Genomic DNA, 57,671 nt, shown 5'->3' with positions numbered 1-57,671 from the left:
TCCGCCGTACTGGTACCGTCCCCGCAGGTCAGTCCAGTTGGGCACAGGCGTAGGACGGTTGGAGCAGCATGTCGGATTCTGCCGCGCGTGATCGGGACGCCGCCGAGACCGAGTCGGCCTTCGCGCATCCGGCGGTCGCCCCCGACGGGTCCGCGGCCTACGGGAGCCACCCCGACCAGGTGATCGACTTCTTCGCGCCGAGGGACGGCCGTGCCGGGGCCCCACTCGTGGTGCTGCTGCACGGAGGGGCCTGGCGCGCCCCCTACGACCGGCAGCACGTGTCGCCGTTCGCGGACTTCCTGGCGCGGCGCGGCTTCGCCGTGGCCAGCGTCGAGTACCGGCGCGGCGGCGAGATCCCGCAGCAGGGCGGGGCCGGGCCGGTGGCCGGACGCTGGCCCGAGACGTTCGACGACGTCGCGACGGCGATGGACGCCCTGCCGGCGCTGGTGGCCGAAGGGCTGCCGGCGGCCGACGTGCGCAAGACCGTGGTCACCGGGCACTCGGCCGGCGGGCAGCTCGCCCTGTGGGCGGCAGCGCGGCACGTGCTCCCGGAGGGTTCGCCGTGGCGGCTGCCCGCCCCTCCGCCGCTGCGCGGGGTCGTCGCGCTGGCGCCGATCGGGGACTTCGCCCGCGCGATGGAGCTGGACGTCTGCTCCGGAGCCCTGCACCAGCTCCTCGGCGGCACCGATGACTTCGAGGCCCGCAGCGCGCACGTCGATCCCGCCCGGCTGCTGCCCACCGGGATCGCCACGGCCGTCGTCCAGGGCGTGGAGGACACCACCGTGCCGTCCGCCGTCACGGAGGCGTTCGTGGACGCCGCGGCGAAGGCCGGGGAGATGGTGGGGCTGACGCTGCTGGACGGGGTGGGGCACTTCCCGCTGATCGACCCGTCCGCGGACGCCTGTGCCGTGGTGGCCGAGGAGATCGCCCAGCTGGCCTGGTAGTACTTGCGACGGACGGGCGAGGATCCGCATCACTGCGGACGCCCGGGGCGGGGCCCGGCACCTACCGTGTGGGTGTGACCGAGACCAAGACCAGAAGCCCGGAGTTCCGGCTGGCCGCAGGCGCGATAGGCGGCCTGCGGCAGGACCTCTTCCACGACGTGTTCGCCTACCGCCCGCTCGGCCCGCTCGGCACGGACGGACCGGTGATCCGCCGGCTGCCGAGGCCCCTGCGGGCCAGGGCCGTCTGGTTCCCGCACGCGGTGGTCGCGGCGGTCGCGCTGATCGCGCTGCTGGACGGTGTCTTCACGGCGAACGACTACTCGCCGTTCGGCGTCGTCACCCTCATCACCGCGTTCCTGCCGGTCGCCACGCTGCTGATGACACTGATCCGCCCACTCCTCGCGTTCTGGGTCTCGATCCTGTCGACCCCGGTGGTGGCCGTGGTGGGCAGTGGCGACTGGCCCTGGCAGGTGAGCGCCTTCATCTGCCATCTCGGCGTGCTGGTCGTCGTCGCGGCGAGGACCCGGCCGCGTACCGCCGGCTGGATGTGGCTGGCCACCCTGGTCGTCGGCAGCCTCCTCGGGAACATCGGCCCCGGTTTCTCCAACACCGCGCCCATGGCCGTCACCTCGGCGTTCGCCCTGCTCGTCGTCGCCATGGTGCAGGTGCGCCGTGAGGCCGAGCGCGAGGTGACCGTGCAGCGCACCGTCACCGCCGTCGAACGCGACCGGCGCACCCTGCTGGAGGAGCGCACCACCATCGCCCGTGAGCTCCACGACGTCGTCGCCCACCACATGTCCGTCGTCGCGATCCAGGCCGAGGCCGCCCCGTACCGCGTGGAGAACCCGCCGCCCGAGCTGGAGCAGGCCTTCGCCACCATCCGGGAGAACGCCGTGGCCGCGCTCACCGAGCTGCGCCGGGTGCTCGGCGTCGTACGGGCGGAGGACTACGAGGCACCGGACGCCCCGCAGCCCACCCTGGCCGAGCTCGACCGGCTGCTGGACAACGTCCGGGAGACCGGGCTGCGGACGGAGAAGACCGTCACCGGCGCCGTACGCGAGCTCCCTCAGGGCGTCGAGCTGTCGGCGTACCGCATCGTCCAGGAAGCACTGAGCAACACCCTGCGCCACGCCCCGGGCGCCACCGCCCAGGTGGAGATCGGGTACGTGCTCGGCGGGCTCGGAGTGCGTGTCGTCAACGGCCCCCCGCGGGGCCTGGTCAAACCGTCGCCGGGGGCCGGACACGGGATCACGGGGATGAGGGAGCGGGTCGCGATGCTGAACGGGGAGATGACCGCGGGGCCGACCGGCGACGGCGGATACGAGGTCGCCGTGTTCCTCCCCGTGCCGTCCGAGCGGGAGCGCACCGAGGACGGTGGGCGCGCATGAGCGAGTCGCCCATCCGGGTACTGATCGTCGACGACCAGATGATGGTCCGCGAGGGTTTCTCCGTACTGCTGAACGCGATGCCCGGCATCGAGGTCGTCGGCGAGGCCGTCGACGGCCGGCAGGCCGTCTCGCAGGTCGCCGCCCTGCGGCCCGACGTGGTGCTCATGGACATCCGGATGCCGGAGCTCAACGGCATCGAGGCGACCCGTGAGATCGTCGCGGCCGACGCGGACGCCAAGGTGCTGGTCCTGACCACCTTCGATCTCGACGAGTACGTCTACCAGGCGCTGCGCGCGGGCGCCTCGGGCTTCCTGCTGAAGGACGCCTCGGCACGGCAACTGGCCGACGGCGTGCGGGTAGTGGCCTCCGGGGAGGCGCTGCTCGCACCGACCGTCACCAAGCGGCTGATCACCGAGTTCTCGAAGATCGCCGAGGCCCCGAGGCCGCCCGCCATGGCCCGGATCGGTGACCTCACCGAGCGGGAGACGGAGGTGCTCGTGCTGATCGCGCAGGGCCTGTCGAACCAGGAGATCGCCTCGCACCTGGTGGTCGCCGAGTCGACGATCAAGACGCACGTCAGCCGCATCCTGGTGAAGCTGGGGCTGCGGGACCGGACCCAGGCGGCCGTGTTCGCCTACGAGGCACGGCTGGTCACGCCCGGATAGCGTCGCCCCATGCACGTGTCCTTCGACCCCTGGTCCCCGGCGTTCGTCGCCGACCCGTACCCCGCCTACGCCGCGCTGCGCGCCACCGGCCGGGCGCACTACTTCGAGCCGACGCGGCAGTGGCTCGTCCCGCACTACTCCGACGTCTCGGGGCTGCTGCGTGACCGGCGGCTGGGGCGGACGTATCTGCACCGCTTCAGCCATGACGAGTTCGGGGTCACCGCCCCGCCGGAGGCGCACGAGCCGTTCCACACGCTCAACGGCCACGGGATCCTCGACCTGGAGGCGCCCGACCACACCCGGATCCGGCGGCTGGTCGCCAAGGCGTTCACCCCCCGGAGGGTCGAGGCGCTCGCCCCGACGGTGGAGCGGATGGCCGCCGCGCTCGTCGACGACTTCGTGGCGGCGGGCGGCGGCGATCTGCTGGGGGCGGTGGTCGAGCCGCTGCCGGTGGCCGTCATCGGGGAGATGCTCGGCGTGCCCGAGGCCGACCGGGGGCTGCTGCGGCCCTGGTCGGCCGCGATCTGCGGGATGTTCGAGCTGAATCCGCCGGAGGAGACGGCGCGGGCCGCCGTCCGCGCCTCGGTCGAGTTCTCCGCGTATCTGCGGGAGCTGATCACCGCACGCCGGGAAGACCCCGGAACGGACCTGATCTCCGGGCTCATCGCCGCGCACGACGACGAGGACCGGCTGACCGAGCAGGAGATCATCTCCACCTGTGTGCTGCTGCTCAACGCGGGCCACGAGGCGACGGTCAACGCCACCGTCAACAGCTGGTGGATGCTCTTCCGGCATCCCGAGCAGCTGGCGACCCTGCGCGCCGACCACAGTCTGCTGCCGACGGCCGTGGAGGAACTGCTGCGCTACGACACCCCGGTGCCCATGTTCTCGCGATGGGTCCTGGACGACATCGAGGTCGACGGCACCGTCATCCCCCGTGGTGCGCAGGTCGCGCTGCTCTTCGCGTCGGCCAACCGTGATCCGGCGCGCTTCGCCGACGCGGAGACGCTGGACCTGTCCCGCCGGGACAACCCGCACATCTCGTTCGGTGCGGGCATCCACTACTGCCTGGGTGCACCGCTGGCCCGGGTCGAACTGGGAGCGGTGTTCGGTGAGTTGCTCCGCAAGGCGCCGGGGATGCGGCTGCTCGCGGAGCCGGAGTGGAAGCCCGGGTACGTGATCCGGGGGCTTCGGGAGCTACTGGTCGAGATCTGAGGCGAGGGTGCCCGACAGCCGCACGCGGTCGGGGTCGTACGGATTCGCCCAGCTGTGCAGGCCCCACGTGGCCACGGCGAACACGCCGGCCGTGCACAGCGCCGCGGCGAGGACACGGCCCCGCAGGGGTGCGCGTCCGCGCAGCAGACGCAGGGTCAGCAGCCAGGTCAGCGGCGGGACCAGGGCTCCGGCGAGCAGGACGAGGGGCAGCTCCGTCCACAGGACCGAGAGATCCCGGCCGTGCCCTTCGAGACCGGTGCCCAGGTGCAGACCGGTGCGGCGGGACGAGCCCCAGACGAACAGGGCCGTCCCCGCGCCGAGCAGTGCCGTCGCGCACCCGCCGTACCCTGCCACGTCGCGTTGCTCCATGGGGGTCAGGACGCCAGGGCGGACATGGCCGGTTCCCTACCTGGTCCGAAGGTCCCTCCGGCGGAAGCCCTCCAGACCGAGCAGGATCAGGGCCGCCGCGACCAGGGTGAGGACGGCCAGGGGTGTCCAGTCCATGGAGGCGGCGGGCAGCTGCGGGACATGGCCGAAGGGGGACAGGTCGTTCATCCGGTCAGGGAACCGCAGCAGCCGGCCCAGGTAGCCGGTCACGAACGCGTACACCGGCACGGCCCACGCGGCCTGGACGGCCCCGGGGAGCCAGCCGAACAGCACGGCGGCCACTCCCGCGGTGACCCAGAGGGCCGGTGCGTACGCGAGCGTCGCGCCGGTCAGGGAGAGCACCAGCCCCGGGTCGCCGGTCGAGGCCGCCCCCGCGACACCGATGCCCAGTCCGGCGAGCAGCAGCACCGCGGTGCCGCCGGCGAGGGCGACCGCCAGATGGCTGCCGGCCCAGCGGACCCGGGACAGCCCGGTCGCCAGGAGGGCTTCGGCCCGGCCCGCGTTCTCCTCGGCCCGGGGCCGCAGCGTGGCCGTCACGACGTGGACGGAGGCCACCACCGCGAGGACCACGATGATCATCGAGGCGAAGGACTCCGCCGTCGTGGCCCCGCCGATCTTCGAGAGCGCCTCCTCCATCTGCTCGATGCTCCCCAGCATGTCGTCGGCCTGGCCGAGGATCGACCCGTACATGGCGCCCATCAGGAACAGCCCGGCACCGAATCCGGCCAGCATCGAGCGGTGCAGCCGGAACGCGAATCCCAGCGGCCGGAGCAGCGCGCCGGACGCCGTCGCGCTGCCGGGCCGGGTGGCGCGGAGCCCCGCGCCCACGTCGCGCCTGGTTGACAGGGCGAAGCCCGCAGCCGCGCAGAGGGCGGCGGACACCAGGCAGAGCAGCAGGGGCCACCAGCGGTTGTCGACGTACGGATAGCCGCGCTGCACCCAGCCGATCGGGGAGAGCCAGGAAAGGGCGTCGCCACCGCCCGCGTCCCCGGCGGCGCGCAGGACGTAGGCGAGCCCGATGACGGCCAGCGCGGAGCCGGAGGCCCCCCGGGTGTGGGCGCTGACCTGGGCGGTGATCGCGGCGACGCAGGCGAAGAAGACGCCGACGGCCGCGAGCGCGAGGCCGTAGAGGAGCGAGCCGGTGGCCCCGGACGGGGCGAGGTCCATGGAACCGAGTCCGGCGGCGAGCAGGACCGCGAGCGCCAGGTCGGCGATCACCGCCACCCCGAGCGCGGCGGCCAGGTGCGCGTGCCGTCCGACGACGGTGGAGCGGACCAGCTCCGCGCGGTTGGTCTCCTCCTCGTCCCGCGTGTGACGGGTGACCGTCAGGACGCTCATGAGGCCGGCCAGGACGGCGGTGAAGCCCAGCATCTGATGGCCGGTCATCGCGCCGAAGCTGTAGTCGTCCAGATAGTGCCGGGGTCCGGTCATCGCGAGGCCGGCCGGGCTGCCCATGGTGGAGAGGGCGGAGGCCCGGGCCTCCGGATCGGCGTAGAGCGTCCGGTACTTGTCGGCTGCTGCCAGGGTGCCGAGGAACAGCGCGAGAATCCACACGGGGAGCCGCACACGGTCCCTGCGGAGGTTGAACGCGATCAGGGTGCGGGTGCCCGCCAGGGCTCCGGGGCCCGTGAGCATCCGTGGCGCGGCCGGTGTCCTGGTGGCGGTGGCGGCGCTCATCGCGCGCTCCCGGCGGCGCGGTCCGTCCCGGCGGCGCCGTGGCCGACGGCGGCGAGTTCGTCGCCGTAGTGGCGCAGCATCAGTTCCTCCAGGGTCGGCGGGTGGCTGATCAGGCTGCGTACGCCGAACGAGGCGAGCCTGCTCACGGCGCCGTCCAGGTGGCCGCCGTCCACCGTGAAGCGCACCCGGGTGCCGCCCGTGGCTCCCTCGGTCACCACCTCCACGGAGTGCACGCCGGGCAGCCGGTCGAGCCCTTCGGCGGGCCGGTCCGTCTCCGCCTCGACCGTCGTGCGCGTCAGATGCCGCATCTCGCTCAGCGACCCGGACTGCACGGTCCTGCCGCGGCGGATGATGCTGATCCGGTCGGCCAGCTTCTCGACCTGGGCCAGGACGTGGCTGGAGAGCAGCACCGTCCTGCCCGCCTGCTTCGCCTGGAGGATCACGTCCTGGAAGACCGTCTCCATCAGCGGGTCGAGCCCGGCCGTCGGCTCGTCCAGGAGCAGCAGTTCCGCGTCGGACGCCAGGGCCGCGACGATGGCGACCTTCTGCCGGTTGCCCTTGGAGTAGGCCCGGCCCTTCTTCGTCGGATCGAGGCCGAAGCGCTCGATCAGCTCGTCCCGCCGCCGCTTGTCGGCCCCGCCCCGCAGGCGCGAGAGCAGGTCGATGGCCTCGCCGCCGGTGAGACCCGGCCACAGCTCCACGTCGCCGGGCACGTACGCCAGCCGCCGGTGCAGCTCGACGGCGTCGTGCCACGGGTCCCTGCCGAGCAGCCGGGACGTGCCCGAATCGGCTCGCAGCAGCCCCAGGAGGACGCGGATGGTGGTGGACTTCCCGGCGCCGTTGGGTCCGAGGAAGCCATGGACCTCACCGGTCTCGACGGCGAGGTCGAGGCCGTCCAGCGCGCGCGCCCGCCCGAACGACTTGTGCAGCCCGGCGACGCTGATTGCCTTCGTCATACGTCTGAACGTACGCAGACTTCATAAACTTGTGAAGTTAAGGAACCGTATAAAGTCGAGCCATGACCTGGGCGGCGGAGGCGGCGGGAGACATGACCAGCGAGACCGGCGGCGACGTGGCCGACGCGCGCGACGAGGAGGCCGTGTCGCGGTTCGTCGAGCGCTTCGCGGCCGAGATGGCCGAGGCGGGGATGCAGCGGATGGCCGCACGGGTCTTCGCGGCCCTCCTCGCGGACGACGACGGCTCCATGACCTCGGCGGACCTCGGCAGGCGCCTGCGGATCAGCCCGGCGGCCGTCTCGGGCGCGATCAGCTACCTCACCCAGGTCAGCATGGTCGGCCGGGAACGCGACCCGGGCTCACGCCGTGACCGCTACCGCCTGCACGACGAGGTCTGGTACGCCGCCCTCGCGGGCCGCGACCAGGTGATGCTGCGCTGGGAGCGCACGCTCAGGGACGGCGCGCGTTCCCTGGGCGAGGACACCCCCGCCGGTGCGCGCCTCACGGAGACGGCGGAGTTCTTCGCGTTCATGCAGGGGGAGCTGCTCGGGGTGCTGGACCGGTGGCGGCAGAGCCGGAAGGCGGGCGGCTGAGGGCGCTCCGGCCGGAGGGTCTCCGTCCGCAGCGCCCCCGCCCGGGAGCGGTCAGCCGTCCACCGGCGGGAGTATCAGCCCCCAGGCTCCCGCACGGACCGTCCAGGTGCGGGTCCTGACCGGGCCCGCCACCTGTATGTCCGCGCGGTAGCGGAAGTCCGGGCCCGCGACCGTGACCGCCTTGGCCTCCGCGGTGAGCGTCTCGCCGGAGGTCGTGCGGATCACCACGTCCGCCAGCCCTCCGTCCCCCTGGGCGGTCACCGAGACGCCCTCGACCGGACGGTCCAGGTCGTTCAGCAGGACCCCGTCCGCCTCGACCCGCAGCCGGTGCGTCCGGGACGGGCCAGAGGGCGACGGCGGGGCGGGGCGGACCAGGGCCGCCACGAGGGTGCGGCAGGTGTCCCAGATGGTGTGGGGCGGGCCGGCGGGGGGACTCGCCGCCGGGATGCGCAGTTCGCCGAGGACGACCCCGTCGCTGTCGTCGACCAGCAGGTCCAGCCGGCGGACGGCCCCGTCGAGGACGGTCCGGGCCGCGGCGACCGCCCCCCGGGGAACGCCCAGCGCGTGCGCGAGTTCCAGGGAGTGGGCCGCGCCGACCGGGATCAGGGAGAGCGTGCTCTCGGAGAGCTCCCGCTCCCGGTGGAGCTGGGAGACGGCGCGCAGCAGCGCGTGGTCGTCGCCGACGACCACGGGACGTCTCGCGCCCCGCCGTGACAGGGCCCTGGCGAACTCGTCGGGGCCGTCCGGAAGGCAGATCTTGGCGTGCGAACCGGCGCTCAGAACGTCCTTCGCGATGCGCACGGACTCGCCGTCGTAGCGGCGGGCAAGGGGGTCGATGAGTACGAGTAGCTGGTGGTCGCCGTCGCCGGGGGGCTCTGCAGCCGACACCTCGGTCCTTCCTCGGGTAGCATCTTGGTGCAAGAGCCCCTTGCGCTATTGCGCCAGGGGCTTCGTCTATTCCGGGGCACCCGGTTCGACGGCTCAGGCTTTGCCGCACATCGTCGTGCGGCAGGTACGACCTTTACGTACGCCCCCTGACCTTGGACATGCCCCGCCCGGAAGGGGTGTACGCCTGTGCCCGCACTTGTGCTGCTCGGTGCTCAGTGGGGTGACGAGGGCAAGGGGAAGGCCACCGACCTGCTCGGTGGGTCCGTCGACTATGTGGTGCGCTACCAGGGCGGCAACAATGCCGGCCACACGGTTGTCGTAGGCGACCAGAAGTACGCACTGCATCTCCTCCCCTCCGGAATCCTGTCGCCGGGATGTACTCCGGTCATCGGTAACGGTGTCGTCGTCGACCCGGCGGTCCTGCTCTCCGAGCTGAGCGGTCTGAACGAGCGAGGCGTCGACACGTCCAAGCTCCTGATCAGCGGCAACGCTCATTTGATCACTCCGTACAACGTCACCGTCGACAAGGTGACCGAACGCTTCCTCGGCAAGCGCAAGATCGGCACGACCGGGCGCGGTATCGGCCCGACCTATGCCGACAAGATCAACCGAGTGGGCATCCGCGTCCAGGACCTCTACGACGAGTCGATCCTGGAGCAGAAGGTCGAGGCGGCGCTGGAGCAGAAGAACCAGCTCCTGGCCAAGGTCTTCAACCGGCGCGCGATCGACGCCGGGAAGATCGTCGAGGAGATGCTCCAGTACGCGGAGCAGATCAAGCCGTACGTCGCCGACACGACGCTGATCCTGAACGACGCCATCGACGAGGGCAAGGTCGTCCTCTTCGAGGGCGGCCAGGGCACGCTGCTGGACGTCGACCACGGCACGTATCCCTTCGTCACCTCGTCGAACCCGACCGCGGGCGGCGCCTGCACCGGAGCCGGCGTGGGCCCGACGAAGATCAGCCGGGTCATCGGCATCCTCAAGGCCTACACCACGCGCGTCGGCGCGGGACCCTTCCCGACCGAACTTCTCGACGAGGACGGCGAGGCGCTGCGCAGGATCGGTGGCGAGCGCGGTGTCACCACCGGCCGTGACCGGCGCTGCGGCTGGTTCGACGCCCCGATCGCGCGGTACGCGACCCGGGTCAACGGCCTCACCGACTTCTTCCTCACGAAGCTGGACGTGCTGACCGGCTGGGAGCAGATCCCGGTGTGCGTGGCGTACGAGATCGACGGCAAGCGCGTCGAGGAACTCCCGTACAGCCAGACCGACTTCCACCACGCGAAGCCGATCTACGAGATGCTGCCGGGCTGGTCCGAGGACATCACGAAGGCCAAGACCTTCTCCGACCTGCCGAAGAACGCGCAGGCGTACGTGAAGGCGCTGGAGGAGATGTCCGGCGCCCCGATCTCCGCGATCGGTGTCGGCCCCGGCCGTACCGAGACCATCGAGATCAACTCCTTCCTCTAGGGGAGGACACGACGACGGCCGGTCCTTCCTCGCGGAAGGGCCGGCCGTCGTCGTTCCCGCGCGGGCAGCCGCGGCCCCCTGGGCGCCGTCAGGGCAGCTGCCGGAGGAACGCCGCCACGAACAGGGCCCCGGCCAGGCAGCAGAGCAGCGCCGCCGGCGCCACCCAGCGGGCCCTGCGCTGCCCGCGCAGCGGCGCAAGCAGCCGCTCGTGCAGCCCGGCCAGGCCGTGGAGCGCGGCCAGGGCGGCGAGGCAGCAGGGAACGGCGACGGCGACGTGGGCGAGCCAGGCCCCCGCCTTGCCGGGTCCGCCCCAGGAATCGCCGTACGGGCCCTCGTCGACGAATCCGTAGAACGGGCCCCGGGCCAGCGCGAGCAGGGTCACGGCCGCGAGGACGAGGGACAGCGCGCCCAGCAGGACGGAGGCGACGGCGTGGCCGGCCACCCGGACCGGCGCCGGGCGCGGGGCGCCGGGAGACGGGGCCGCCCGCAGCAGGGAGCAGGCGGAGCCGGTGCGGCCCGCGAGGGTCAGGGCGAGCGCTGTGGCACCCCGGGGGAGCAGAGTGAGCGCGTCCAGCACGCGGAGCGGGGGACGCCGGGCCGCGAGGGGCCGGGAGCGGTGCGGGGCTGGTGGGGTGTCCATGACGGGACCGTAGGCGCGGGGCCGTGCCCGCCGCGGCCTACCTGGGTGCCGTCCTGGCCCCGTACCGGGGTAGGGGGTGGCTCAGCCCGCGCCGCAGAGCCGCATGCCCTTCGGTGTCGCGCACGGCAGGTGGCCGTTGGCCCGCATGACTTCCTCGCCGTAGTTGTCCAGGTAGTTCAGGAAGCTGGAGACGAGGGAGTTCGCGGGCGGTGAGCCGTAGGTGTACGCGTACTCGATCTCCTGGTACGGGTAGCCGCTGGTGTCGATCGTCTCGACCGAGGGTGTGATGCTGTCGATCGTCACCTGGTGCGCTCCTTCGGGAACGGCCCCGGCCCGCAGCTCCGTGTAGCCGACGGCGCCGTCGAGCTCGGCGACCTTGGGCAGCACCTGGTCCGTGCCGTCGAGTTCGCAGCGGATGACCGGGGCCCGGGGGTCGTCCTTGGTGGTGCAGTCGCGCGAGGAGGTGGCGAGCTCGTTGCCGTCGAGCACACGCCGCTGGAACACCTCACGGGTACCGGAGTTGGCGTCCCGGCTGACCAGCAGGATCTCCAGGTCGGGCCCGCCGTCGATCTGGTTCCAGTTGCGGATCTCGCCTCGGTAGATGCGCCTGATCTCGTCGAGGGACAGGTCGCGCACGGGGACGGTGTCGTTGACGACGAGCGAGAAGAGCGAGACGGCGACCGGCTTCTCCCGCAGCCTGGCGAGACCGGAGGGCTTCGGTCCGTCGGACAGGGCGATCAGGGAGGGGGAGCCGGACGAACCGGCCTTCGCGCCCCGGGCGTCGAGCTCCCGGACGCCGGCGTTGCTGCCGTGGGTGTCCACGACGATGGTGGACCCCTCGCACTCCTTCTCGTACTTCTTCTCCAGTTCCTCCAGGACCGGGCGGAAGGCGGTCGAGCCGGTGAGGGTGAGGGTGCCCGTGGCGCAGTCCAGCGGCGGCGGGGTGTCGTCCCGTACGACGATGATGCCGGCGAGCGCGAGTACGCAGACGGTGAGCGCGACGGTGATGATCCGGGCGGCCCGGCCGAACATCGGAGGCTTCTCGTCTGGGCGGGCTGCCGTGTTGGGGGCCACCACCCCGTCGCGGATGCCTCCGGTGACCTTGATGGGACCGCCCACCTGCGAACCGGTCAGCAGGACCAGGAGCTTGAAGTGCTCGTTGCGGTTGAGCGGGACGCGCGGCAGCTGGATCAGGGAGCCGTTGTGGCGCACGGCGGCGGAGGTGAAGTGGTCCATGAGGTGATCGGCGCCCGGTGAGTGGGTCACCGCGATCCCCCGGACCGTGCGGCCCGTGAACTCGGCGGTGAGGCCGTGGAGATCGCCCCGGCCGGTGTAGTCCTCGTCGGCGATCGACTGCGAGCCGTCGTTCTCGATGCGCAGCAGGACCAGGGTGGCGTCGGCCATGTCCGGGGTCTCGCTGAAGAGACCGAGCCGCACGTTGGCCCGCCCCTGGCTGACCTCGCTGCCTATCGGGGTGTCCATCTGGACGCGGTAGCCGATGCGTTTGCGGCGCGGGACCCGGCGTTCGTACCAGAGCACGCCCGCCGAGGTCAGTACGCCCACGACCGCGGTGAGGACGGCGACGACGTTCTCGGGGCTGAACCACTCCATGGTTCTGGCGCTCCCTCGTCGGTGCGGTGTGCCGGTCGGCGTCACCGTACGACCCCGCCCCACGCCGTGGGAGCGCGGCCGGGAGCTTTCCGGTGAAGTTCGTCTTGTGTTCAACAAGGCTGCGCGAAAAAGGAGTTGGAGATCCGCCCGCGAGGGGTCGAGTTCTGGTCTAGACCTTGACAGGTCCAGACCATCGACGCTTGAGTGGCCGTACCCCCCATGGCGGCGCACGCTCTGCGCGAGCGCCGCGCCGAAGGAGTGATCGCGTGATCAAACGTGTCATGAGCCTGATCGCCGCGCTGGGCGTGGTGGTCGCGACGTTCGTCTTCCTCCCCGCGTCCACGGCGTCGGCCGCCACCTGCGCACCGGCCTGGAGCTCCTCCGCCGTCTACTGGGGCGGCGGCGCCGCCTCGTACAACGGGCACAACTGGTCCGCGAGGTGGTGGACCCAGAACGAGCGCCCCGGCACCGCCGAGGTCTGGGCCGACCAGGGTGCCTGCGGAACCGGCGGCACGGACCCCGGTACGCCCAACCCGTCGGGCTTCGTCGTCAGCGAGGCCCAGTTCAACCAGATGTTCCCGAGCCGCAACTCCTTCTACACCTACAGCGGTCTCACCGCGGCTCTCAGTGCCTACCCCGGCTTCGCCAACACCGGAAGCGACACGGTGAAGAAGCAGGAGGCCGCCGCCTTCCTCGCCAACGTCAGTCACGAGACCGGCGGCCTGGTGCACATCGTCGAGCAGAACACCGCCAACTACCCGCACTACTGCGACACCAGCCAGTCCTACGGCTGCCCGGCCGGCCAGGCCGCCTACTACGGACGCGGCCCGATCCAGCTCAGCTGGAACTTCAACTACAAGGCCGCCGGTGACGCGCTCGGCATCGACCTGCTCGGCAACCCGTGGCAGGTGGAGCAGAACGCCTCCGTGGCCTGGAAGACCGGCCTCTGGTACTGGAACACCCAGTCCGGCCCCGGCACGATGACGCCCCACAACGCCATGGTCAACGGCGCGGGCTTCGGCGAGACCATCCGCTCCATCAACGGCAGCCTGGAGTGCAACGGCGGCAACCCCGCCCAGGTCCAGAGCCGCATCGACAAGTACAAGGCCTTCGTGCAGATCCTGGGCACGACGCCCGGCTCGAACCTGAGCTGCTGAACCCGGCCCCACCCCGGGGAAGGGGGCGCGTCCGGCAGTGGCCGGGCGCGCCCCGATTCGCGTTCCGCGACGGCGGGTTGGCAGGATCGCGCACCATGGACACGGACAGCCGACCCGACCCGCCCACGACGACCGAGGCACGCCTCGCCCTGATCGACTCCGTCCTCGCCCTGCCGTTTCCCGCAGGGGAGGAGAGCGAGGACAGCGGCGTCCGCAGCAGCGGCCCCGGGCATCACCTGGTGATCCTGCGGGCGAGCCGGGACTTCTGGGACGACCGGTCGCCCGAGCTCGTCGAGCCCGCCGAGCAGGAGATCGAAGCGGAGTTCAGTGTGCTGGCCACCACGCTGAGCGAGCGATGGGGGGAGCCGGAGACCGTCGACCTCTGGCCCTTCCTGGAGGGGGAGGAGGGCGCCCCCGCTCCTCCGGAGCCCATGGGGCAGCTCTGCAACCTCGCGGGCAGCATGCAGGTGTGGCGCGTGCCGGGGAGCACGCGGTGGCTCGGTCTCGCCGTGGGCCAGGCCGACCCGGAGTTCCCCATCTGGCTGCTCGGCGCCGTCGGGGAGACGGCGGTGCTCCCGGAGTGAGCCGGGACCGGGCCGCCGGGCGGGTCCCCCCGCCTGGGGGGAGTGCATCAGCAGGTGCTGGTGCGCGGGCGCCCCGGACTCCTCCCCGCTCGTGATCACGGCCCGCTCGCCCGGGTCCCAGCAGCTTCGGCCGGATCACCGGGTCCCCGAAGGAGGACGGGGCGGTTATGAGGTACGGCGCCCAGGGGCACCCGGGCCGCCCGTGACACGGCATCGGCCGGTACGCCCTCGACGCGGAACTCCACGTCGAGGCCCTCTCGTCCGGAGTGCGGCACGGACGGGATCCACGCTGAGGGCTCTCCCCGACAGTCACCGGCGCCGACGACAGCGACCACCCCCGTGAGCCGCTGCCGCCGCGCCCGAGGACGTCCCCCGACATCCTCGTCCTGCCTCGGTTCCGGGGCGCCGTGACCTCCCCCGGCGTCCTGCGGACGCTCCGGAACACACTCGGGACTCTAGGGGGGCCGGGCGGCGGCCCGGGAGATTCAATTCGCACCGTGTGACGCGCGACGGGTATCAAACGGCACAACCGTACCGGTACTCTGCACTCCGGTTTCGGGCGGGAACGGGGGTCACATGAGCGGGCGGGAACGGGTCGACGACGTACTGCTCATGTACCGGCTGGCGCGGACCGGGGGGTCGTCCGCGCTGCTGCGCGGACTGGCGTTGCGGGCGGACGGATGGGCCGGGGTGGTCGACCGGACCGGCACGGTGCTCCAGGCCGTGGCCGGAAACAGCCGCCGGCCGGGGCACGAGGCGGCGTCCCTCGCCACCCGCGCGGTGCGGGAGCTCGCGGCCCGGGGCGCGGGGTCGTACTCCCTGGACACCGAGGACTCCGTGGCGCTGCTGCTTCCCCTCGACCGGGCACCCGAGGACCGCGGCCCCGTCCTCGCTCTCGTCGCCCCCGGTCCGCTGCCCGCCGGGCTCGCCACGCTGACGGCGGACGCGGTGATGCCGCTGGCCCTGTCCTGGGCGACCGAGAGCGTCGAGCGCAAACGGCGCCGCGTGGACCTCGCGGAGTCCAGGGGCCGTGAGGCGGTGCTGCACCTCCTGATGACAGGTCAGCTCTCGATAGCCCATCAGGTGGCGGGCGCCCTGCGGCCGAAGCTCCCCGATCCCGTACGGGTCTGCGTCGTCGAGTGCTCCGGTGGTCAGCGCGACGAGGTGGCCCGGATCTGCGCCGACGTCTCGGGCGGGCGCACCTGGATCGTGCGCTGTCCGGTCTACGCCCGCCATCTGATCCTGATCATGCCGGCGGACGAGGAACCGGAAGCGGAGGGGCCGGGTGCCGGCCGCACACTCGACCTCACGGTCGCGGGCCTCGTGGACGACTGTGTGGTCGGGGTCAGCGAGGAGGTGCGGCTGCCCGACACCGCGACCGCCTACCAGCAGGCCTTCCACGCCCTCGCCGTCGCCCGTGGACTTCCCGGGCGCCACTCCAGGTTCGGTGCCGCCCCGGAACCCGCGCTGGTGGCCGGGGCGGCCGGGGCCCGCTGGGCCGACGCCCTGCTCGCCCCGCTGCTCGCCCACCGGCCGCGCCGTTCCCAGGACCCCGGCAGTCAGGAGCTCGCGGCGACCGTCGCGTCCTGGCTGGCCTTCTCCTCGCACGCCACGCAGCACCTGAAGATCCACCGCAACACCCTGGCCGCCCGCCTCCGGCTCGTGGGCGAGCTCCTCGGCCTGGACCTGAACCGGGTCGCGGACCAGGCGGCCGTCGACCTCGCCCTGCGCATCAGGGCCACGCCCGCGCTGCACCCGCCGTCCGCCGGGGGCGCCCAGGAGTCCGAGGACCTCGACGCGGTCCTGCGGACCCCCGGCTTCCAGGAGTGGGCCGTCCACCAGCTCGGCCCGCTCTCCCAGGCGGGCCCCACGGGCGAGGAGACCCTGCGGACCTGGCTGGCCTGCGAGGCCCAGCTGAGCCCGGCGGCGGTCCGGCTGGGCATCTCCGTGCCCGGTGCGCGCAAGCGGCTCACCCGGCTGGAGGCGCTGCTGCGCCGCTCGCTGCTCCAGACACCGAGCGCGCGCCACGACCTGTGGCTCGCGTTCCGCGCGGTGGACCTCGCGGCCTGAGCCGCTCAGCCCACCTTCGTGTACGTCAGGCTCTCGCCGGTGGCCGTGATCTCGCGGCGCAGGCTGCCGTCGGGCAGCAGCGTCAGCACGGTGGGCCTGCCCGGGGTGCACGAGGACATGGGCTCGCCGGACGTGACCCGGGAGGGCCCGATGCGGACGGACGTGCCGGAGCCGGGCGGGGCCTCCAGATCGGCCTGGAAGACGCAGCGGTAGGAACCTCCGCCGCCGAGCGGGCCCTCGGCGGTGAGGGACAGCACGGTGTCACCGACCTCGCCCTGCTGGATCACCAGTCGCCGGGTGGACGCGCCGGCGCCCGAGCCGATCGTGCCCGACCACGTGCCCAGATAGCCGGCGGGGACGGGGCCGTCCGCGTTGGCGGGGTCGGCGGACGTTCCGTCCGGCGTCGCCGAGCCGGTGGAGGGATCACCGGAGGTGCGGCCCGAACCGGACGCGGACGTCGGGGAGGGCGAGGCCGTCGTGCCGCCGTCGCCTCCCGTCATGAGGGCGTAGACCCCCCAGGCCGCGCCCACCGCGACCAGCACGGCGGCGGCGAACAGCAGGAGCACGGTCCCCGCTCCACGGCGGCGCTCGGGCACGGGCCCGGTGAGGTGGCCGGGTGCCGGGCCGTACGGGGGAGTGGAGCCGAATCCGTGGCCGGGCTGGTGCGGGTAGCCGTAGGACGGCTGCGGAGCGACGCCGGGCGGACCGATCAGCGTGGGGGGCCCGTACCCGGCGCCGGGCGGGCCCACCGGGGCGGCAGGAGCGGGCGGCCCCGCGTAGGCCGGATGCACGGGCCCCGCGGACGGGTGCGGTGCGGACGGTGCCGGTACGGGTGCGGGCGGGGCGGGGTGTGCCGGTACGGGGGGTGCCGGCTGCGCGGGCACCGGCGGGGCGACGCCCGCCGGGGCGGTCCGCGCGGGCGCCGGTGTGCCGGACCGCGCCGGGGGATGCGGACCGGGGCCGCCCTCCTCCGGGTCCTCCGCGTCCAGGAGCTCCACCGCGTGCCGCCCGAGCTGGGCGATCAGCGCGCCGGGCAGCCACGGCTCCTTCGTGTCCGGATCGCCCAGCCGCTCCAGGACCGTGTCGGTGGACGGCCGCGCGGCCGGGTCCTTCGCCAGGCAGTCCCGGATCAGCTCGACGAGATCCACGGGCACGCCGGTGAGGTCCGGCTCCTCCTGCGCGATCCGGAACATCAGCGCGTGGATTCCGGTGTCCGCCATGCCGAAGGGCAGCCGGCCGGTCGCCGCGTAGGCGAGCACGGAGCCGAGGCAGAAGACGTCGCAGGCCGGCGTCACGCGCTCGCCCCGCATCTGCTCGGGGGACATGAAGCCGGGGGAGCCGATCACCGCTCCCGTGCGCGTCAGGCCGCTGTCGGTGACGGCGTCCAGGGCGCGAGCGATGCCGAAGTCGATGACCCTGGGGCCGTCGATCGTCAGCAGGATGTTGGACGGCTTCAGGTCACGGTGGATCAGACCGGCGCGGTGGATGTCCTGGAGGGCTCCGGCCAGACCGGCCCCCAGGGCCCGGACGGAGCGTTCCGGCAGCGGGCCGTACGCCCCCGACTCCGCCGCGGGCAGGCCCCGGCGTCCGGAGACCACGAGGTGCAGGGAGGGGCCGGCGACGTATCCCGTGGCCACCCACGGCACCGCCTCGTCCACCCCGGCGTCCAGCACCGGTGCGGTCCAGGCGCCGCCGACCTGACGGGCGGCCCGCACCTCCGCGCGGAAGCGGTCGCGGAAGTGCTGCTGCGCCGCGAGTTCGGGGCGGACCAGCTTGATGGCGACGGTGCGGCCCCGGTCCGAACGGGCCAGAAAGACCTGTCCCATGCCGCCGGCGCCGAGCCGCCCCAACAGGCGGTAGGTGCCGATACGGTGCGGATCGCCGGAGCCCAGCTTCTCCATGTGCGCTTCCTCCCCCGTACGGTCGTGGCGGACCGTGACCGAGGATAGCGGCGGCCGTGCCGGACCGGACCGAGGGCGTACGGAGGCCACTCCCCGGGGGTGGTCGGCCGCGGAACGGGCGTCCGCGGGAGCGCCGGGCAGGCGATTCGTTATTTGCCGCCGAGGAAACGCCAGGTGCCCCGCGCGCTTTCCCCGAGCGCCACCGGACTTTTGCGCATGCCGAAGTCTCGCGGCGATTATCCGCGAGATGATTTCGCTACCCACAGGTAATAAAACGATCCGGTGGAGTGGCGGGTTGTTGGCCGGGTGTGGAACGCAGCATTGCGGGCAGGGGGACGTATTGCGGAATATCGGACGGGTGCTGCCTGAATTCGCTCGCGCGGTCAGTCTCGATGAAGAGCGTTCACACCTATGGAGACGCTGTGTGACAGCGCTGCGGTTGCAGCCCGGTCCGCGGGTGGACGCGTCACGCGCGGTCCGGCCGTCCGGAGTGTCCGGTGCGTGCCCGTCGAGGCCCCGGCGCGGGCCGGACGGATCCCGGCGCTCCGAGGGCCGGTGACGAAGCGGGCGGGGACGCCGTGAGCGCGACCCCTTCCGGGCCCGGCGTCGCGGAGTGGCTCGGGGCGGGAAGCCTGCCCGCCCGGCTCCGGCCGGGGCCGACGGTCCAGTTGAAAGGGATGATCCCGAATGGGCAGCGGGAGTGGACGCCTGTTGATGGTCCAGGCCATTGGCGCCCAGGTGGGGGCGGGCGTGCGCGCTGTCGCCGCCGGCGGACCGGCCGCGTCCTCCCGGGTGGGCCGGAGGGGTGCGTGCGGGTCGGCGCCGGACGCGGCGGCCGGGAGTGCGAGGCCCACGCCCGGGCCCACACCTGGGCCCACGCTGGGCCCAGGTCTGGGCCCAGGAGCCCGGTCCTGGGCCCCGGGTGGAGGGGGTGTGGGCCCGCCCCGTTCCAGAGCTGGGTGGCCATTACCGGACAGAGCCGGCTCCGTTGTGTAGTTACATGATCACATACCGCAGGGTAAGCGGAATGTGGAGGGCCTGAATAGCGGGCCCGGATGCAGCTTGATGACATTTGCGCTTCCCGGTCCCGGGCTCGGGCCGACCCGAGGGGAAATCGCGGATCGCGTCCGTCCGCTTGTGCCCGTGGGCCGTTGACTGGGTCACGCCCGAGATCTAATGTCTGAGAAAGTAGGGCGATGGCGCGTAAGTGTCCCCGGGATAAGTAAACGATTTACCGGTCGGTCTCATTCGATGCCTGGAGCCCTTTGGGCGATGCAATCCAGCGCTGGTGATTGTTTACCGGTTGGTTGAATCAGTGACGAAGGAGCGGAATGGGTTCGGGGGTGACGGATGCGCCTGAGGGTGTACGCGGCGCCGACTCCGTGGAGCGCGCGCTCCTGGAGGCCAGGGCGCTCATCGAGTCCTCGGTGTCGATGCACCGCAGCCGCCCTGGTGGCGCGTCGCTGCTGGTGCGGGCGGACGACGGCTCGGTGGACAGGGCCGTGAAGCGGGTCATGGCGGGTGCGAAGTACTCGGCCCATCTCGCGGTCACCGGCAACTGGAAGCACTCGGCCGTGGTGATCAGGGCGGTCGCCGCTGCTGTGGCGCCTCCCGCGACCCCGAGGCGGCGGGGCCAGCTGGCCGTGCGGCTGCTCGCGGCCGGCCGGGCACTCGAACTGTCCGCCGACAGCCGGCGGCAGTTCGCCGAGACGTCGCTGGAAGTGCGCATGACCAGCGGTGAGTTGCGGGAGGCGCTGATCGTCGACGGCAGGACCGCTCTGGTCCAGTCCGGCGACGGGTCCGGGGGCAGGCACGCGGCGGTGGTCACCGACCCCGCGGCGGTGGGAGCGCTCGATCTGCTCTTCGCCGGAGCCTGGGCCGTCGCCCGCCCCGTCGCCGACGAGCTCCGGCTGGACCGCAGCCTGCGGGGTGATCTGGCGCGGCAGATCCTTGAGCAGCTGCGTGCGGGGCGCACCGACGACGTGGCCGCACGGGAGATCGACGTGTCACTGCGCACCTACCGGCGCCATGTCGCCGCGATCATGCGCGTACTCGGGGCGAACTCCCGATTTCAGGCGGGAGTTCGCGCGGTGGAGCTGGGGTTGCTGGAGCGGGGCTGAGCAGTCGGTCCGTGCAGTGACACCCCCACCGGGGGGACAACGGGGGCAACAGGAAGATGAGCAGAACCACACCAGGGCCGGACCCGAGTGAAGCGGGCGGCGGCGAAGGGCGCAGACCCGGCGGGGGAGCCGAGGAGCCGCCCGGGCCGCCGGGCGAGGGGCCGGAGGGACCGGAAGAGGGGCAGGACGCCATAGAGCGGACGCTGCTCCAGGTCCGGGCCCTCATCGAGTCGACGGTGGAGAGGCATCGCAACAGGGTCTCCTGGGACCGCCAGATCATCGCCGTGGACGGCAGGAGGGAGGAGCTGCTGGGCGAGGCGCGCAAGCTGGTGCTCCAGGCCCGGTCGACCATCGACGTCGTGCTGGCCTCCGGCCCGAGCTGTGGCACGGACGCCAAGGGGCCCTTGCGGCAACTGACCTACATGGTGCCCGAGACCGTCCGTCTCCGGCTGCTGTGCTCCCCCGCGATGATCGATGAGGACTTCGTGCGCGAACAGCTCGCGCTGGGCTCCCCCATCCAGATACGGGTGGCTCGTGTCCCGCCCCTGCAGGGGGTGATCGTGGACGGAGCGGTGGCGCTGGTCTCGGCCGAGTCCTCGACGGGCCGCCGGGCGTCGCTCATCAGGGTCCCCGACGTCATCAGCACGCTGCGCACGCTCTACGAGGGCGTCTGGCGCAACGCGGTGCCGGCGTACGCGCGCATCACCTTCGGCGACCACTGCCGCACCGATCTCGCGCGGCAGATACTGGGAGCGCTGCGCGCCGGGGTCACCGACGAGGTGGCGGCGCGTGAACTCATCGTGTCCGTGCGCACCTACCGACGGTACGTCGCGGAGATCATGACCCTGCTGGAGGCGACGTCCCGCTTCCAGGCAGGGGTGCGGGCCGCCGAACTCGGCCTGCTGAGCGGCATGGAGAATCCGGGCCGGCCTTCCAAGCCGCCCTCGGAGGGGACCTGACGGGGCGTGAGCTGCGGCCCGGCCTGGCAGCTTCCTGAAGTTGCCGTTGTCGGGCCGTGAGGCGGAGGGCTACAACTGGCTGCGTCGACCGGGGCACGCCCGAGCGCCCCGGCGCAGTACCGCCATGAAGTACCGCCGACGCGAGGTGCGAACAGAATGAAGGCCGGCACGGGCGGCGGACGTCTCCGCCGCCACAGGCCCGCGGCCGTCGGCGCGGGGCCGCCGGTCACACCGCCTCCCGCGGAGGTCCCCGGACGGCCGCCGGCCACGCGGCGTCCCGCCGCTGCCGCCCGCCGATCCTCTTCCGGCGGCCACTTCTACCTGATCGCCCGGCCCGCCGAACCGGCCGGTGCGCGGGCCGATTCACTGGAGGGTGCTCGATGACCACCGTGTCCTGCGCGGACCTCCCTCTCCCCCATGACAGCGGGGTGGGCGTGCTGAACAAGGCGTCCCTGCTCCTGAGCGTGCTGGAGGAGGGCCCCGCCTCGCTGTCCACCATCGTCGTGGTCACCGGGCTGACGCGGCCCACCGCCCACCGCCTGGCCCAGGCGATGGAGAGGCTCCGGCTGGTCACCCGCGACACCAGGGGCCGGTTCCAGCTCGGGCCCCGGCTCGGGGAGATGGCGGTCGTCGTGCACGGTGACCGCATGCTGGCCCTGGCCGCTTCCGTACTGCCGGAGCTGCGCGACCGGACCGGTGCCGGTGCCCGGCTGTACCGGCGCCGTGAGGACCTGCAGTTGTGCGTGGCCGGTGCGGAGACCAGCACGGCGGGAAGGAACACGGTGCCGGTGGGCACCGCGTTCTCCCTGCGGTCCGGTGCGGTGGCGCAGGTGCTCCTCGCCTGGGAGGAACCCGAGGTGCTCTACGCGGGCGTCACCCGGGCCCGCTTCACCGCCGCCGCGCTGACCCAGGTGCGCCGGCGGGGCTGGGCGCAGAGCTTCGGCACCTGGGACACCGACGTCGTGACCCTGGCCGCCCCCGTGCGCGGGCCGGGCGGCCGGGTGGTCGCGGCGCTCTCCCTCTCGGGTCCGGCCTCGGTGCTGACCAGGGAGCCCTCGCGGGAGTTCGGCGGTGCCGTGATCGACGCGGCACTGCGCCTGGGCGAAGCGTCTGCCGGATGACCTCCCCGCACCAGGGCGGACGGCGGTCCGGACCGCCGGGGCGTCAGGAGCCGGGCCCGCCGACGGAGTTCAGGATCCTCGGCCCCACGGAGATCTGGGCCCGGGGAGCCCGCGTCCCGCTGACCGCGGCCAAGCAGCGCACGGTCCTGGCGGCCCTCCTCCTGTCACCGGGACGGTTCGTCTCCGATCTGTGGCTCGGTGAACTGCTGTGGGGTCCCACGCCGCCCGCCACGAAGTCCGCACAGCTCTACACGTACATATCCCGGCTGCGGCGCAGCTGCGAGCCCGGCGTCCGGCTCGTGCGCAGACACCGTGGCTACGGCCTGGTCATGGGATCGGCCCAGCTCGACTGGACGGTGTTCCAGCAGCTCGCCGAGCAGGGACGGCAGTACGTGGTGCAGCACCGCTACGCGGAGGCCGCGGCCGGGCTCGAAGCGGCCCTGCGGCTGTGGCGGGGGCCGGCCCTGGCGGACGTGACCGAATTCCTGGCCCGGACCGAACTCCCCCTGCTGGAGGAGGCGCGGCTGCGGGCGGTGGACCAGCGGATGCAGGCGGTCCTGGCCCTGGGCAGACATGACGCCGCCCTGCCCGAGCTCACCAGGCTGGTGGCGGAGAACCCCGCCCGGGAGTCGCTGCGCGGGCACTTGATGACCGCTCTGTACCGCTGCGACCGTCAGATGGACGCGCTGCGGGTGTACGAACAGGGCCGCCGGGTCCTGCAGGCGGAGCTGGGGGTGGCACCCGGAGCAGCCCTGCGTGCCCTGCACCGCGCGGTGCTGCTGGAGCAGCTCCCCGGTCCGGTCGCCGCCGAGCCCCTGACCCTGACCGTGCGGCGCGCGGGTTCCGTCCCGCCGGGCCCGGACACGCCCGGCGGTGCGCCTGCGGGCTCCGGGCACAGTCCCTGGCAGGGTCTGGTCCCGGCGATGCTTCCCGTGGACGCGGCCGGGTTCGTGGGGCGCAGGACCGAACTCCGCCGTGTCCTGGCGGTGTTGCGGGACAGCGGCGGCCCGTACCGCGGGGTCGTCCTGACCGGTGCGGCCGGGGTGGGCACCTCGGCACTGGCCGTGCGGGCCGGGCACGCCTGCCGGGACGAGTTCCGGCACGGCCAGCTCTACATCGACCTGCGCGAGGAGGGCGGTCGCCCCAAGGACCCGCGGGACGTGCTCGGCAGCTTCCTGCGCGCGCTGATGTACGTACGGGGCGAGGACCTGCCTCCCACGCTGGACGAGCGGGTGCAGCTGTACCGCAGCGCCCTGTCCCGGCGCCGGCTCCTCGTGGTGCTGGACAACGCCCTGGACGAGCGGCAGGTACGCCCGCTGCTGGCGAGCGGCTCCGGTTGCCGGGTCCTGATCAGCGGCGGCCGGCAGTTCGCCTCGATGGAGGGCGTCCGGGTGGTGCCGGTCGGCCGCCTCGACGAGACGGAGGCGTGGGAGCTGCTCTCCTCCCGGGTCGGCCAGGCGCGGCTGGACGCGGAACCCGAGGCCACCGCACGGCTGCTGGCCCTGTGCGAAGGGCTGCCGCTGGCGCTCCGCTTCTGCGCGACCCGGCTGGTGACCCGTCCGCAGTGGCCGGTGGGCAGGCTCGTGGACCGGCTGGAGAGGGGGGAGGTACGGCCGGACGCGTGGGGGGAGGGGGACCACGAGCTGTGGAACGTGCTCAGGGCGGGCGTCATGCGGCTGGAGCCGCCGCTGCGGCCGGTGCTGCGCACACTGGCCAGGACGGAACCGGGCGTCTTCTCGCCGGCCGGGGCCGCGCAGCGGCTCAACTGGCCGGAGGAGCGGGCCCGGGGGGCCCTGGACGCCCTGGTGGAGGGAGGGCTGCTGGAGATGGTGGGCGGGTCCCACGGGACCGCGGCGGCCGACGGGGCCACGGACAGGGCGCCGGGCGGGGCCCCTCCGTTCCCGCCCGGCGGCTCGTCCGCCGTGCTCCCGGAGCAGGAGCGCTACCGGTGCACGCCTCTGGTCAGGCTGGTGGTCCGTGAACCGGAGTGCGTCACGGAGGGCGCCTGACCGGCAGGTCAGTCCGCAGGGGGCGTGCCGGGCGGGGGCTGTACGTCGTTGATGAACGCCGCCAGTAACGCGGCCCAGCGCAGACCCTGGTCGTCCGCGACCGCGTCCTCCTCCGGATACCCGTCCTCCTCCCGTCCCTCCTCGCCGGGTGCGTCGTCCGGTGCTCCCTCCGGCCACAGCCCCCCGGTGCCCGCCGGGGTGTCCGGCACCTCGGCCGGATCCGGTGCGGCGCCCATGCTCATGTGTCCCTCCTCCTCGAACCGCCCCTGCCGGGCGTTCCCTCCAGAGTTGGGCACTTACCTATGCCTCTTCTATATTCCGGCCCTTTTGCATGCACACCGGATGCCCCGTACCCCGTGTGCTGGCAGCTTCCTGAAGCGGCTATTGCCGGGCGTGACGGGCTCGCAGTTCCATGGACGGGTCAGGCGCCGTGCTCGCCCCTCTTGCGGAGCCCGCCTGTCCGGCAGGCGATTCCCCCCCTTCGTACTGCCGGGACGCCGGGGGTCCGGTCCTGTGGTGGACCGGACCGTCGGGTCGGAGCGTGTCGTACCCGGCGTGCCCTCGCACGACGCCGCGAGCCCGCTGAGAAAAGGACGAGGACATGACTGCCACGGCCCTGCCCGGTTCCGAACTGCTCGCTCACATGGCTGCGCACGATCCGTCCTTCAGGGAACGGACGGCGGAGTCCCTGATCGCCGTCGAGAAACGCCTGCTGGACTGCGCGGCGGAGTCCGGCGACCCCCGGGTGGCCGCGCTGACGGGCCACATCGCGACGGCGGGAGGCAAGCGGCTGCGCCCGCTGCTGGTGCTGCTCGGCGCGGAGTTCGGGGAGCCCTGGCGGGACGGAGTGGTCGAGGCGGCGGTGATCGCCGAACTCGTCCACATCTCCTCCCTCTACCACGACGACGTGATGGACGGGGCGGAGCTGAGGCACGGAGTGGCCAGCGCCAACGCCCTCTGGGGCGCCCGGCTCGCCGTGGCCGGCGGGAACTGGCTGCTCGCCCGCGCCGCCCGGCTCGCCGCCGAACTGGGGCCGGACATGGTGCGGTTCCAGGCCGATGTGGCGAGCGAGCTCGTCGTGGGACAGCTGCGGGAGATGACGGGGCCCGCCGAGGGCGAGGACCCGGTGGCGCACTTCTTCCAGGTCACCTCGGGCAAGACCGCCGCGCTGCTCGCCATGGCGCTGGGGGCCGGTGCGCTCCGGGCGGAGGCGCCGGCCTCGTACGGACGCGCGCTCACCGAGTACGGTCGCCAGCTCGGCATCGCCTTCCAGATATCGGACGACCTCCTGGACCTCCTCGCGCCCGCCTCGGCCACCGGCAAGGAGCAGGGGAAGGACCTGGCCGCCGGGGTTCCCAGCCTGCCGGTGCTGCTGGCCGCGGCGGACCGGCGGCCGGCCGGAGCGGAGTTGCGGGAGCTGCTGGCGGCGGGGCCGCTGGCCGACCCGGCCGACCGGCGCCGCGCGCTGGAGCTGTTCGCCCACTCGCCCGCCCCGGCAGCCGCCGAGGCGCATCTGCGGCGGCGGCTCCGTCTGGCCCGGGCCGCGCTGGACGCACTGCCGGCGGGGCCGGCACACCGGGCGCTGCACGCCCTGTGCGACTACGTCCTCTCGCGCGTGGCCCCCACGGTGGGCGCGGGGGCACTGACGTGACGAGCGGACACGACAAGGGGTTGGACATGTCACGGGAATCAAGGGACGAACTGGCGGTCATCCGCGCCGAAGCGCTGCGGGGGCCGAGCGAGCGGGCGACCGAGGCGCAGCACGCCAAGGGCAAGCTGACGGCGCGCGAGCGTATCGGGCTGCTGCTGGACGAGGGGTCGTTCAAGGAGGTCGAGCAGTTGCGCCGGCACCGGGCGACCGGCTTCGGCCTGGAGGCGAAGAGGCCGTACACCGACGGGGTGATCACCGGCTGGGGCACGGTCGAGGGCCGGACGGTGTTCGTCTACGCGCACGACTTCCGGATCTTCGGCGGGGCGCTGGGCGAGGCCCATGCCACGAAGATCCACAAGATCATGGACATGGCCATCTCGGCGGGTGCCCCGCTGGTGTCGCTGAACGACGGTGCCGGGGCCCGTATCCAGGAGGGTGTCAGCGCGCTCGCCGGTTACGGCGGGATCTTCCAGCGCAACACCCGGGCCTCGGGTGTGATCCCGCAGATCAGTGTGATGCTCGGCCCGTGCGCGGGTGGCGCGGCCTACAGCCCGGCGCTGACGGACTTCGTGTTCATGGTCCGTGAGACCTCGCAGATGTTCATCACCGGGCCGGACGTCGTCAAGGCGGTCACCGGTGAGGAGATCACCCAGAACGGCCTCGGCGGCGCGGACGTGCACGCCGAGACCTCGGGCGTGGCGCACTTCGCGTACGACGACGAGGAGACCTGCATCGCCGAGGTCCGCTACCTCATCGGGATGCTGCCCTCCAACAACCGCGAGAACCCGCCCGTGGTGCCGAGCGACGACCCGGCCGACCGGCGCGGCGACGTCCTGCTGGACCTGGTCCCGGCCGACGGCAACCGCCCCTACGACATGCACAAGGTCATCGAGGAGCTCGTCGACGACGGCGACTTCCTGGAGGTCCACGAGCGCTGGGCCCGCAACATCGTCTGCGCACTGGCCCGCCTCGACGGCCACGTCGTCGGCATCGTGGCCAACCAGCCCCTCTCGTTCGCCGGGGTGCTGGACATCGAGGCGTCCGAGAAGGCGGCGCGCTTCGTCCAGTTCTGCGACGCGTTCAACATCCCGCTGGTCACCCTCGTCGACGTACCCGGCTTCCTGCCCGGCGTCGACCAGGAGCACGACGGGATCATCCGGCACGGCGCGAAGCTGCTCTACGCGTACTGCAACGCCACCGTGCCCAGGATCTCCCTGATCCTGCGCAAGGCTTACGGCGGTGCCTACATCGTCATGGACTCGACCTCCATCGGCGCCGACCTGGCCTACGCGTGGCCCACCAACGAGATCGCGGTCATGGGCGCCGAAGGCGCCGCCAACGTCATCTTCCGCCGTGAGATCGCCGGGTCCGACGACCCCGAGGCCGTGCGCGGGCAGCTGGTCAAGGAGTACAAGGCCGAGCTGATGCACCCCTACTACGCGGCCGAGCGCGGCCTGGTCGACGACGTCATCGACCCCGCCGGGACGCGCCTGCTGCTCATCCGCTCCCTGGAGATGCTGCGGCTCAAACACGCCGACCTGCCGTCCCGCAAGCACGGGAACCAGCCCGCGTGAGCGCCGGGGAGGAGCAGGGCGGCGGATCCCTGCTGAGAGTGGTGCACGGCTCGCCGAGCCCCGAGGAACTGGCGGCGGCGGTCGCGGTGGTGCTGGCAGCCCTCCAGCGGTCCGGGCCGGCCGCCTCGGGCGTCCCCGGGGCGGCCCGGGCGGCGTGGCGGAGGGCGGAGTCACCGGCCTCCGCCCACGTCTCCTGGCGCGGCGGACGCTGACCGGCCGTGGCTGCAGGTCGTTGCACGGCTACTTGAAGTCGTCCGGCGCGTTGCGGAACGTGGCGGTCCAAAGGTCCGAGTGCAGATACGCGGCCGCGGGACGAGCCGCGGGTGAAGACGTGGAGGATTCCCATGTTCCGAGGGATCGGGCGGTTCTCGGTGAACCGCCCATGGCTGGTGGTGGCGTTGTGGTTGCTGGCGACCACGGCCCTGGTCGCGCTGGCTCCCCAGCTGAAGCCGACCGACGACCAGGCGGAGTTCCTCCCGTCGCACTACGAGTCGGTCCGCGCGGTGGAGATCCAGCGGGACGCCTTCCCGCAGAGCCGCCAGCCCGCGGCCATCGGCGTGGTCCAGCGTGCCGACGGCGGCACGCTGACCGAGGCCGACAGGAAGAGGACCGGCGAGATCGCGGCCGGTCTCCAGGCGGAGAAGTTCGCGAAGATCACCGAAGTGGTGGCCGACCCGAAGGCGGTCTCGCCGGACGGGAAGACCGCCCTCGTCCATGTCTTCGCCTCGACGAAGACGGCCAACGACGAGACGCTCGTCGCATCCGTCGGCGACATCCGTGAGGAGACCGCCGGGCTGCTCTCCGGCAGCGGACTCGAGGTGGGCTACACCGGAGCCACCGCCACCGTGCTGGACTCGACGGAGGCGTCCGACAGCACCGACGCCATGGTCATGATGGCTACGCTCGTCCTCATCATCGTCCTGCTGCTGGTCATCTTCCGCAGCCCGGTGATCGCCCTGATGCCCGTCGTCGTCATCGGCATCGTCTTCACGGTGACCATGGGGGTCATCGCCACCGCCAGCGAGCTCGCGGGCATGGAGGCACCCGCCTCCATCTCCGCCATCCTCATCGTGGTGCTCTTCGGCGTCGGCACCGACTACACGCTCTTCCTGCTGTTCCGCTACCGCGAGCACCTGCGGGAGGGCATGCCGGCCAAGGAGGCGCTGGCCACGGCGGCCGGCCGGGTCGGGGAGACCATCGCGTCCGCCGCAGGCGTCGTCATCGCCGCGTTCCTCTCGCTGCTGCTGTCCTCCATGGGCATGCTCAGCAGCATGGGCCTGGCGCTGGCGATCGCCGTCGCGGTCACCCTGCTCTCCGCCCTCACCCTCGTCCCCGCCGTCTTCTCCCTGCTGGGCACCAAGGCGTTCTGGCCGTCGAAGGCCTGGCGCACCCAGCCCAGGAACGCGCTCTCGGACCGCGTCGGGAGCTTCGCCTCCCGCAGGCCCGGCGTCATCGCGGGCGTCTCCGGTGTGGTGCTCGTGGCGCTCGCCATGGGCGTGTTCGGCTTCAAGGCGGAGTACGACACGGAGAGTTCGCTCCCGGACACCCTGGAGTCCGTCCAGGCGATGGAGGACTTCCAGACGGGCTTCTCGGCCGGGCAGTCCGACCCCACGTTCGTCTATGTGAAGTCCACCGGCGGAGCGTCCCTGGACGCGGCCGGGCTGAAGACCTACGAGAAGGAGCTGGCGGGCGTCGAGGGCGTGGCGCAGGTCGCCCCGGCCCTGGTCAGCCCCGACGGGAAGGTCGCGCAGTACGCCGTCGTGCTCGACCACCGCCCCACCGACGACAAGGCCATCGACCTGGTCGGGGGCGAACTGCGGGAGACGGTCCACGAGGCCGCGCCGAAGGGCACCGAGCAGGTCGTCGGCGGCAGCACGGCCGTCCTCACGGACGTCCGGACCGCGGTGAACCGTGACTACAAGCTCGTGTTCCCGATCGCCGCGGTGGCGATCATGCTCATCCTCGGCCTGATGCTGCGCAGCCTCGTCGCCCCCTGGTACCTGATGATCTCGGTCGGCCTGGGCTTCGGAGGCACCCTCGGCGCCACCGTCTGGCTGTTCCAGAGCGGTTCGGACGGGCTGCTGTTCATGCTGCCGGTGATCGTCTATCTCTTCGTCGTCGCCATCGGGACCGACTACAACATCCTGATGGTGGCCAGGCTGCGCGAGGAGATCAACAGCGGCAAGGAGCCGCAGGACGCCGTCCGCAGGGCCGTCACGCACTCCGCGCCCACCATCGGCGCGGCGGCGGTCATCCTCGCCGGCACCTTCGGCGTGCTGATGCTCGCGGACAACGCGATGCTGAAGCAGATGGGCTTCGCGGTCGCCTTCGGCATCCTGCTCAGCGCGTTCGTGACGGCGATCCTGCTGGTGCCGGCCGTCACCACGCTGCTGGGGCCGAAGGCCTGGTGGCCGGGCAACCGCGACGCCGCGCCCACCGGCGACGGCGCGGAGCCCGCGTCCCTGGACGGCTCCGACGACCTCGTCGGCTCACACGGCCGGTAGCCGCCCTGACGGGCCCCGCACGACACGACCGCTCGCCCCTCGCCGGAGCCCGGCAGGGGGCGGGCGGTCCGTCTTTCCCCGGCCCCGGCGGGCTGTGCAGCTTCCTGAAAGGAGAGGGGGAGGAACGGCGGAGGTATCTGTAGGATTTCGGCACGGCGTTCTTGGTCATCGGAATTTGTGCCGCGATACGGCCGAATGCGAGGTGTGATGCACGAGCGTGAGTTGAAGGCTTTCATTTCGGTTGCAGAAATCGGACGGATGGATGCCGCGGCACGCCACCTCGGTTATTCACAGGCGGCGATCACCTATCAGATCCAGTGCCTGGAACGGTCCCTCGGCTTCAAGCTGTTCACCCGGCACCCCAACGGTGCCCGGCTGACGCGCGACGGACGGTCGGTTCTGCCGTCGGCGCGTGCCGCTCTGATGCTGATGGGCGACATGCGTTCCCCGGGCCCGTTCGAGGACGCGGAGAACGACGGGACGCCGGTCACGGCCGCCGTCGCGGCGGCCCGGAAGGGCACCGCCTGAATCCGGCGTGCGCCGGTTGTTTTCGCACCCCCACCGCATCGCATGTGCAGCTTTTCGGTGGGCATCTCTTCCCATCCCGGAAAAACGTTGGAGAGAAAAAGATGAGCACCAACCCGTTCGAGGACGACGACGCCAGCTACTACGTGCTGGTCAACGACGAGGGCCAGCACTCGCTGTGGCCCGCGTTCGCCGAGATACCCGCCGGCTGGACGGTGAAGCACGGCCAGGACAGCAGGCAGGCCTGCCTGGACTACGTCGAGGCCCACTGGACCGACATGCGCCCGCTGAGCCTCGTCCGTCAGATGGCCGAGTCCAAGTAGGACGGCGCCGGAGAGGACGATCATGCAGACGGTTTCCTCCACCCCCGCGGTGTTCCGGCCCCGCCCGCGGCCGGACGCCGGCAGGGTGCTGGTGTGCCTGAGTTACTGCGGCGGCGGGACGGCGCCGTTCCGCCGCTGGGCCGAAGCCGTTCCGGACGACGTGGAGTTGGCGCTGATCTGCTACCCGGGCCGGGAGACGAGGTTCGGCACGCCGTTCGCCCGCGACTGGATCGCCCTGCGCGACGACGTGGTGGGGGCGGTCCGCGGTCTCACGTCCCGGCCCTACACGCTGTTCGGCCACAGCATGGGTTCCTGGCTGGCCTTCGAGACGGCGGCGCAGCTCGAACGCCTCGGGGTCGCGCCCCCCTCGGCACTGGTCGTCTCCGGCGGGGTCGCACCCCACAAGCGCGGGGCGCCCGGGAGCAGGACCCCCCGCACGGCCGACAGCGACGACGTCCTCGTCACCTGGATGCGGACGTTCGGGCAGATGCCGGCGATCGTGGCGAACGAACCCGAACTCCGCGCCATGGCCGTGGAACTGCTCCGCGCGGACCTCGCCGTCTCCGAGTCGTACCGCTTCACCGAGGGGACCCGCGCGACCGTGCCGATGCGGCTGCTCTACGGCGCGGGCGACCACGGGCGGTTCGCCGAGGTGGAACGGGACTGGAAGTCGCTGGCGGACGGCGGCTTCGAGGGCTTCGAGCTGCCGGGCGGGCACTTCTACGAGCCGGACGTCTGGGCCGGACTGCCGCGATGGTGCACCGGACTCGTCCCCGGGGCGGGGCGCCCGTGACACGGGAACGCCGCGCCGACGGTGTCGGCGCGGCGTTCCCGGCGGGTGGAGGCGGGCGGATTCAGGCCGCCTCGCGCAGGGCGGCCCTGCGGTCGTGGAGCACCATGAGGATCACCATTCCCATGAGCACGCCCAGGACCGTGCCGGCCTGCCCGGCCAGCAGGTGGGCCACCTCGCTCTCGGGGGAGGGCCGCTTCGTGCCGAGGTTCGTGAGCAGGCTGTAGAGGCCGTAGGAGAAGAGCATGCCCGAGGAGATCCACGAGGCGGCCATGGGGACGAGGAACTTCCGGGGGCCCCGGCGGCTCGTCAGGACCAGGAGTCCCCATGCCCCGGCGAAGGCCCAGACTCCCGTGCTCAGGGACAGCAGATGCCACCACATGTCGCGGTAGGACAGGCGCTCCGCGTCGAGCCCCAGGGTGCCGCCGGCCGCCCAGAACACCTTGACGAGGCCGAGGGCCACGCAGCCCGCGGCGAGCAGCCTGGCCGCGGTGGTCTGCAGTGACCGGGTGTTCCCCAGGCTCTCACCGGGATCGACCGGGCCGCTGAGGGCCTCCGGCCACCGTGCCTTCGCGTATCCGGCGAGTGCGAGCGGGAGGCCGATCCCCACGCCCACCAGCGAGATCATGACCAGGACCTGTTCGTAGGCCCACAAGTCGTTGGAGGCCGCCGTCTGTTCGTCCTGGGACATGGCCGCGGGACCGAGCACGGGCGCCAGCACCAGCATGGGGACGAGCAGACCGGTGCCGACCCATACGGGCAGGACGATCAGCCAGGCGGGGAGCCGCTCTCCCCAGGGCTGGATGAAGGCGACCGCCAGCGCGATTCCCACGGCGGCGAGCACCGCGGTCGTCGCGTTGATCGCGCGCCAATCCGCCTCGCCCATTTCTTCGTTCGGAAGGAAGAGTCCGAATGTCCAGACGATTTTGATCAGCATGTACGGCATAACCGCGACCACGGTGCCGTAGCCGCTTATCCTGCGCATCTTCATCAGACGTGAGGTCGGTTGTGCCGCCATTGCTGTCATGATCGGCATGCTATCCGACCGGTCATCGGGGGCCAAGTATCCCATCTCCTTTCAGAGATAAGTCAGTTGGAGGGAAATGGTGAAATCAAGGCCGTGACGGGCTGCGCAGTGCTATGGCGGTGAGGTGGCCGGAATCGGAGAGGGACACGAGGAGCGCGGTCTCCCCCGCGCGCGCCAGCGCGATGAGTTCCAGCAGTCCGGACACCGAGCAGTGCCGGGCCTCGGCGAATTCCCCGCCGGGCCTGCTCAGGGATCCTCCGGTGGCGGTGAGCGCCGTCGCGACGGCGGCGCCCAGCGAGGCTCCGAAGGGCTCGGTGACCGCGGGTCCGCTGACGACGAGCCGGACGCCGTGCGTGCCGGCGGCCAGGGCAGCGACCCGTCTCCCGGCCGCCGCGACCGCGGCGGGGTCCCGGCCGCGGTCGGCGCCCCGCCCGACGAACCGGGAGACGCCGCCCGTGATCTCGGCCGCCGCGCGCGCCGGGCCGGCGGCCTCGGGCGCCGCCAGGACGACGGCGGCGGCGGCGTCGAGCCGGCCGCCCCCCTCGTCCCCCTCGGGGGCCTGATCGGTGGCAGCCGCCACCACCCGGTCCGCGCGGCCCGTCCGCAGCGCCGTGACCGCGAAGTGCACGGCCTCCAGACCCGCGGTGCCGGGGTTCGTCAGCGTGACCGAGAACGCCCTGGCCCCGGTGCCGATGGCGAGCTGGCTGCCCGGGGTGCTCATGGAGAAGGCGGGTACCTCGGCCGGGCTGATGCCCCGGACGCCCGCCGTGCGCAGGGTGTCGTCCATCCGCCGGTGCGCGTGGGCGATCGCGTACTCGGTACCCGTGACCACACCGAGGCGCAGGCTGGGCGGGCCGTCCAGGGCAGGGTCGTCGTGGCGTCGGCCGAGTGCCTGGTGGCCGGCCGCGAGCAGATACCGGGTGGCGGGGGAGAGGTACTTCCAGCCGCGCCGGCCGAGGTGTGCGCAGGGGTCGAACCAGGACCCGTCCCGGTCCTCCCCCGCGGGCGGCGGGTCCTCCGCGACCGAGCCGGCCCCCATGAGCAGCACGTTCATGCGGCGGCCTCCCAGAGGAGGGCCGCGTTGTTCGCGCCGAAACCGGTCCCGCTCACGAGCACGGCCGGACGGGACAGCGGCACCGGTCCGGCCAGGGGGACGTCCATCGGGCAACCGGGGTCGACCGTGGTGACATGGGCGTTGGGCGGCACCAGGCCGGCCCGGAGCATCCGGGCGGCGATGACACAGCCGAACACACCGGCCGCACCCGCGGTGTGGCCCATGACGGCCTTCGGCGCGTAACCGGCCGTCCGGGAGATGTCGCCCCCGGCGGCGGTGACGGCCTCGCTGACGGCGGTGCTCTCCACGGAGTCGTTGAGCGCCACCCCGGCGCGGTGGAGGACCACGGCGCCCGGGGGCCCGGAGGTGGAGAGGGCCTGGGCGACCGCGCGCCGCAGCTGTCCGCCGGACGGTTCGGGCGCCATCGGATGGTGGGCGTCGCAGCTCCAGCCCTGGCCGGCGAGGACCGCCTGCGCGGCCACGCCCCGGCGCCCGGCGGAGGCGGCGGACTCCAGCACCACGGCCGCCGCGCCCTCGCCGGTGACCATGCCCGAACGGTCGGTGTCGAAGGGGCGGCAGCACTCCGGGTCCAGCAGCCCGAAGCGGTGGAGTGTGCCGACGGCGACCCGTGAGAACGCGTCGCCGCCGCAGGCCACGACGACGTCGGCCTGCCCGGTCTCGATCAGCAGGGCGCCCCAGGCCACCGCGTACGCCCCGGCGGAGCAGGCGGTGGACAGGGTGTGGCCGCTCCCGCCGATGCCGAACCGGCCGGCGACCACGGCGGCCACCCCGTGTGTGGCGAGCCGGCGGTCCGGCCCGTCGGGCAGCTCCGCCAGGTCGATGTCGCCGAGCGAGGTGCCGACGGTCAGACCCGCGTCGAGCAGGTCCCCGCCGGTCAGCCGGGCGTCGGCGACGGCCTCCGCGACCGCCTCGACGACCAGCGCGCCGGTGCGCCCGGTGCCGCTCCCGCCGGCCGGAGCCGCGTACAGACGCGGGCGCTCCGGCAGTCCGCAGGCGTCCGGTGCGGGCACCGGCCGGTGATCGGCGCGGAGCAGTCCTTCCCACAACGCGTCGACCCCGCCGCCGAAGCAGGACACCGCTCCCAGCCCCGTGACCACGACCGTCACCGGCGCACCCCACTTCTCCGGATCGTGCAGAAACCAATTCACCGATCGACCAGGGTGCCGTGCCGATACCCGGGGAATGTTCTGCCTGCAAGTACCTGCAGGAATTCCCGGACAACTCCGTCGTGCCGGAATGCCTGCAATACGATCGGCCGCGATCAGCCGACTCCGTATCCGATGAGTAATGAACGCGGAATTCCGCGGAGTTGAACAGGGAAAGCCGAAGGAAAGGGAATCCGGTGGGTGCCGAAAGCACGCTGGACAGGTCGGAGCTGCGGGACATGGTGGCGGACACCCTGGACGTCGAGTCCTCGGCGCTGACCGACGACGCGCTGCTCATCGAGGAGCTGGGAGCCGACTCGGTGATCGCCCTGGAGCTCGCCGTCACGCTGGAGCAGCGCTACGAGATCAGGATTCCCGAGGAGGAGCTCATCGGGCTCCGCACCTTCCCCGACATCTGCGCGCTGCTCAGCCGGAAGCTGAGCGGCTGATGGACGGGCAGCCGGTCCGCGCCGCGGACACCGCCGCCCCCTCCTACTTCCTGATCGAGAGCAAGGGGAACTGGGCGGGCCCCGGCGCGGGCACCTTCCTGCTGGACGCCGTGGCGCTGGCCGAGGCGGGACACCGGGTGCGGGTCTACCTCGTCGAGGACGGGGTGCTCAGCGCGGCCGGACGCGACGTGCCCGAGGTGGAACGCCTCGCCGGGGCGGGAGTGGAGATCCTGGTGGACGACTTCTCCGCCGCGCAGCGGGCGCTCGACGCCGGGCGGCTGTCGCCGCACGTGAAGCTCGCCGGGATGGGGACCGTCGCCGCCGCCCTGGCCGAGGACGGGTGCACAGGGGTGTGGCACTGATGACGACCCCGATGAAGCGCCGCGTCTGGGACCTGCTGCTGATCATGACCGCCGCCCCGCACTCCGGGGACGTGGTCACCTCGGCGCTGCGGCTCTCGCACGCCGTCCTCGCCGACGGCGGTTCCGTACGGATCTGGGCCTGCGGCTACGCCAACATGCTCACCCAGGACACCTTCGGCGACACCAAGCTGCCCAACACCCGTGATCCCGAGGGGCACTACCCCTCGCCCCCCGCGATCGTCAGGCGGCTGACCGCCGACAGCGCGGGGCGCTTCGCCTGGATCGCGTGCACCGCCTGCTCCGAGGAGCGCGGCGCGACCCACCACATCCCGCAGGTGCGGCACCGGTCGCCGCTCCGGCTGGCGGGAACCATCGACGCGGCCAGGCAGACGCTGTACCTCGGAGGAGCCTGATGACGACGACCCAGCGGGACGAACCCCGCCGGAGGGTGCTCTGTGTCATCGACCGTGCCTACCGGGGCGCCGTCGAGGTCCAGTTCTTCCACCCCCTGTACGGCCTGCTCGATCTGCACGGACAGTTCGAGCAGGTCGACCTCGCCCTGCGCGGCGCCACCGTGACGATGGCCGTCGACGAGCACGCCTACGTGCCGTCCGTGCGGCTCGGCTCGACGACGCTGGACACGCTGCCGGACTACCGTGGTTCGGTGCGCGACCTGGTCGACGCGGGCTTCGAGGTCTTCGTGGACGACAGCGCGCTCGCCGCGCTGGGATTCGGGCCGCAGGACCTGCTGCCGGGCACGGTGGCCCTCGGCCCCGCCGAACTGGCGGCCCGCTGGCCCGCGTACGACCACGTGTGGTTCATATGACCGGCCGGCCCCCCGGGGCCCCGCACACCTTCGCGACCCCGCTGCGCGCGGTCGACCGTGTCGAAGGGCGTGCGGGCGGACCGGGGCTGCGCTTCAGCACGTACAAGACGGTCCGCGCCGACGACCCGTACATGGCCGGGCACTTCCCCGGCCTCACCCTGCTGCCCGCCGTGTTCGTGCTCGAAGGGCTCCGGCAGGCCCTGACGAGGCTCATCGGCGCCGGGGAACCGCTGGACCTGGTGGAGGTCACCTCCGCCCGGTGGCTGGCGCCCATGCAGGGCGGCGACGAGATCCGGCTGGACGTCACGGCCACGGAGTCCGGAGACGGGCGGTGGCTGGTCACCGCCGACGGCGTGCGCCAGGACGGCGTCCCCGTCGTCGCCGCGAAGGTCGTGCTCGGCGGCCGGGACGCCGACCCGGCCGATGGGCTCGCACCCGCCGGCGGGCCGCCCCCGGTCCCCGCGACGGCGTCCGGGCCGGACTACGCCGCGATCCTGGACCGGCTGCCCGTACGCCACCCCATGCTGCTGGTGGACCGGGTGGAGGCCTTCGAGCCCGGCACGCGGATCACGACGGTCAAGGCCGTCTCGGGGTCCGAGCCCTGCTACGGATCGATGGAGGACGGTCTGCCGCTCTCCCGGTACACGTACCCCAGAACACTGATGCTGGAGTCCTTCGGGCAGTCCTCGGTGCTCCTGTGGCTGTCCAGCGGCACGACCGGCGGAGTACAGGTCGCGGCGGCGTTCCGCCGCTGCCGCTTCGCCGGCGAGGTCCGGCCGGGAGCGGTGCTGCGTCATGTGGCCCGCATCGACCGGCTGATGTCGGACAACGTCTTCGTGTCCGGGGAGACCTGGGACGGCGACCGGTGCGTCATGACCGTCGGCGCGCTCGTGGGTTCGAGCCGGCCGAGGGCGCGGCTCGACCGGACGGCGGCGCCCACTCCCTGACACCGGGCCGGCAGGCGCCGGGGCAGGGAGCCCCGGCGCGTGTCAGGACGCCGCGTGCAGCGAGAGGATCTCCTCGACGGCACCGGCCGTCAGGTCGCTGCGCAGGATGTCGACGTGGTCGACGGGGACCGCCACGGACCGCGCGGCCAGCAGCGCGCCCTCGGTCGGCCGCAGGGAGTTCACCGCCGTGGCGGCGCTCCATGCTGCGGCCGGATCGATGCCCCGGGCCGCGTCCAGGTACGACACGAAGGACCGGAACACCGCCGCGAACTCCTCCAGCAGGTCCATGTCCAGCTCCTCACGGGCGAACGCGGTGCCGGCCTGCTCGCGGAAGATCCGGACGAGCTCGCTCCCGAGGGCGGCGAAGCCGGGGGCGGTCGCCAGGGCCGTGGCCGCGGCCTGCCGGGCGGCGGCCAGCTCGCCATCGCTCAGGACCGAGGCGAACTGCCCCAGCATCGCGTCGAAGTCCCGGTGCAGGGCGTCCGGCGTCGGCACCTCCGGGTCGACCATCAGGAAGCGGGGCGGCTCCGCCTGCCCGGCGGCCACTCTGGACGCCAGCTCCCCGGCGAAGACGCTGCCGGCGCAGTAGCCGAGCACCGCCCGGACGGTGCGTCCGCTCTCCTCGACCTCACGGGTCCACCACGCGAGGTAGTCCTCGGCGGACATCCCCTCACCGGTGTCGGGCTGCCTGGTCTCCCAGACGGTGAACCGCCCGCCGAGGCGCGGGACGAGGTCGGAGAAGCTGGAGTCGGAACGCCCGGTGGTGGCGAAGTCGACGGCCAGGACGAGCTCGGGGCCCGGGCCCTCGGCGAGTACCTTCCAGCCGCTGAGTCTGCTCATGTGTGCTGTCCACTCTGGTCGGCGGCCGGTCCCGGAGGGGGCGGGCCGCGGGAAACGGAGGCCGGCCCCGGGAGAGGGCGCGGCCCGTGGGGGAACGGCGGGCGGCACCACGGAGCGGCGCGGGCCGTGAGGGGACGACGGCCCGCGCCGCTGGATCGCGCGGCCCTGGGGAGGCGCGGCGGGTCGACGACGGCGGGCCCGCCCCGCGTGTGCGGCGGCGGACCCGCCGGGCCGCTGTCCGCAGGCGGCTCAGCCGCCGGTGACCCAGACGGCCTTCGACGGGCAGATGTGCTCCGCGATCTTGCGCGCGTGCCCGGCGTCGGCGTCCGCGGGGGTCTCGTCGAGGAGGACGACGAGGCCGCTGTCGTCGTCCTGGTCGAAGACCGTGGGAGCGCTCATCACGCACAGACCCGCGCCGATGCAGCGGTCGCGGTCGACGTGCACCCGCACCCCGCTCACCAGCCGACCACGAGCTTGTGGACCGGCGGCAGCCCGTCGACGAGCTCGATCGGCTCGTCGGACTCGACCACGTGCAGCCCCGGGAAGCGGGCGAACAGCGAGGTGAAGCAGAGCTCCATCATCAGCCGTGCCACGTGCTGGCCCAGACACTGGTGGACGCCGTAGCCGAACGCCAGGTGGTCCCGCGCGTCACGGTGGATGTCGAAGGCGTCCGGGTCGGTGTACTTGTCGGGGTCCCGGTCGCCGAGGCCCTTGAGCACGAGGATGCCCTCGCCCTCCTTGATGGTCACCCCGTCGATCTCCACGTCGGCGAGCGCCACACGGGCGATGATCTCGTCGACGATGCTGAAGTGCCGGAGCACCTCGTTCACGGTCTTGGGCATGAGCCCCGCCGGGTCGGCCTGGAGGGCCTTGAGCTGCTCGGGGTGGTCGAGGAGCGTCTGGGTGCCGAGTGCGATGCGGTTGACGATGAACTCGTACCCCGCGAGCAGCAGCATCTTGGTCATGAGCGTCAGACCGTGGTGGTCGAACTCGTCGGTCCGGCCCGCCCGGGTGATGAAGTTGCCGAGCATGTCGTCGGTGGGGTTCTGCTGCTTCTCGGTGACGAGGGCCGCGAAGTACTTCATCAGCTCGTCGTTGGCGGCCATCTTCTCGTCCATGGTGTACGAGTGGCGCGTGCCCACCATGATCGCGGCGTTGCGCGTGAACACGTCGCGCTCGGCCTCGGGAATGCCGGCCATCTCGCAGATCACCTGCGCCGGGAGCGGCAGGGCCAGGGCCTGGACGAGGTCCGTCGGGCCTCCGGCCTCCTCCATGCGGTCCAGGTAGCGGTCGATCAGCTCCTGGACCCGGGGGCGCAGCTTCTCGGACGCCTTGATGGTGAAGTCGGGCAGCGCCATCTGACGGACCCGCGTGTGGCGGGGCGGGTCCATCGTCACCAGCAGGTTCTTCGAGTCGCGGGCGATCATGTCCAGCAGTTCCTGGGGCGCCGGGAACCTGATGGGGAAGGTCGGGTGCGGCTCGACGCTGAAGCGGTCGTCCGCCAGCAGCCGCTGGATGTGGTCGTGCCGGGAGACGAGCCACGCCGTGCTGCCCGACGGCATGGTCACCCGGGTGAGCGGACGGCCCGCCGGGACCTGACCGTACTCGGGAAGCAGCGGGTTGGGCCATCCGCGGGGGGCTACGGGGCAGGTCGCCGGCATCTCCATGGCGTCGGTCATAGGGGTTTTCCCTGTCTTTGTCGTGGTCATGAGCCTGCTCGGGCCGATGCTACGGACGGAATTCCGGTCCGCCGGAGCCGCTGCCACTTGCTGCAGGAAGTCCGATCCGAAGAATCTGAATCCTTTTGCGCCGAGGGCGGGAAGAGCCTTTTCCGGAAATTGCATCCACGTCCCGCGGGGCTTGTCCGGACGTGTATTCGTTTACCGAACGTCGATGGACCGCAGCCGACGGAAATCCGGCTCCACGGGGCGAACGCCGCGCAAGCGCAGGCCCGCTGACGGGCAATCAGCCGCCCGCACCGGGCCGGCCGTCCGGAGCCCGTGTCTGCCGTCCCCTTGCTCACCGACCGGTTCCCGGATCGGCCAGGCCCGAAGAAACAGAGGACAGATGTCTGACTCGTCAGCCACGGTTCTGCCGCTGACCGCCGGCCAGGCCGGAATCTGGTACGCGCAGAGCCTCAGCGGTCCGAACGCGACGTTCAACGCGGCCCTGTACCTGGAGATCGCCGGTGCGGTCGACCCGCTGCTGTTCACCGCCGCGATGCGCCAGGTGGTGACCGAGACGGAGGCCCTGCGCGCCCGGTTCACCGAGGAGGGGGGCGGCCCGGGCCAGGTGATCGAACCGGTCACCGACTGGACGGCGGAGCCCGTGGAGGTCCTCGACCTGACGGCGCAGGACCGGCCGGACGAGGCGGCCGGCACCTGGATGTGGGCGGACGCGCGTACGCCCGTCGACGTGCTCGGCGGCGCGCTGTACCGCTTCGCGCTCATCAAGGTCGCCGACGACCGCTTCCTCTTCTACTACCGCTACCACCACCTGGTGATGGACAGCTTCGGCGCGAGCCTCATCGCCTCCCGCACGGCCGACGTCTACACCGGGCTCGTGACGGGCCAGGACACCTCCGACGGCGCCTTCCCCCCGCTGCGCGAGCTGATCGACGACGAGGCCGCCTACCAGCGGTCCGCCGCGTTCGGCGCCGACCGGGACTTCTGGACCGCGCAGTTCGCGGACCGGCCGCACGCCGTGAGTCTCGGGGACCGCCCGACGGCGCTGCCCACCGACCTCGTGCGCGAGACGGTCCAGGTCCCGGTGGAGACAGCCACCCGGGTCCGCGACGCGGCCCGTGGCGCCCGGGTCGGGTGGCCGGCGGCGGTGCTCGCCGCCCTCGCCGCGTACACGAGCCGGATCTCCGGCAGCAGCGACGTCGTCATCGCGCTCTCCGTCGCCGCGCGGACGACCGGCGCGGGGCGGACCGTGCCCGGCATGGTGTCCAACGTGGTCGGCGTGCGGATGACGGTGCGCCCCGACATGACGGCGCAGGAGCTCGTCCGCCACGCACACCAGCGCATGCGCGACGTCTCCCGGCACAAGCGCTACCGCTACGAGGACCTGCGGCGCGATCTCAAGCTGCTCGGCTCCGACGGCCGGCTGCTCGGGCCGCGGCTCAACCTGCACGTCGTCACGCCTGCCCTGCACTTCGCCGGACTGCCCGCGAGCCTGCACCCGCTGATGGCCGGACACGACGACGACTTCTCGCTCGTCGTCGTCGGCCGCCAGGACGGCGGCTTCCAGTTCGACGTCTCCGCCAACCCGGACGTGTACGGCGTCGACACCGTGCGGCAGCACCACCGGCTCATCACCCGGCTGCTCACCGAGCTCACCGAGCACCCCGACCGCCCGATCGGCGCCCTGGACGTCGTCGACCCCGGGACACTGGCCAGGCTCGTCGGCGACTGGGGCGGCGCCGCCCGCACCCCGGAGCCGACGGAGTCCGTCTCGCTGCCGGAGCGCTTCGCCGCCGCGGCGGCGGCCCACCCCGGCAACCGGGCCGTCGTGTACCCCGGTGCGTCGGGCACCACCTCGCTCACCTACCGCGAACTGGACGAGCGCTCCAACCAGCTGGCCCGCCTGCTCATCGGCCGGGGCGTGCGGCGGGGGCAGCTCGTGGCGCTGGCGATGCCCCGGTCGGTGGAGACGGCCGTGGCGCTGCTGGCCACGCTGAAGGCCGGGGCGGCCTACCTGCCGATCGACCCCGAGTACCCCGCCGACCGGGTGGCCTACATGCTCGGCGACGCCGAGCCCGCCGTGGTCGTCACCGCACAGCGTGACGCCTTCACGCAGCTGGCCGTCCGGACCCCGGAGATCGTGCTGGACCACCCGGCGACGGTGGCCGAGCTGGCCGGGCTGCCGGGCACCGCGATCCTGGACGCCGAGCGCGGCGGGCCGGTCCTGCCCGACCAGGCGGCGTACGTCATCTACACCTCCGGGTCCACCGGCCGCCCCAAGGGCGTCGTCGTCGCCCACCGCAACGTCGTCCGGCTCTTCGACGCGACCGCGCGCTGGTCCGGCTTCGGGCCCGACGACGTGTGGGCGCTGTTCCACTCGTACGCCTTCGACTTCTCCGTGTGGGAGATCTGGGGCGCCCTGCTGCACGGCGGGACGCTCGTGGTGGTGCCGTTCGCGGTGAGCCGGGCGCCGGAGGAGTTCCTGCGGCTGCTGGTGCGGGAGCGGGTCACCGTCCTCAACCAGACGCCTTCCGCCTTCTACCAGCTGATCCAGGCCGACCGTGACAACCCGGACACCGGGCGGGCGCTCGCCCTGCGGTACGTCGTGTTCGGCGGGGCGGCGCTCGATTTCGGGAGGCTGGCCGAGTGGTACGAGCGGCACCCGGAGGACGCGCCGCGGCTCGTCAACATGTACGGCATCACCGAGACCACGGTGCACACCACCGAGCGGATGCTCGACGCGGCGTGCCCCACCTCCGGCGGCAGCATGATCGGCCTCGGCATCAGCGATCTGCGCGTCTACGTCCTGGACACGGCGCTGCGCCCCGTACCGCCCGGTGCGACCGGTGAGCTGTACGTCGGCGGGCCCGCCGTCGCCGACGGCTACCTGGGACGCCCGGACCTGAGCAGTACCCGCTTCGTGGCCGACCCCTTCGGGCCGGCCGGACAGCGCATGTACCGCTCCGGGGACCTGGCCCGCTGGGCCGTGGACGGCAGCGCCGACCTGGAGTACATGGGGCGGGCCGACCAGCAGGTCAAGATCCGCGGCTTCCGCGTCGAACTGGGCGAGATCGAGGCAGCCGTGCTGCTGCACCCCGACGTCCGGCAGACGGCCGTCGTCGTACGCGAGGACATCCCGGACGACATGCGGCTGGTGGCCTACGTCATCGGCGATCAGGGTCCCGGCGGCCCGGCCGGGCTGGACCCGGCCACGCTGCGCAAGCACGTCGCCGCCACCCTGCCCGAGCACATGGTGCCCACCGCCTTCGTCCAGCTGGACGTGCTGCCCCTGACCGGGAACGGGAAGCTCGACACCCGGGCCCTGCCCGCCCCCGAGATGACGGGCACCGCAGGCGGCCGGGCACCCCGTACGCCGGAGGAGGAGATCTTCTGCGGTCTCTTCGCCGAGATCCTCGGCGTGTCCGCGGTCTCCATGGACGACAACTTCTTCGACCTGGGCGGGCATTCGCTGCTGGCAACCAGGCTGGTCAGCCGGGTGCGCGCGGCATTCGGGGTCGAACTCGCCATCCGTACCGTCTTCGAGGCGCCCACTCCGGCAGCCCTGATCGCCTGGCTCGCCGGCCACGGTGACGTGCCCACCGCGCGGCGCCCGCTGACCAGGATGGACAAGCCGCAGGAGATCCCGCTGTCCTTCGCGCAGCTGCGGCTGTGGTTCATCGACAAGATCGACGGCGGCTCGGGGACGTACAACATCCCGCTCGTCGTACGGCTGAACGGCTCGCTGGACCGTGAGGCGCTGCAGGCGGCGATCGGCGACGTCGTGGCCCGCCACGAGAGCCTGCGCACCGTGTTCCCGGACCACCTGGGCACCCCGCGCCAGCACATCCTGCCGGCGGAGGAGGCCACCCCCGTGATGGGGGTGACCGAGATCGCCGCCGACCGGCTGGCGGCAGCGATGACCGAGCGCGCCGCCGTCGGGTTCTCCCTGGCCACCGAGGCACCCGTCCGCGCGCACCTGTTCGCCGTGTCGGAGCAGGAGCACGCGCTCCTCATGCCGATGCACCACATCGCCGGGGACGGCTGGTCCCTCGTGCCGCTGACCCGCGACCTCCAGACCGCCTACACCGCGCGCTGCCACGGCAGGAGTCCCGCATGGGAGCCCCTGCCGGTGCAGTACGCCGACTACACCCTGTGGCAGCGCGAGCTCCTGGGCGACGAGGGCGACCCCGACTCCGCGATCTCCGGCCAGCTGGCCCACTGGACGGACTACCTGCGCGGACTGCCCGAGGAAGTCACGCTCCCCACCGACCGGCCCCGGCCGGCCGTCTCCTCCTACCGCGGCGAGACCCTCCGGTTCGACCTGCCGCCCGAGCTGCACCGGCAGCTGACCCGCTGCTCGCGCGAGCACGACGTCAGCCCTTTCATGGTGGTGCAGACGGCGCTGGCGGCGTTGCTCGGCAAGCTCGGCGCGGGCGACGACATCGCGCTCGGCATCTCGATCGCGGGCCGTACCGACGAGGCCCTGGACGACCTGATCGGCTTCCTCGTCAACACCCTCGTGATGCGCACCGACCTCTCCGGCGACCCGAGCTTCGCCGACCTGCTGGGCAGGGCGCGCGCGGACGGCCTGGCCGCCTTCGCCAATCAGGACCTGCCCTTCGAGCGGCTCGTCGAGGCCGTCAACCCGGAGCGCTCGGCGGGGCGCCACCCGCTGGTCCAGATCGGCCTCGGCTTCCAGAACAACGCGACCCCGGCGCTGGACCTGCCCGGTCTCGACGCCTGGATCGAGCCCGCCGTCACCCACACCGCCAAGCTGGACCTGCTCTTCGACTTCCGCGAGGTCGAGGGCGAGGGGGACACCCCGGACCACACCACCTGCGCCGTCGAGTACGCCACCGACCTGTACGACCGGGCGACGATCGAGCTGCTCACCGTCAGGCTGACGCGTCTCCTGGACCAGGCCACCAGGCGGCCGGAGAGCCGTCTGAGCGACCTGGACGTGCTGGACGCCGAGGAGCGCCGCCGGATCCTCGTGGAGTGGAACGACACCGCGCGCCCGGTCGCCGGAGCGACGCTGGCCGAGCTCTTCACCGAGCAGGCGGCCCGCACCCCCGACGCGCTCGCGGTGGTCGCGGGCGACGAGGAGCTGAGCTACGGCGAACTGGGCCGCAGGGTCGCGGGGCTGGCCCGCCACCTGGTCACGTACGGGATCGGCGCCGAGGACCGGGTGCTCCTGGTCATGCCGAAGTCGCTGGACCTCCTCGTGGCGCAGCTCGCCGTGGTCACGGCGGGCGGAGCGTTCGTGCCGGTCGACCCGGGATACCCGCGCGAGCGGGTCGCCTTCATGGCCGAGGACTCCGGCCCCGCGCTGACACTCACCACCTCCGCGGTCGCCGGCCTCGCCCGGGAGGTGGTGCCGGACGTGCCCGTGATCGTCGTGGACTCCCCGGTCACCGCCTCCCGGATCGCGGCCCGCCCCACCACGCCGCTGTCGGACGCCGACCGGCGGGAGCCGGCCGACGCGGGCCACCCGGCCTACGTCATCTACACCTCCGGCTCGACCGGCCGCCCCAAGGGCGTCGTGGTCACTCACCGGGGCATCGGGAACCTCGCCGCCGCCCAGAGCGAGCGCTTCGCCGTCGGGCCGGACAGCCGGGTCGTCCAGTACGCGGCACCGAGCTTCGACGCCGCGGTCTCCGAGACGTGCATCGCGCTGCTCGGCGGTGCGACGCTGGTGCTCCCCGTCGGCAGCGGGCTGCTGCTCGGTGACGAGCTGGCCCGGTTCCTCACCGAACGGCGCATCACCCACGCGACGATCCCGCCCATCGCGCTCACCGGCCTCGACCCCGCCGCCGTACCCGCCGGCATGGTGCTGACCGTCGCGGGCGAGGCGTGCTCGGCCGAGCTGGCCGGGATCTGGTCGGCGGGCCGGCGCATGATCAACGCGTACGGCCCCACCGAGACGACGGTCTGCGCCACGATGAGCGCCCCGCTGTCCGGAGCGGTCGCCCCGCCGATCGGCACCCCGATCGCCAACTCCCGTGCCTACGTGCTGGACGAGCGGCTCGTCCCCGTCCCCGTCGGTGTGTACGGCGAGCTGTACGTCGCCGGGCTCAACCTGGCCCGCGGTTACCTCGGACGCCCCGGGCTCACCTCGGAACGCTTCGTCGCCGCGCCGTTCGGCACCCCGGGCGAGCGCATGTACCGCACCGGCGACGTGGTGCGCAGGCGCGCCGACGGGCAGCTGGAGTTCGCCGGGCGTGCCGACGACCAGGTCAAGGTGCGCGGCTTCCGCGTGGAGCTGGGGGAGATCACCGCCGCGCTGACCGACCAGCCGCAGGTCGAGGCCGCCGCCGTCGTGGTCCGCGAGGACCGCCCGGGCGAGCGCAGGCTGGTCGGCTACGTGGTTCCCGCCGCGCGGGAGGAGGGCGCCCGGGACACCGGCCTGGAGAGCGACCAGGTCGAGAAGTGGCAGGCCGTCAACGACGAGGTGTACGGCGCCACGGCCCACCAGGGCCCGCCGCTCGGCGAGAACTTCAGCGGCTGGCACAGCAGCTACGACGGCAGCGAGCTGCCCGAGGAGGAGATGCGGGCCTGGCGCGCGGCCACCGTCGAGCGCATCCTGGAGCTGCGGCCCCGCAGGGTCGTGGAGATCGGCGTCGGCGCAGGCCTGATCATGACGCCGGTCGCCCCCCATGTGGACCTCTACTGGGGTACCGACCTCTCCGGCGAGGTGATCGACACCCTGTGCCGGCAGACGGCGCAGATCCCGGAACTCGCGCGGCGCACCTGCTTCACCGCGACACCGGCGCACCTGCTGGACGAGCTGCCGGCGGGGACGTTCGACACCGTCGTGATCAACTCGGTGGCGCAGTACTTCCCGGGCCTGGACTATCTGACGGACGTCGTCGAGAAGGCGTTCGCCCTGCTCGGTGACACCGGCGCGGTCTTCCTCGGCGACCTCCGTGACCTCCGGCTGCTGCGCCGCATGCGCACGGCCGTGCACCGCACGGGTCACCCCGGGGACGGCCCCGAGGCCACCCGGCAGGCCGTGGACCGGGCGGTCGAGCGCGAGACCGAACTGCTGCTGGACCCGGCGCTGTTCGGCACCCTGTCGCTCGACGGCTTCGGCGGCGCGGACGTACGGGTCAAGCGCGGTGACTACGCCAACGAGCTCAGCCGTTACCGCTACGACGTGGTCCTGCACAAGCGCCCGGCCGCCGCCGTCAGCCTCGCGGACGTGCCCGCGCTCGCCTGGGAAGGGGCGGGCGGCCTCGACGGCATCGCCGCCCGGCTGCGCCAGGAGCGCCCGCAGGGGCTGCGCGTCACCGGCATCCCCAACGGCAGGCTCGACGCAGACCTGGCCGGGGAGGAGGGGGCCGGCCCTGTCCCGCGGGGCGTCGACGTCACGGCCCTGCACGAGGCGGGCACTCCCGCCGGTTACCGCGCGCTGGTCACCTGGACCGCCGGAGTGGACGACGGACGGCTGGACGCGGTGTTCGTCCCCGAGGACGCCCGGGACGCGACGGGCGCGGTACCCGCCTACCGGGACCTGTACCTCCCGGACGGCGTCCCGGCCCGCCTGGCGAACGACCCGCTCCTCGCCCGCCGCAGCGGAGCGCTGCTGGCCGGGCTGCGGACGGCGCTCGCCGGGCGGCTGCCCGACCACATGGTGCCGGGTGCGCTGGTGCTCCTGGACGCCCTGCCGGTCACGCTGAACGGCAAGCTCGACCACAAGGCGCTGCCCGCGCCCGACGCGGCGGCCTCCGCCTCGGACGCGGCCCCCGCCACACCGCAGGAGCAGACGCTCGCCCGGCTGTTCGCCGAGGTGCTCGGGGTGCCCCGGGCCGGCGCGGACGACGACTTCTTCCGGCTGGGCGGCGACAGCATCGTCTCGGTGCAGCTCGTCAGCAGGGCCCGCGCGGAGGGCCTGGTCCTCACCCCGCAGGACGTGTTCACGCACCGCACCGTGCGCGCCATCGCGGCGACGGCCGGGCCCGTGGCCGCGGAAGGCGCCGCCTCCGGCCCGGCGGACGCGGACGGATGGGACATGGCACTGGTCTCGCAGGACGAACTCGACGAGTTCGAGTCGAAGTGGAGCGTTTCGGAATGACCACGAACGAGAAGCCGTCGCTGGAAGCCGTGCTCCCCCTCACCCCGTTGCAGGAGGGCCTGCTCTTCCACGCGCAGTACGACGAGCAGTCGGGCCCGGACGTCTACGTCATGCAGCTGGGCCTCGACATCGACGGTCCGCTCGACGTGCCCGCGCTGCGCGCCGCCGCGCAGGCGCTGCTCACGCGGCACGGCAACCTGCGCGCCGGATTCCGGCACGACGGCCCGCGTCCGCTGCAGTTCGTGCCGAAGGAGGCCGCGCTGCCCTGGCACGAGGCCGACCTGACCGGCCTCCCGGCCGAGGAGCGGGAGGCGGAGCTGCGGCGCGTCACCGAGCGGGACCGCGCGACCCGCTTCGACCTGCGCCGCCCGCCGCTCCTGCGGTTCACCGTGGTCCGGGTCGCCGCCGGCCGGCACCGGCTGCTGGTGACCAATCACCACATCCTGCTGGACGGCTGGTCCGCCCCCGTCCTGGTGCGCGAGCTCTTCGAGCTGTACGCGGCGGGCGGGGACGCCTCGGTCCTGCCGCCGGTCACGCCGTACCGCTACCACCTGGCCTGGCTCGCCAAGCAGGACCGCGAGGGCGCGGTCCAGGCCTGGCGGACCGCCCTGGACGGGCTCTACGAGCCGACCCTGCTCGCCGCGATGCCCGACGACCGGTCCTCGACGGTGCTGCCCAGCAAGGTCACCGTCCCGCTCGGCCCGGAGACGACGGCGCTGCTGACCGGGCGGGCCCGGGAGCACGGCATCACCCTCAACACGGTCGTGCAGGCCGCGTGGGGGCTGCTGCTGGCCAGGCTCACCGACCGCCGGGACGTCACCTTCGGCATGACCCTCGCCGGCCGCTCGCCCGAGATACCCGGTGTGCACACCATGGTGGGTCTCTTCCTCAACACGGTGCCCGTACGGGTCCGCGTCGAGCGCGAGGAGTCGCTCCTGGGACTCTGCGCGCGGCTCCAGGAGGAGCAGGCGCGGCTGATGGCCCATCAGCACCTGGGCCTGGCGGAGATCCAGCGGACCGCCGGGCACGGGGACCTGTTCGACACCCTCACCGTCCTGGAGAACTTCCCCGTCGACCCGGCGACGCTCACCCTGCCGGGCGGCCTCTCGGTCGCCGGACACTTCTCCACGGACGGCGCGCACTACCCGCTCGCCCTGATGGTCATCCCCGGGACCTCGCTCGAACTCCGTTTCACCTACCGGTCCGACGCCTTCGAGGAGACCGAGGTCGAGAGCCTGGGCCGGCGGCTGACCGCCGTGCTGCGCGCCTTCGCCGCCGAGCCGTCGCTGCCCGCCGGAGCGGTCGACCTGCTGGACGCCGGTGAGCGTGCCGATCTGCTCGGCACGTGGAACCCCACGCCCGTCCCGCAGCCGGCGCGCACCCTGCCCGAACTGCTGGCGCGGCGGGCCGCCGAGACGCCGGACCGGGAGGCGCTGGTCCGCGGTGACCGGTCGCTGACGTACGCGGAGACGATCCGCCGGGCGGAGGAGATCGCCGCGTGGCTCCTCGACCGGGGCGTACGCCCCGAGGAGCCGGTCGGCATCAGGATGGAGCGCTCCGTCGACTTCGTGCTCGCCGTCCTCGGCGTGCTGCGGGCCGGAGCGGTCTACGTGCCCGTGGACCACCGCTGGCCGGAGTCCCGGCGCGCGGACGTTCTCCGGGACAGCGGCACCTCCCTGGTGCTGGAGCAGGGGGACCTGCCCGCCTCCTACCCCGTCCCGCCGGGCGGCGTGCCCATGCCGCCGGGACCCGAGCGCCTCGCCTACGTCATGTACACCTCCGGCTCGACGGGCCGGCCCAAGGGCGTCGCCGTCACCCACCGGGGGATCGCGGACCTGGCCGCCGACAGCCGCTTCGCGGGCGGCGCCCAGGAGCGGGTGCTGATGCACTCGGCCCACGCCTTCGACGCTTCGACGTACGAGATGTGGACCCCTCTGCTGAGCGGCGGCACCCTGGTCGTCGGACCGCCCGGCGACCTCGACATGGCCACCATCGGGCGGACCGTCGAGGAGGGCCGCGTCACCGCCGCCCTGTTCACCACCGGCCTGTTCAGGCTGATCGCCGCCGAGGCCCCGGAGATCCTCCGGCCGATGCGCGAGGTGTGGGCCGGCGGCGAGGCGGTGCCCGCGGCCTCGGTGCGCCAGGTGCTGGACGCCTGCCCGGACATCACGGTCGTGGACGCGTACGGGCCGACCGAGGTCACCGTCATCGCCGCCGCGCACCCGCTCACCGCGGACCGGCCCGTCCCGGACCCGGTGCCGATCGGCCGGCCGTTCGACGGCAAGCAGGTCTACGTGCTCGGCAGCGGGATGGACCTCTGTCCGGTGGGTGTTCCGGGTGAGTTGTACGTGTCGGGTGTGGGGCTGGCGCGGGGGTATCTGGGCCGGTCCGCTCTGACGTCGGAGCGGTTCGTGGCGAATCCGTTCGGGGTGCCGGGTTCCCGGTTGTACCGGACGGGTGATGTGGTGCGGTGGCGTGCGGACGGGGTGCTGGAGTTCGTCGGGCGCCGGGACGGCCAGGTGAAGCTGCGCGGCTTCCGCATCGAGCTGGGCGAGATCGAGTCCGTGCTGGCCGCTCACGAGGCCGTCGGCCAAGTCGCCGTCCTGGTCCGGGAGGACCGGCCCGGCGTCCGGCAGCTGGTCTGCTACGCGGTGCCCGCCCCCGGTGCCGGGCTCGACACGGAGGAACTGCGCGCCTGGGCCGCCGAACGGCTCCCGGAGTACATGGTCCCGCGGCCCGTCGTGGTCCTGGACGCCCTGCCGCTGACCACCAATGGCAAGCTCGACACCAAGGCCCTGCCCGTCCCCGAGTACGTCGCCGAGGAGGCGCGCGGGCCCCGGACGCCGCACGAGGAGCTGCTGTGCGGGCTGTTCCAGGAGGTGCTGGGGCTGTCCTCCGTCTCCGTCGACGACAACTTCTTCGAGCTCGGCGGGCACTCCCTGCTCGCCACCCGGCTGGTGAGCCGGGTCCGCGCGGTGCTCGGCGTGGAACTGTCGATCCGGCGTGTCTTCGAGGAGCCCACCGTCGCCCGGCTCGCGGTCCGGCTCATGGACGGCGCGTCCCCGGCCCGTACACCGCTGCGCCCCGCCGAACGCCCCGAGCGGGTACCGCTGTCGTTCGCCCAGCGGCGGCTGTGGTTCCTCAACCGGATGGAGGGCCCGAGCGCCACCTACAACATCCCCTTCGCCGTCCGCCTCCAGGGCGGGCTGAGCGTGCCGGCACTCTCGGCGGCCCTCGGCGACCTGGTCTCCCGGCACGAGTCGCTGCGCACCGTGTTCCCGGACACGGACGGAGAACCCTGGCAGCAGGTCGTGCCCGCGGGCGTGGCCGTGGCCGCCGTCGAGGTCACCGACGTGACGGAGGACGAGCTGCCCGCCGCCCTCGACGCCGAAGGGGCCACCGGCTTCGACCTCGCCCGTGAACTCCCCCTGCGCGCCCGGCTCTTCCGCGTCGCTCCGGACGAGCACGTGCTGTGTGTCGTCGTCCACCACATCGCGGGGGACGGCTGGTCGCAGGAGCCGCTCGCCCGCGACCTCGGAGAGGCCTACCGCGCCCGGCTCGCCGGTGAGGCGCCGCAGTGGCGCCCGCTGCCGGTGCAGTACGCGGACTACACGCTCTGGCAGCAGCGGCTGCTGGGCGACGAGAACGACGAGGACAGCCTCGCTGCCGTCCAGCGCGCCTACTGGGCCCGGCAGCTGGCCGGGGCCCCGCAGGAGCTCGACCTCCCCACCGACCGTCCCCGCCCGCCGGTCGCCACCCACCGGGGCGCCCAGGTGCCCGTCGTCGTCGGGCCGGAGCTCGCGGAGAGCCTGCGGGTCCTCGCCGACCGGACGGACACCACGCCGTTCATGGTCTTCCAGGCCGCACTCGCGGCCCTCCTGTCCCGCCTCGGGGCCGGGACCGACATCCCGATCGGCACCCCGGTCGCCGGCCGGACCGACTCGGCGGCCGACGACCTCGTCGGCTTCTTCGTCAACACCCTGGTGCTGCGCACCGACGTGTCCGGCGACCCGAGCTTCGTCGACCTGCTGCACCGGGCCCGCGGGAGCGCGCTGGAGGCCTACGCGCACCAGGACCTGCCCTTCGAACGGCTCGTCGACCTCGTCGGCGCGGACCGTTCCCTCGCGCACAACCCGCTGTTCCAGGTGCTGATCGCCTACCAGAACAACACCTCGGGCGAACTGGAGCTGCCCGGCCTGCGCGCCACCGTCCAGGACATGCTGCTGCCGGTCGCCAAGGTGGACCTGGAGCTGAGCCTGGCCGAGGAGCCGGACGGCGCCATCCGCGGCATCCTCGGGTACAGCACGGACCTGTTCGACCGGGACAGCGTGGAGCGCATGGCGGGCCACCTGGTCACGCTGCTGCGCGCCGTGGCCGCCGATCCGCGCACGCCCGTACGCCGTCTGGAGATCCTGCCCGCGGCGGAGCGCGAACAGCTGCTCACCGGCTGGAACGACACCGTCCGGGACCTGCCCGGCGGCACCGTCCCGGAGCTGTTCGCCCGGCAGGCGGCGGCCGTCCCCGGCCGCCCCGCGGTGATCGCCGCGGGCGCCACCCTGGACTACGCGACGCTGGCGGCCCGGGCCGCCCGGCTCGCCAGGCTGCTGATCGGACGCGGCGTCGGACCGGAGGACCGGGTCGCGCTCGTCCTGCCCCGCTCGGCCGAACTGACCGTCGCGCTGCTGGCCGTGATGACCGGCGGCGGGGCGTACGTACCGGTCGATCCGAACCATCCCGCCGACCGGATCGCGTACATGATCCGCGACAGCACCCCCACGCTCGTCGTCACCCTCGCCTCCCTGGCCGGCCGGCTGCCCGCCGGGTGCGGCGAGCCGCTGGTCCTCGACGACCCGGCGACCACCGAGGCGCTGGCGGGGCTCTCCGGGGCCGAGGTCACCGACGCGGACCGCCGTGCGCCGCTGTCGGCCGACCACCCCGCCTACGTCATCTACACGTCGGGCTCCACCGGCCGGCCCAAGGGCGTCACGGTCACCCACCGGGGACTGGGCAGCCTCGCCGCCTGGCACGCCGAGCGGCTCGGGGTGGACCGGGAGAGCAGGATCGGCCAGTTCGCCGCCCCCAGCTTCGACGCCTCCGCCTGGGAGACGGTCATGGCGCTCCTCAACGGCGCCGCGCTCGTGCTGACCCCGGCGGACGGCCCGGTCCTGGGCCAGGCGCTCACCGCCTTCCTGTCGGACGAGCGGATCACCCACGCCACCCTCACCCCCACGGCGCTGTCCGGCGCCGATCCGCAGCACGCCCCCGAGGGGCTGACCCTGGTCACGGCGGGCGAGGCCTGTCCCCGTGACCTCGCCGCGCGCTGGGCGCCCGGCCGCCGGGTCGTCAACGCCTACGGACCGACCGAGACCACCGTCTGCGCCACGGCGAGCGACCCGGTGGACGGCACCGTGACCCCGCCCATCGGCGGACCGATCGCCAACACCCGGGTGTACGTCCTGGACGGCGCCCTCGGCCTCTGTCCGGTGGGTGTTCCGGGTGAGTTGTACGTGTCGGGTGTGGGGCTGGCGCGGGGGTATCTGGGCCGGTCCGCTCTGACGTCGGAGCGGTTCGTGGCGAATCCGTTCGGGGTGCCGGGTTCCCGGTTGTACCGGACGGGTGATGTGGTGCGGTGGCGTGCGGACGGGGTGCTGGAGTTCGTCGGGCGCCGGGACGGCCAGGTGAAGCTGCGCGGCTTCCGCATCGAGCTGGGCGAGATCGAGTCCGTGCTGTCGGGCTGCCCCGGGGTGGACGGTGCCGCCGTCGTGGTCCGCGAGGACCGGCCCGGTCTGCGGCACCTGGTCGGCTATGTGGTGCCCGGCCCGGACACCGCCCTGGACACCGGCGCCGTACGGGCGTGGGCGGCCGGGCGGCTGCCCGAGTACATGGTTCCGCAGGCGTACGTGGTCGTGGACGCCCTGCCCCTGACGGTGAACGGCAAGCTGGACCACGCGGCGCTGCCCGCGCCCGGCCTCACCGGTTCCGGCGGCGGGCGGGCCCCGGCCACCGAGGCCGAGCGGGTGCTCGCCGAGGCGTTCGGCTCGGTGCTCGGCCTGCCCGAGGTGGACGTCGACGCGAGCTTCTTCGAGCTCGGCGGCGACAGCATCGTCTCCATCAAGCTCGTCGGCGAGGTACGCAAGGGCGGCCTGGTCATCACTCCCCGGGACGTCTTCGAGCACAAGTCGGCCGCCGGACTCGCGGCCGTGGCGCGCCCCGTCGGCGAACTGCCCCCGCAGGACCCGGACGCCGGGATCGGCCCGGTGCCGCTCACCCCGATGACGCACTGGCTGCGCGACAACGGCGGACGCACGGAGCGCTTCCACCAGTCGGTGCTGCTCCAGGTCCCCGCCCGGATGACCCTGGAGACCCTGACCGCCGCCGTCGCGGCCGTGCTCGACCACCACGACGCCCTGCGGCTCAGGCTGACGGTGAGCGACGGCGCGTGGTCCTACGAGGTACGGGAGCGCGGTGCGGTGGACCCCGCCGGCTGCGTGAGCCGCGTCGACGTCACCGGCGCGGACGGCGCGAAGGTGCGGGCGGCCGTCGCCGAGGAGGCGGAGCGCGCGGTCGCGCTGCTGTCCCCGGAGGACGGGGCCGTGGTGCGCCTCGTGTGGTTCGACGCGGGCCCGGACGAGCCCGGGCGGCTGCTGTTCCTCGGCCACCACCTCGCCGTCGACGGGGTGTCGTGGCGCATCCTCGTACCCGATCTCGCCGAGGCGTGGCTGGCGGTCCACGCGTCCCGTGAGCCCGCCCTTCAGCCCGTCGGCACCTCGTGGCGGCGCTGGTCGCAGTGGCTCACCGGCCTGGCGGCCGAGCCCGCCCGCGCGGCCCAGGTCACCTGGTGGGCCGAGCAGCTCGGCGACGGGGACGTACCCGTGACCGAGGAGACCCGCGATCCGGCCGTCGACACCATGGGCACCCAGGACGCGCTCGTGCTGACCCTGCCCGAGTCGGTCACCGGACCCCTCCTCACCGAGGTGCCCGCCGCCGTGCGGGGCGGTGTCGAGGACGTGCTCCTGACCGGATTCGCCCTGGCCGTCGCCGACTGGCGCCGCGGGCGCGGGCTCGGCGCCGGCACCGAGGTGCTGGTGGACGTCGAGCGCCACGGCCGGCAGATCCCGCCGGGCGAGGAAGTCGACATCTCCCGCACGGTCGGCTGGTTCACCAGCCTCGCGCCGGTGCGCCTCGACCTCGGGCCGGTGCGGTGGGGCACGGTCCTCACCGACCCGGCAGCGCTGCACAAGGCCCTCACCCGGGTCCGGGAGACGCTGCGGCGGATGCCGGACGAGGGCGTGGGATACGGCCTGCTGCGCCACCTCAACCCCCACACCCGGGACACGCTCGCCGCGCTCGGGAGTCCGCAGTACGGCTTCAACTACCTGGGCCGCACCGAAGTCGCGGGAGAGACCGGCGACAGGAGCCCCGAGGCGGGCGACTGGACCATGTCCGCCGACGGAGAGGTCCTCCGGGACCTCGGCGGCGACCCGGAGATGCCGGCCCCGCACGCGCTGTCCCTGAACGTCCTGGTCCAGGACGGCCCGGACGGACCGCGGCTGGTGGCCAACTGGACCTGGCCCCGCCGCCTGCTGAGCGGGGAAGCCGTACGGGCGCTGGCCGAGGGATGGTTCCGCGTCCTCACCGCGCTCGCGGAGCACGCGGGCGAGGGCGAGCCGGCCAGCCTCGCCCCGTCCGACCTGTCACTGATCGACCTCGAACTCGACGATCTCGGGGTACTGGAAGCTGAGTGGAGGAAGACCCGGTGACCCGCAAGGATCTTTTTGAGGACATCCTGCCCCTCGCCCCGTTGCAGGAGGGCATGCTCTTCCACGCGACGTACGACGAGGACGCCCTGGACGTCTACACCGTGCGGCTGTCCCTCGGCCTGGAGGGCCCGTTCGACCCGGAGGTCTTCCGGGACGCGGTCAGGGCCCTCCTGGTCCGCAGGAACAACCTGCGGGCCGGCTTCCTGTCGGAGAACCTGAGCAAGCCGGTGCAGGTCGTGCCGCGCGAGTTCGGCACCCCCGTCCACGTGCACGACCTGTCCGGACTCGACGAGGACGCCAGGCGGACGCGGCTGGCCGAGCTGACGGAAGCCGACCGGGCCGTGCGCTTCGACCTCACCGACCCGCCGCTGCTGCGCTTCACCGTGGTGCGCCTGGGCGAGCGCGCCTGGCGGCTCATGTTCACCTGCCACCACATCCTGCTCGACGGCTGGTCCATGCCCCTCGTCCTCGGCGAGCTCTTCGAGCTGTACGGACGCGGGGGCGACGCGGCGGGCATGCCGCCCGTGGTGCCCTTCAAGCTGTACCTCGCCTGGCTGCGCAAGCAGGACAAGCAGGAAGGCCTGGCGGCCTGGCGGGCGGCGTTCGAGAGCCTCGCCGGCCCCACCCTGGTCGCCCCGCGGGCCGACGGCACGGTCGACGTACTGCCGCGCCGGCTCACCCTGGAGCTGACCGAGGAGGAGAGCGCGGCGCTCGCGGCACTGGCCCGCCGGCTGGGGATCACCGTCAACACCATGGTGCAGGCGGCCTGGGGCCTCCAGCTCGCCCGGCTCACCGGAGCCGGTGACATCGTCTTCGGCGCCACCGTCTCCGGCCGCCCGCCGGAGATCGAGGGCGTCGAGAGCATCGTCGGGCTGTTCATCAACACGGTGCCCGTACGCATCCGGCTGGACGAGGCGGAGACCCTGCGGTCCCTGCTCCAGCGCGTCCAGGCCGAGCAGTCGGCCCTGCTCGACCACCACTACATCGGGCTCACCGAGATCCAGCGCGCCGCCGGCCACGGTGAACTCTTCGACAGCCTGGTCGCGTTCGAGAGCTACCCCGTGGACGCGGAGAGCCTGGGCTCGCTCGGCGACCTCACGGTCACCGGTGTCGACGGGGAGGACGCCACCCACTACCCGCTGACGCTCATCGCCGTGCCCGGCCGGCGGCTCCAGCTGCGCCTCGGCTTCCAGGACGGCATCATCCCCGAGGCGTCCGTCTCCACGATCCTCGGCAACCTGGCGACGGTCCTGCGGGCCGTCGCCGCCGGCTCCACCGAGCCGGTCGCCGACGTCCTGCGGTCCATCACCCCGCCCTCCGGCTGGGTTGTGCCCGAAGCCGCCACGCCCGCCGGTGGCGGCTCCTCCCGGGCCCTCACGGCGACCGGCGGGGCCGCTGCCGCGGGCCGTGCGCCGCGTACCCCGCACGAGGAGATGCTCTGCGGCCTGTTCGCCGAGGTCCTCGGTGTGCCGTCGGTGTCGATCGACGACAACTTCTTCGACCTGGGCGGCCATTCGCTGCTCGCGACCCGTCTGGTGAGCCGGATCAGGAGCGCCTTCGACATCGAACTGCCGGTGCGTGCCCTCTTCGATGCGCAGTCGGTGGTGGCGTTGGCGGAGCGGGTGGTGGGTTCGTCGGTGGGTGGGCGTGTGGCGTTGGTGCCTATGGTGCGTCCGGTGCGGGTTCCGTTGTCGTTCGCTCAGCGGCGTCTGTGGTTCTTGAATCGTATGGAGGGGCCGAGCGGGACGTACAACATTCC

The 57,671-nt window shown here is 72.9% G+C and carries 42 protein-coding genes; 28 read left to right on the top strand and 14 right to left on the bottom strand.

Translation table 11 applies throughout. The annotated features are described in order from the left end of the window. Positions 1-68: 68 nt before the first annotated feature. The 4 genes from ACFY8O_RS18980 (at position 69) to ACFY8O_RS18965 (ending at position 4,212) form a co-directional block, all read left to right on the top strand. Complete coding sequence (locus tag ACFY8O_RS18980; RefSeq protein WP_387903826.1) at positions 69-944, top strand: alpha/beta hydrolase family protein; 876 nt, start codon at positions 69-71, stop codon at positions 942-944. 74 nt (positions 945-1,018) lie between these two features. Next, positions 1,019-2,332, top strand: a complete 1,314-nt coding sequence (locus ACFY8O_RS18975; RefSeq protein WP_387903824.1) for a sensor histidine kinase — start codon at positions 1,019-1,021, stop codon at positions 2,330-2,332. Further along, entirely contained in the window at positions 2,329-2,997 is a 669-nt protein-coding gene (locus ACFY8O_RS18970) for a response regulator (RefSeq protein ID WP_145813014.1), read from the top strand. The genes ACFY8O_RS18975 and ACFY8O_RS18970 overlap by 4 nt, the downstream gene beginning before the upstream one ends. Before the next feature lie 9 nt (positions 2,998-3,006). Next, a complete protein-coding gene (locus ACFY8O_RS18965) occupies positions 3,007-4,212 on the top strand; it encodes a cytochrome P450 (protein WP_387903821.1) in 1,206 nt (401 codons plus the stop codon). Here the strand turns inward: ACFY8O_RS18965 and ACFY8O_RS18960 are convergent. Genes ACFY8O_RS18960 through ACFY8O_RS18950 form a run of 3 tightly spaced genes read right to left on the bottom strand, consistent with a single transcriptional unit; the run spans position 4,195 to position 7,232 of the window. After that, positions 4,195-4,566 carry a hypothetical protein gene (locus tag ACFY8O_RS18960; RefSeq protein ID WP_208766157.1) on the bottom strand — a complete coding sequence of 124 codons (372 nt, stop codon included), beginning with the start codon at positions 4,564-4,566 and terminating at the stop codon, positions 4,195-4,197. The two genes, ACFY8O_RS18965 and ACFY8O_RS18960, sit on opposite strands and share 18 nt — an antisense overlap. Before the next feature lie 51 nt (positions 4,567-4,617). Further along, on the bottom strand, positions 4,618-6,276 hold the full coding sequence (locus ACFY8O_RS18955; RefSeq protein ID WP_145813019.1) for an ABC transporter permease: 1,659 nt from the start codon (positions 6,274-6,276) through the stop codon (positions 4,618-4,620). Then, positions 6,273-7,232, bottom strand: a complete 960-nt coding sequence (locus ACFY8O_RS18950; protein ID WP_387903818.1) for an ABC transporter ATP-binding protein — start codon at positions 7,230-7,232, stop codon at positions 6,273-6,275. The genes ACFY8O_RS18955 and ACFY8O_RS18950 overlap by 4 nt, the downstream gene beginning before the upstream one ends. Positions 7,233-7,324: 92 nt before the next feature. On the opposite strand from ACFY8O_RS18950, the gene ACFY8O_RS18945 reads away from it, so the two are divergent. Further along, positions 7,325-7,825, top strand: coding sequence for a GbsR/MarR family transcriptional regulator (locus tag ACFY8O_RS18945; RefSeq protein ID WP_387904534.1), 501 nt, complete (start codon positions 7,325-7,327; stop codon positions 7,823-7,825). Positions 7,826-7,876: 51 nt separating this feature from the next. Here the strand turns inward: ACFY8O_RS18945 and ACFY8O_RS18940 are convergent, their stop codons facing one another. After that, on the bottom strand, positions 7,877-8,713 hold the full coding sequence (locus ACFY8O_RS18940; protein ID WP_387903817.1) for a diacylglycerol kinase: 837 nt from the start codon (positions 8,711-8,713) through the stop codon (positions 7,877-7,879). A 186-nt stretch (positions 8,714-8,899) separates the two neighbouring features. On the opposite strand from ACFY8O_RS18940, the gene ACFY8O_RS18935 reads away from it, so the two are divergent. Continuing rightward, positions 8,900-10,183, top strand: coding sequence for an adenylosuccinate synthase (locus ACFY8O_RS18935; RefSeq protein ID WP_145813024.1), 1,284 nt, complete (start codon positions 8,900-8,902; stop codon positions 10,181-10,183). A gap of 88 nt (positions 10,184-10,271) precedes the next feature. Here ACFY8O_RS18935 and ACFY8O_RS18930 read toward each other — a convergent pair whose 3' ends face one another. Beyond that, positions 10,272-10,823 (bottom strand): hypothetical protein, encoded by a 552-nt coding sequence (locus ACFY8O_RS18930; protein ID WP_387903814.1) that lies wholly within the window; start codon positions 10,821-10,823, stop codon positions 10,272-10,274. 81 nt (positions 10,824-10,904) lie between these two features. After that, the gene (locus ACFY8O_RS18925; RefSeq protein ID WP_387903812.1) at positions 10,905-12,434 is read right to left on the bottom strand and encodes a substrate-binding domain-containing protein; all 1,530 of its coding nucleotides are present in this window, start codon (positions 12,432-12,434) and stop codon (positions 10,905-10,907) included. Between the two features lie 266 nt (positions 12,435-12,700). Here ACFY8O_RS18925 and ACFY8O_RS18920 point away from each other — a divergent pair, with 266 nt between their 5' ends. From ACFY8O_RS18920 to ACFY8O_RS18910, 3 genes are all read left to right on the top strand, one after another. Beyond that, positions 12,701-13,591 (top strand): glycoside hydrolase family 19 protein, encoded by an 891-nt coding sequence (locus tag ACFY8O_RS18920; RefSeq protein WP_145813030.1) that lies wholly within the window; start codon positions 12,701-12,703, stop codon positions 13,589-13,591. A gap of 95 nt (positions 13,592-13,686) precedes the next feature. Beyond that, on the top strand, positions 13,687-14,175 hold the full coding sequence (locus ACFY8O_RS18915) for a hypothetical protein (RefSeq protein WP_145813032.1): 489 nt from the start codon (positions 13,687-13,689) through the stop codon (positions 14,173-14,175). A 576-nt stretch (positions 14,176-14,751) separates the two neighbouring features. Continuing rightward, positions 14,752-16,245 (top strand): helix-turn-helix domain-containing protein, encoded by a 1,494-nt coding sequence (locus ACFY8O_RS18910; protein WP_387903809.1) that lies wholly within the window; start codon positions 14,752-14,754, stop codon positions 16,243-16,245. Between the two features lie 5 nt (positions 16,246-16,250). On the opposite strand, the gene ACFY8O_RS18905 is transcribed toward ACFY8O_RS18910, so the two are convergent. Beyond that, positions 16,251-18,146 carry a serine/threonine-protein kinase gene (locus ACFY8O_RS18905; protein ID WP_387903806.1) on the bottom strand — a complete coding sequence of 632 codons (1,896 nt, stop codon included), beginning with the start codon at positions 18,144-18,146 and terminating at the stop codon, positions 16,251-16,253. Between the two features lie 1,343 nt (positions 18,147-19,489). Here ACFY8O_RS18905 and ACFY8O_RS18900 point away from each other — a divergent pair. The 4 genes from ACFY8O_RS18900 (at position 19,490) to ACFY8O_RS18885 (ending at position 24,355) form a co-directional block, all read left to right on the top strand. After that, complete coding sequence (locus ACFY8O_RS18900; protein WP_167526292.1) at positions 19,490-20,266, top strand: helix-turn-helix transcriptional regulator; 777 nt, start codon at positions 19,490-19,492, stop codon at positions 20,264-20,266. A 56-nt stretch (positions 20,267-20,322) separates the two neighbouring features. Beyond that, positions 20,323-21,225, top strand: a complete 903-nt coding sequence (locus ACFY8O_RS18895) for a LuxR family transcriptional regulator (RefSeq protein ID WP_387903803.1) — start codon at positions 20,323-20,325, stop codon at positions 21,223-21,225. A gap of 380 nt (positions 21,226-21,605) precedes the next feature. Beyond that, positions 21,606-22,346 carry an IclR family transcriptional regulator gene (locus ACFY8O_RS18890; protein WP_145813040.1) on the top strand — a complete coding sequence of 247 codons (741 nt, stop codon included), beginning with the start codon at positions 21,606-21,608 and terminating at the stop codon, positions 22,344-22,346. Then, positions 22,343-24,355: an AfsR/SARP family transcriptional regulator gene (locus ACFY8O_RS18885; RefSeq protein WP_387903799.1), complete on the top strand. Its 2,013-nt coding sequence runs from the start codon at positions 22,343-22,345 to the stop codon at positions 24,353-24,355. The genes ACFY8O_RS18890 and ACFY8O_RS18885 overlap by 4 nt, the downstream gene beginning before the upstream one ends. A gap of 8 nt (positions 24,356-24,363) precedes the next feature. Here the strand turns inward: ACFY8O_RS18885 and ACFY8O_RS18880 are convergent, their stop codons facing one another. Further along, on the bottom strand, positions 24,364-24,597 hold the full coding sequence (locus ACFY8O_RS18880) for a hypothetical protein (protein ID WP_387903796.1): 234 nt from the start codon (positions 24,595-24,597) through the stop codon (positions 24,364-24,366). A gap of 359 nt (positions 24,598-24,956) precedes the next feature. On the opposite strand from ACFY8O_RS18880, the gene ACFY8O_RS18875 reads away from it, so the two are divergent. The 7 genes from ACFY8O_RS18875 (at position 24,957) to ACFY8O_RS18845 (ending at position 31,725) form a co-directional block, all read left to right on the top strand. Beyond that, complete coding sequence (locus tag ACFY8O_RS18875; RefSeq protein ID WP_387903793.1) at positions 24,957-26,006, top strand: polyprenyl synthetase family protein; 1,050 nt, start codon at positions 24,957-24,959, stop codon at positions 26,004-26,006. Between the two features lie 26 nt (positions 26,007-26,032). Beyond that, entirely contained in the window at positions 26,033-27,580 is a 1,548-nt protein-coding gene (locus tag ACFY8O_RS18870) for an acyl-CoA carboxylase subunit beta (RefSeq protein ID WP_387903790.1), read from the top strand. Further along, positions 27,577-27,792 (top strand): acyl-CoA carboxylase epsilon subunit, encoded by a 216-nt coding sequence (locus tag ACFY8O_RS18865; RefSeq protein ID WP_387903789.1) that lies wholly within the window; start codon positions 27,577-27,579, stop codon positions 27,790-27,792. Before ACFY8O_RS18870 ends, ACFY8O_RS18865 begins: the two co-directional genes overlap by 4 nt. Positions 27,793-27,924: 132 nt before the next feature. After that, the gene (locus ACFY8O_RS18860; protein ID WP_387903787.1) at positions 27,925-30,084 is read left to right on the top strand and encodes an MMPL family transporter; all 2,160 of its coding nucleotides are present in this window, start codon (positions 27,925-27,927) and stop codon (positions 30,082-30,084) included. A gap of 195 nt (positions 30,085-30,279) precedes the next feature. Next, positions 30,280-30,612 carry a LysR family transcriptional regulator gene (locus ACFY8O_RS18855; protein WP_387903784.1) on the top strand — a complete coding sequence of 111 codons (333 nt, stop codon included), beginning with the start codon at positions 30,280-30,282 and terminating at the stop codon, positions 30,610-30,612. A 101-nt stretch (positions 30,613-30,713) separates the two neighbouring features. Continuing rightward, positions 30,714-30,932, top strand: coding sequence for an MbtH family protein (locus tag ACFY8O_RS18850; RefSeq protein WP_145813267.1), 219 nt, complete (start codon positions 30,714-30,716; stop codon positions 30,930-30,932). Between the two features lie 22 nt (positions 30,933-30,954). Then, complete coding sequence (locus tag ACFY8O_RS18845; RefSeq protein WP_387903782.1) at positions 30,955-31,725, top strand: thioesterase II family protein; 771 nt, start codon at positions 30,955-30,957, stop codon at positions 31,723-31,725. Positions 31,726-31,786: 61 nt separating this feature from the next. Here ACFY8O_RS18845 and ACFY8O_RS18840 read toward each other — a convergent pair whose 3' ends face one another. The 3 genes from ACFY8O_RS18840 to ACFY8O_RS18830 form a co-directional block, all read right to left on the bottom strand. Beyond that, positions 31,787-32,749: a hypothetical protein gene (locus ACFY8O_RS18840; RefSeq protein WP_145813264.1), complete on the bottom strand. Its 963-nt coding sequence runs from the start codon at positions 32,747-32,749 to the stop codon at positions 31,787-31,789. Between the two features lie 85 nt (positions 32,750-32,834). After that, on the bottom strand, positions 32,835-33,803 hold the full coding sequence (locus tag ACFY8O_RS18835) for a beta-ketoacyl synthase N-terminal-like domain-containing protein (protein WP_387903779.1): 969 nt from the start codon (positions 33,801-33,803) through the stop codon (positions 32,835-32,837). Continuing rightward, complete coding sequence (locus tag ACFY8O_RS18830) at positions 33,800-34,972, bottom strand: beta-ketoacyl-[acyl-carrier-protein] synthase family protein (protein WP_387903777.1); 1,173 nt, start codon at positions 34,970-34,972, stop codon at positions 33,800-33,802. Before ACFY8O_RS18830 ends, ACFY8O_RS18835 begins: the two co-directional genes overlap by 4 nt. A 194-nt stretch (positions 34,973-35,166) precedes the next feature. Between ACFY8O_RS18830 and ACFY8O_RS18825 the strand changes: the two genes are divergently transcribed. From ACFY8O_RS18825 to ACFY8O_RS18805, 5 genes are read left to right on the top strand one after another with little or no spacing between them, the layout of a single operon-like run. Then, positions 35,167-35,418, top strand: coding sequence for an acyl carrier protein (locus ACFY8O_RS18825; protein ID WP_387903774.1), 252 nt, complete (start codon positions 35,167-35,169; stop codon positions 35,416-35,418). Continuing rightward, on the top strand, positions 35,418-35,780 hold the full coding sequence (locus tag ACFY8O_RS18820; RefSeq protein WP_387903771.1) for a hypothetical protein: 363 nt from the start codon (positions 35,418-35,420) through the stop codon (positions 35,778-35,780). The genes ACFY8O_RS18825 and ACFY8O_RS18820 overlap by 1 nt, the downstream gene beginning before the upstream one ends. Next, complete coding sequence (locus tag ACFY8O_RS18815) at positions 35,780-36,193, top strand: hypothetical protein (protein ID WP_387903769.1); 414 nt, start codon at positions 35,780-35,782, stop codon at positions 36,191-36,193. The genes ACFY8O_RS18820 and ACFY8O_RS18815 overlap by 1 nt, the downstream gene beginning before the upstream one ends. Then, the gene (locus ACFY8O_RS18810) at positions 36,193-36,606 is read left to right on the top strand and encodes a hypothetical protein (RefSeq protein ID WP_145813254.1); all 414 of its coding nucleotides are present in this window, start codon (positions 36,193-36,195) and stop codon (positions 36,604-36,606) included. The genes ACFY8O_RS18815 and ACFY8O_RS18810 overlap by 1 nt, the downstream gene beginning before the upstream one ends. Then, positions 36,603-37,553 carry a 3-hydroxyacyl-ACP dehydratase FabZ family protein gene (locus tag ACFY8O_RS18805; protein WP_387903766.1) on the top strand — a complete coding sequence of 317 codons (951 nt, stop codon included), beginning with the start codon at positions 36,603-36,605 and terminating at the stop codon, positions 37,551-37,553. The genes ACFY8O_RS18810 and ACFY8O_RS18805 overlap by 4 nt, the downstream gene beginning before the upstream one ends. 42 nt (positions 37,554-37,595) lie before the next feature. On the opposite strand, the gene ACFY8O_RS18800 is transcribed toward ACFY8O_RS18805, so the two are convergent. The 3 genes from ACFY8O_RS18800 to ACFY8O_RS18790 all read right to left on the bottom strand — a co-directional run bounded on the left by ACFY8O_RS18800 (position 37,596) and on the right by ACFY8O_RS18790 (position 40,072). Next, on the bottom strand, positions 37,596-38,393 hold the full coding sequence (locus ACFY8O_RS18800; RefSeq protein WP_387903763.1) for a hypothetical protein: 798 nt from the start codon (positions 38,391-38,393) through the stop codon (positions 37,596-37,598). 249 nt (positions 38,394-38,642) lie between these two features. After that, entirely contained in the window at positions 38,643-38,852 is a 210-nt protein-coding gene (locus ACFY8O_RS18795) for a ferredoxin (protein WP_387903761.1), read from the bottom strand. Next, a complete protein-coding gene (locus ACFY8O_RS18790; RefSeq protein WP_387903759.1) occupies positions 38,849-40,072 on the bottom strand; it encodes a cytochrome P450 in 1,224 nt (407 codons plus the stop codon). Before ACFY8O_RS18790 ends, ACFY8O_RS18795 begins: the two co-directional genes overlap by 4 nt. 388 nt (positions 40,073-40,460) lie before the next feature. On the opposite strand from ACFY8O_RS18790, the gene ACFY8O_RS18785 reads away from it, so the two are divergent. From ACFY8O_RS18785 to ACFY8O_RS18775, 3 genes are all read left to right on the top strand, one after another. Next, positions 40,461-48,152, top strand: coding sequence for an amino acid adenylation domain-containing protein (locus tag ACFY8O_RS18785; RefSeq protein WP_387903758.1), 7,692 nt, complete (start codon positions 40,461-40,463; stop codon positions 48,150-48,152). Further along, positions 48,149-55,912 (top strand): amino acid adenylation domain-containing protein, encoded by a 7,764-nt coding sequence (locus ACFY8O_RS18780; protein ID WP_387903755.1) that lies wholly within the window; start codon positions 48,149-48,151, stop codon positions 55,910-55,912. The genes ACFY8O_RS18785 and ACFY8O_RS18780 overlap by 4 nt, the downstream gene beginning before the upstream one ends. Next, on the top strand, positions 55,909-57,671 hold a 1,763-nt coding region (locus ACFY8O_RS18775; RefSeq protein WP_387903753.1), incomplete at its 3' end, for a condensation domain-containing protein. The genes ACFY8O_RS18780 and ACFY8O_RS18775, both read left to right, overlap by 4 nt.

This window comes from Streptomyces argenteolus (assembly GCF_042902585.1).
Classification (GTDB): domain Bacteria; phylum Actinomycetota; class Actinomycetes; order Streptomycetales; family Streptomycetaceae; genus Streptomyces; species Streptomyces argenteolus.
Note: the sequence above shows the minus strand (reverse complement) of the source record. Positions and strands in the feature narration are given on the sequence as shown.

Coding starts and splice junctions, on each gene's coding strand:
- ACFY8O_RS18805 (WP_387903766.1), top strand. CDS start 36,603: ATGACCGGCCGGCCCCCCGGGGCCCCGCACACCTTCGCGACCCCGCTG.
- ACFY8O_RS18970 (WP_145813014.1), top strand. CDS start 2,329: ATGAGCGAGTCGCCCATCCGGGTACTGATCGTCGACGACCAGATGATG.
- ACFY8O_RS18845 (WP_387903782.1), top strand. CDS start 30,955: ATGCAGACGGTTTCCTCCACCCCCGCGGTGTTCCGGCCCCGCCCGCGG.
- ACFY8O_RS18820 (WP_387903771.1), top strand. CDS start 35,418: ATGGACGGGCAGCCGGTCCGCGCCGCGGACACCGCCGCCCCCTCCTAC.
- ACFY8O_RS18790 (WP_387903759.1), bottom strand. CDS start 40,072: ATGACCGACGCCATGGAGATGCCGGCGACCTGCCCCGTAGCCCCCCGC.
- ACFY8O_RS18955 (WP_145813019.1), bottom strand. CDS start 6,276: ATGAGCGCCGCCACCGCCACCAGGACACCGGCCGCGCCACGGATGCTC.
- ACFY8O_RS18980 (WP_387903826.1), top strand. CDS start 69: ATGTCGGATTCTGCCGCGCGTGATCGGGACGCCGCCGAGACCGAGTCG.
- ACFY8O_RS18850 (WP_145813267.1), top strand. CDS start 30,714: ATGAGCACCAACCCGTTCGAGGACGACGACGCCAGCTACTACGTGCTG.
- ACFY8O_RS18965 (WP_387903821.1), top strand. CDS start 3,007: ATGCACGTGTCCTTCGACCCCTGGTCCCCGGCGTTCGTCGCCGACCCG.
- ACFY8O_RS18915 (WP_145813032.1), top strand. CDS start 13,687: ATGGACACGGACAGCCGACCCGACCCGCCCACGACGACCGAGGCACGC.
- ACFY8O_RS18930 (WP_387903814.1), bottom strand. CDS start 10,823: ATGGACACCCCACCAGCCCCGCACCGCTCCCGGCCCCTCGCGGCCCGG.
- ACFY8O_RS18950 (WP_387903818.1), bottom strand. CDS start 7,232: ATGACGAAGGCAATCAGCGTCGCCGGGCTGCACAAGTCGTTCGGGCGG.
- ACFY8O_RS18835 (WP_387903779.1), bottom strand. CDS start 33,803: ATGAACGTGCTGCTCATGGGGGCCGGCTCGGTCGCGGAGGACCCGCCG.
- ACFY8O_RS18895 (WP_387903803.1), top strand. CDS start 20,323: ATGAGCAGAACCACACCAGGGCCGGACCCGAGTGAAGCGGGCGGCGGC.
- ACFY8O_RS18890 (WP_145813040.1), top strand. CDS start 21,606: ATGACCACCGTGTCCTGCGCGGACCTCCCTCTCCCCCATGACAGCGGG.
- ACFY8O_RS18875 (WP_387903793.1), top strand. CDS start 24,957: ATGACTGCCACGGCCCTGCCCGGTTCCGAACTGCTCGCTCACATGGCT.
- ACFY8O_RS18800 (WP_387903763.1), bottom strand. CDS start 38,393: ATGAGCAGACTCAGCGGCTGGAAGGTACTCGCCGAGGGCCCGGGCCCC.
- ACFY8O_RS18785 (WP_387903758.1), top strand. CDS start 40,461: ATGTCTGACTCGTCAGCCACGGTTCTGCCGCTGACCGCCGGCCAGGCC.
- ACFY8O_RS18905 (WP_387903806.1), bottom strand. CDS start 18,146: ATGGAGAAGCTGGGCTCCGGCGATCCGCACCGTATCGGCACCTACCGC.
- ACFY8O_RS18880 (WP_387903796.1), bottom strand. CDS start 24,597: ATGAGCATGGGCGCCGCACCGGATCCGGCCGAGGTGCCGGACACCCCG.
- ACFY8O_RS18780 (WP_387903755.1), top strand. CDS start 48,149: ATGACCACGAACGAGAAGCCGTCGCTGGAAGCCGTGCTCCCCCTCACC.
- ACFY8O_RS18910 (WP_387903809.1), top strand. CDS start 14,752: ATGAGCGGGCGGGAACGGGTCGACGACGTACTGCTCATGTACCGGCTG.
- ACFY8O_RS18885 (WP_387903799.1), top strand. CDS start 22,343: ATGACCTCCCCGCACCAGGGCGGACGGCGGTCCGGACCGCCGGGGCGT.
- ACFY8O_RS18860 (WP_387903787.1), top strand. CDS start 27,925: ATGTTCCGAGGGATCGGGCGGTTCTCGGTGAACCGCCCATGGCTGGTG.
- ACFY8O_RS18840 (WP_145813264.1), bottom strand. CDS start 32,749: ATGACAGCAATGGCGGCACAACCGACCTCACGTCTGATGAAGATGCGC.
- ACFY8O_RS18810 (WP_145813254.1), top strand. CDS start 36,193: ATGACGACGACCCAGCGGGACGAACCCCGCCGGAGGGTGCTCTGTGTC.
- ACFY8O_RS18870 (WP_387903790.1), top strand. CDS start 26,033: ATGTCACGGGAATCAAGGGACGAACTGGCGGTCATCCGCGCCGAAGCG.
- ACFY8O_RS18925 (WP_387903812.1), bottom strand. CDS start 12,434: ATGGAGTGGTTCAGCCCCGAGAACGTCGTCGCCGTCCTCACCGCGGTC.
- ACFY8O_RS18945 (WP_387904534.1), top strand. CDS start 7,325: ATGACCAGCGAGACCGGCGGCGACGTGGCCGACGCGCGCGACGAGGAG.
- ACFY8O_RS18855 (WP_387903784.1), top strand. CDS start 30,280: ATGCGAGGTGTGATGCACGAGCGTGAGTTGAAGGCTTTCATTTCGGTT.
- ACFY8O_RS18815 (WP_387903769.1), top strand. CDS start 35,780: ATGACGACCCCGATGAAGCGCCGCGTCTGGGACCTGCTGCTGATCATG.